Genomic DNA, 57,671 nt, shown 5'->3' with positions numbered 1-57,671 from the left:
ACCTAGTGTTTCTTATAATTTTAAGTTTTAATTCTATGAACTCTATATATTCAAAAAACAAGCTTTTCACTCTTCTTTTTTTGCTTCTAGCTATAAGCCTTTCCTCCTGTGAAGATGTTATAGATGTTGATCTTGAACAAGGTGAACCACGATTGGTTGTAGATGCTGAAATTATCTGGCTTGCAGGTACCGCTGGTGAAGTTCAGAATATTTATCTGTCACGGCTTACCGATTATTACAATACTGAAACGACCAAAGTTTCTGGTGCCACAGTTACGATCACTAATGAAGATGGCGAAGAATTTTATTTTACTGAAACCGAAATCCCCGGCACGTATAATTGCGCTAATTTTGAACCTGAAATTAATAAAGAATTCACCCTAGCAGTTATCGTAGATGGCGAAGAATATGCCGCAACCGAAACTTTGATCGCTTCTCCTGAAGTGACCAGGATCGAACAATACGAAGATGGTGGCTTTTTAGGAGAAGATAAAGAAATACGTTTTTATTTTGAGGATCCTGAAGATGAAACTAATTTTTATCTGGCCGACTTTCAAAGCGATGTGCTAAACTTCCCCGAATACGATCTTTCCAGCGATGATTTCTTTAACGGAAACGAAATGTACCAGAATTTCTCTAACGAAGATCTAGAACCAGGCAGCGAGATAGACATCACATTTCGTGCAATTTCAGAACAGTTTCATGATTATATGGAACTAATTCTGGAAAGTGCTGTTGCCAATCCTTTTGGTACTCCGCCAGCAAATGTTCGTGGCAATCTTGTTAACCAAACAAATGAAGATAATTTTGCGTTCGGATATTTCAGTTTATCGCAAGGAGTTCGATTTAGATATACGATACAATAGTCAGATTGTTTAAAATTTAGGCCTTAGTTATTTTAGATAATCCCAATACCGTAGGTATTTTTAATCTCGGTCATCACAAAAGTGCTGTGCGTACTTCCTATGCTTTTTACGCCACCCAACTTATTAAAAACAAAATCCTGGTAATGCTTCATATTTCGAGCATAAACCTTTAGTAAGAAATCAAAATCCCCCGAAATATTATAACATTCTACGATTTCGTCGATCTCCATAATATCGTTAACAAATTGATTCCCGATATTCCTGTCGTGTTTTTTCAGTTTAATATTGCAAAAAACGATAAATCCCTGATGCAATTTTTCAGCATCTAAAATGGCGATGTATTTTTTAATATATCCGTTTTTTTCTAATCGCTTTAAGCGCTCAAATACAGGAGAAGCAGAAAGATTTACCTGCTTCGCCAGCTCTTTTACGGTAAAATTCGAGTTCTCGTGCAGTATTTTTAAGAGCTTAAGATCTACCTCATCTAAGTTTTCCATAGGATATTATTCTTTTCAGGAATTAAAACATCTACTTCAAAAGTACAATATTCTTTACAGATTGTATTTTACAGTCACTATAACCGAATATTAGTTTCAGTTTAGATAAAACAACCATAATATATAATTTTGACCATAATAAAAACCTAACAATAATTTATTATGTGTAATCATTTAACCAGTAACAAAACTGATGCTGTAGGCAGCTTTTTACGTCCCGAAGTTTTAAAAAATGCAAGAGAGCAATTCGCGAAAAACGAAATAACAGCAATAGAATTAAAAAAGATCGAAGATCAGGAGATCATCAAATTGATCGAAAATCAAAAAGAAGCAGGACTTTCCGCTTTAACTGATGGAGAATTTAGACGTAGCTACTGGCATCTGGATTTTTTCTGGGGATTCCACGGTATCGAACACTTTTTGAAAGATCAGGGATATTTATTTCAGGGAGAAGAAACCAGGAAAGATTCGGCTCGATTATCTGGAAAATTAGAATTTAATCCTGAACACCCGGTTTTTGAAAGTTTTTTATTTCTGAAAAAACACTGTGGAGAATATCATACCGCCAGGCAAAGTATCCCTGCTCCTGCGCAATTATTTGCCGAGCTGGTGCGAGGTGATAATGAGAAATACGTGAAAAAGTTCTATCCCGACAGAGAAGAATTATTTAAAGATATTGCGGAAGCTTACCACAAAACCATTCTTAAATTATACGATCTGGGCTGCCGAGACTTAAAGATCGACGATTGCACCTGGGCAATGCTTTGTGATGCCGATTTTTGGAAGACGATGGCCGGTGAAGGTTTTGATCGAGAAGAACTTAAAGAAACCTATCTAAAATTAAACAATCTTGCCTTAGAAAATCTACCAGAAGATCTTCGATTATCAACCCATGTTTGTAGAGGGAATTATCATTCTACCTGGGCTGCTTCAGGTGGATACGAGCCTGTGGCAGATACGCTTTTTGCCAAAGAAAATGTAGAAAACTTCTATTTAGAATTTGATGATGATCGCTCTGGAGGTTTTGAGCCTTTACGTTTTATTCCGAAGCATAAAAAAGTGGTCTTGGGCTTACTTACCAGTAAAAATGCAACTTTAGAAAATAAAGAAGTGATTATAAATCGAATAAAAGAAGCAGCAAATTATGTCGAATTAGATCGCTTAAGTTTGAGTCCGCAATGTGGTTTTGCTTCAACCGAAGAAGGAAATATTCTTACCGAAGAAGACCAGTGGAAAAAAATTAAATTAATCAACGAGATCAGTCACGAAGTTTGGAATTAAGACTTCAGAAGTATTAAAATAAGATTGCCTCGTTATATTTTCTAGCGAGGCTATTTAATTCAGTAGAAAATAAAGAATATCGCTACTAAACTAAATGTTAGTGTTAGCTTTTGTAATTATTGTAGACCACTATAGTAAAGAAGAAAATTAAATAACTATATGAGTTTAATAGACGATCTAAAATGGCGATACGCCACTAAAAAGATGAATGGGGAGAAAGTTCCTCAGGAAAAAATAGATTACATTTTAGAGGCCACAAGGCTTTCACCATCTTCATCTGGATTACAGCCTTACAAGGTTTTTGTTATTACGGATAAAGCATTATTAGAAAAAATAAAAGATATCGCCTGGAATCAAGCCCAGGTTGTAGATTGTTCACATCTTTTAGTGTTCGCTGCCTGGGACAGCTATAGTGACGAGCGAGTTACAGAAGTCTTTAACTACACGATGGAACAAAGAGCACTTCCTCATAGCACCATGGACGATTACAAAGCGAACATCCTTAGCCTTTATGCACCACTAGGGCAAGAATGGCAGGCACATCATACTTCTAAGCAAAGTTATATTGCTTTGGCGATGGCAATGGCTGCTGCAGCAGAACAAAAAGTAGATGCTACACCAATGGAAGGCTTTTTAAACGATAAACTGGATGAACTTCTACAATTAGAAGGTACAGGATACAAAAGTACTTTATTACTTCCGTTGGGTTATCGTGAAGACCAAAATGACTGGTTGGTTAATATGAAAAAAGTAAGAACGCCTAAAGAAGATTTTATTACTGAAATAAGCTTAGAAGATCTTAATTCTACTGAAGCTTAAAACAGCGCCAAAAAATAACGAATTTTAAGTTGAAGATCCTATCGTTTTATGATGGGATCTTTTTTTGTTTTATAGAAAAAACTGGCCCTAAATTATCTAAATTCAGGACATAAAAAAAGCCTTTCATTTCTGAAAGGCTTTTTGCAATCTTGCGGTCTGGACGAGACTCGAACCAAACATATAAATCATTGATTATAAACATTTTAAATAAATTAATATTTATACATACACCGAATTCAGCACCTTTTAACAAACTTTAACGTTTATTCATGTGAATTTTAGTTCATAATGTACACTTCGTCCACCTCCTTGTGGTTTCAAAATCCCTTTAGAAGCCATATCCTGTAAATCTCGTGTGGCCGTAGCTTTTGAAGTTTTAGTTAGTGATATATATTTTTTCGCTGTCATTCCTCCTTCAAAACCATCAACACCTTTATCAAACATTTTTAAGATCACTTTTAACTGGCGATCATTTAAATTTGCCCGATGCTGATCCAGAAATTTTGCTTTTTTAAAATAAATCGAATAACCGCTTTAGCATTTCTCTGGGCGTTCAAAATAATCTCACATAAATAATGCACTTACCAGAAAAGTTGGACATTTTTTTAATCTTTAAGTTGATAAAATTCTTGCTCCATTTCATAAGGTGTTTTATTTCCTAAAAAAGAGCACAATCGTTTCCTGTTATACCATATTTCTATATATTCGAAAATAGCGATTATAGCCTGTTCTATAGTTTTAAAAGCATATTGTATCCCTCTGTCTGAATGAAAAATCAACTTCTTGTTTATCCTGCGCTTACTTACTGCCATTTTCCAAGCGGGTATGATAGTTTGGTTTGAATGTAAGTGATATCGCTAACCCAACCTTTATTTAGCCTACAAGGAAAATTAGCAATGATTTTATTTTACCGATAATAAAAAGAGAGGAACCTGAACTTCAATATAAAGATACCAAAGACGCTTTGCATCATTATAATGCGGGCTTAAAACGAATGGCCAAATTATGTGACATCGAAGAAAAGTTAATTTCCTATGTTTCAAGACATAGTTTTGCTACTCATGCTTTATTAAAAAATGTTCCACTAACGGCAATTTCATCTATGCTGGGCCATTCAAAATTTAATACAACTCAGAAATATTTAAAGTCTTAATCTACAAATATTTTAGATCAGTATCAGGAGGAAATGAACAAGGCCTTTTCATAATTGGGTTGAAAATATACTATCATTAAATGAAATTTTAATAGAAGTTAATAAATTTAAGTTTTACTAAATTGAATAAAAATTTTCATGCATAAATTTGTACTATTTTCATTGGTTTTAATTTCTCTAGCCTCATGTAATAAAACCAATAAAGACAAATATTATCCTGCAAGTTCTAGCAATTTTCAATATAAAGGACGTATTGAGAAACTAAGCGATTCTACTATTACATTAATTGGTTCAGCCTCTAATGTACACTTTGCTGTTGAAGGCGATAGCTGTCAACTCTTTTTCAGTGGTGTTAACCAAAGTGATTATATTAGTTTAGAATTGAATAGTAAGTATGTTGGTCGATTTAATATTAAAAATTCTCCAATCCAAATTGGTCTGAAAGATTCTTTAAACGACATAAAAGTTTATAAAGCAACCGAAGCATCTACAGGAGATATTTTTTTTAATGGTGTAAAAGCTGAAAAAATCTCAAAAGCAATTCCTAAAACACGAAAGAAAATTGAATTCATAGGGAATTCTATAACGTGTGGCATGGGAGCGGATATGGATTCAATAGACTGCGGATCTGAAAACTGGTTTGATCAACACAATTCTTATTTAGCATATGGGCCAAGAATAGCGAGAATTTTGGATGTAGATTTCGAATTAAGTTGTGTATCTGGGATGGGCATGTATCGAAACTGGAATGATGAAGATCAACCTGTAATGCCAGATGTATATGATTTTAAAAATTTAAGTGATGACGGAGAAAGAAGAGCAAAACCGGAACATTCACCAGATATCATAAGTGTAGCATTAGGTACTAATGATTTATCCAAAGGAGATGGAATCAAAGAAAGATCTGAATTTAATCATAAAAAGTTTGAGCGTAACTACATCAAATTTTTAAACCATCTTCATAAAATATACCCGCAGGCTAAGTTTACACTTTTGACAAGCCCAATGGTAGATCCCGAATCCAAAGAAGGTAAGAAATTACTGGAATCGTTACGTTCTATTAAATCAAAACTTAATGATGAACTATCCATTGAAATTTTTGAATTTAAACTTATGACACCCGAGGGTTGTGACTACCATCCTTCATCACAAGATCATAAGATCCTTGCTCAACAATTAGTTCCATTTTTTAAAAATATTCTAAGTTCTAAATCATGAAAAAAATTTTAATTCTCTTACTAATAGGCTTAGTGAGTATGGATTCCTTTGGCAATATTGAACTGCCCTCCATATTTTCAGATAATATGGTTTTACAAAGAAATAGTAAAATTAAGATTTGGGGCTGGGGAAATCCAGGAGAGAAAATTAATATCGTTGCGTCCTGGAATAAAAATGATACAATTTCTACCAAAGTAGATCGACATTCAAATTGGAGCGTTGAAATTAAAACTAATGATAATAAAAATCCGCAGCGATTAGACTTGTATGGTTATAATCACATAAAGGTCGAAAATATATTATTTGGAGAGGTCTGGTTGGCTTCTGGACAGTCAAATATGGAATGGAATGCTGCTGGTATTACTAAGGGTGAGGAAGCAATTGAAAATGCTACGAATAAAAAAATAAGATTTTTTCAAATTCCAAAACGTTCTTCCAAATTTCCACAGCAGGAATTAACTGCTAATTGGAGGATTAATAGTCCCGAAACGATGCAAGAGTTTAGTGCAATTGCTTATTTTTTTGCTAACAAACTTTCAAAAGATTTGGGAGACATACCTATAGGAATAATCGGTTCGTACTGGGGTGGAACACCTGCAGAAATATGGATTCCGAAAAATAAATTTGAGAAAGACTCCATTCTTCAAAAGGCTGTTGCTAAATTACCCAAGGAACCATGGGGGCCTAATGAGCCTGCTTATGCATTTAATGCTATGATTCATCCTATTACAAATTATAAGATAGCAGGTGTAGTTTGGTACCAGGGAGAAAGTAATACCTCAAATGCAGAATATTATCAAAATACATTTAAGGAATTAATTAATTCCTGGAGAGAAGTTTTTAATACTAATTTTCCATTTTATTATGCTCAAATAGCGCCCTATGATTATGGGCAAGATAATTTTAACGGGGTAATAGTTAGAGAGGCTCAGCGAAAATCACTAAATATTTCGAATACTGGAATGGTTTTTACCGGTGATGTAGGAAACCCAAAAGATATCCATCCAAGAAATAAGAAACCCGTAGGAGAAAGGTTTGCTAATCTAGCATTGAACCTACACTATAATAAAATAGATAAAGAATATTATGGGCCACTTTTTACACAATCATATTCAAAAAGTGATAGTTTAATTGTCGAGTTCTCCCATGCTAAAGAACTACATTTTATAAATAATCAATCATTATTCGAAGTTGCCGGACAAGATAGTATTTTTTATCCTGCTGAAGCAGTTATAAAGAACACGAAGGTTATACTTAGTTCTAATAAAGTTAATAATCCCTTATGGGTTAGATATGCATGGAAAAATGACGCCGAACCAAACTTAATGAATGAAGAAAATCTGCCAGCTTCTGGATTTTTGGAAAAAATAGAAGAATCTAAATAAGTTAATTTAAATTACTATTATATTTTTCAATTAGTTGAATAGTAGTTTTATCTCCAGCATAAACTGAATTTAAGCCTTGGGGTTCTTGTGGAGGGTCTGCAGTGAAATCATCTCCTTCTCTCCACTTTTCAGGATTATTTGATTGCTTTGCATATCCTGCAAATCCCCAAAAATTTACTTCGCCCATTAAACCATCCGACTGAGCACTTTCTAAAAGCTGTTGAAAAATTGATTCGTAAAATTCATCACGGTAACCTGTATTTGATTTAAGTTTAAGACTTTCAGAGTTTCTAGGGAAACCAAATTCAGAAATCACGATGGGTTTATTTAATTCTTTTGCTACATCAATATGCTCTTTTATATATGATCTTGCATTCGAAATTGATTCATTTAATGATTTTGTTTCATCAGATACCTTATACCATCCCCAATTTTTAGGCCACATATGAGCCGTTAAATAATCTATGTTAGGGTTTACATGTAATACTTTATACGTATCAATATTCTGCAAATAACTCGCTTTGCCTTCGGCTCCTGTAGAAATTAAAATTTTTGGTGCTAATGAATCTAACACTCTAACTGTTTTATCTAAAAATGATTTGAATGGAACTTTGTCGGATTCTGAAAAAATTCTGGGTTCATTCGCTACCTGCCAGGACATTATCGTTTTATCACTAGAATATTTTTCGCCATTATAATTATTTTTTCTTCCCAATATAAATGCTATATGCTTATAAAATGAATCCAAGCATGGCTGACATGTGTGGAATTGCTCTGTATAATTCATATATTCTTCCCAGGTATATTTCTCTAAAAAAGGATTCGGAACCTTCCCATATCCATTCCAATTCAAATAGGTGGACATACCGCCGGACCAGATTCAATTATTGTTTAAATATAATACAGCATACATTTTTCTTTTGCGCATTTCATTTAGCAAAAAATCTAAACCATCCAGAAGATCCTCATTATATTTCCCTTGTTCATATTGAAGCGCAGGCTTCACCTGAAAATCTTCTTTACCTCCCTCTGCACCAACTAATATTCTCAAATTATCGATCCCAAGGCTATCCATTAGATCGAGTTCTTTTATCAATCGGGTTCTATTTCCTAACTTTTCTGATGCTATTATAGGTCCGTACCAGTAATTTGCACCTATATAGTAATATGGTTCATTTCCTTTTTTAAAATGACCGTCTACAATACTGATACGCTTAACTCCATTACAAGAAAATAAAGTACCTATCAAAATTAATATAAATGCTTTCTTCATACTAAATATTATAACATCTGAATTAGTTTAACCAGAGCCCGCGAGTTATGATATGGACACTTCCACATACCAATTTTATTTTCAGATTCATAAGGTTTACCTTCTTTATTAATTCTAAAAAACCATTCTCCATATCTCTTATCAATAATATAAGTTTTTACAAAATCCCAAATATCTATTAAAGCATCATGGTATGATTGTTTAGCTTCTATTTTGGAAACAAAGGCAAGTCCAAGCATTGCTTCTACCTGAGGCCACCAATGACGATCTTCATCAACAACCCCCTCCTTTTTTTCATTTATAATACCAAATGACTTTACGTAGGCTTCTTTTAAAAAGATATCACTTATTTGTATTGCCAAAGATTCCACTTTCTGAAGCAAACTTTTATCTTCCACAATGTGAGCTGCTTCTATTAATAACCATGCGGCCTCAATATCATGTCCATATGAAATAATATCCGTTTGGTTATTCCAGTGATCATCAAAAAATAGATAAAAATGTTTAGTACTTGAATTTAGGAATTTTTCTAAATGTAAATGAATCAAGTTATCTAATGCATTCTTAACTTTAAAGTTTCCTGATACAGCATATAATGATGTATAAGCTTCTAACAAATGCAAATGAGTATTCATTGTTTTTGAAGCATTGAGATCCTTTTCACTCAATCGCATATCCTCAATAGTATCCCAGTCATTTCTAAATGCTTCAAAGTATCCTCCGTTATTTAGGTCCTTAGCCCTATCTTCTATCAAATCAAAAACCTCAAGTGCCCAATTAAGTACATTTTGATCACCTGTGAGTTTATAGTATTCTGATAAAGCATAGATCAAAAAAGCTTGTGCATAGATTTGTTTTCTGGAATTGGTTACCTCTCCTTTAAAATTTAAGCTCCAAAAAACTCCACCATAACGATCATCCTTAAAATTTGCTTTCAAATACTGGTAAGCTCTATCCGCCTCTGCTTTGCAAGAAAATGAACTATCAAAATTTTCTACAAATGAAAATGTCCATAACAGTCTTGTATTGAGAATAATCCCTTTATCCTGATTTATTCTAATATTGTTATCATGATCTCTGGCTCCTATAAAACCTCCATTGACCTCATCCAGACTATTAGATTTCCAATAAGAAACAATATTTAGAAGTTCTATTCGAAATTCTTTTTTTAGAGTTTCTTTATTAGAGATCATAAACGGAATTTCTATTTATCAAATCTATAATAGACTTTACAGATGCTGCTGAAGTATATTGGTCCTGGGGTGTGTTTTTTACATAGTCTACAAGCTTATCTACAGTGCTTGTAGCTACATGAGATCTAGTATCTGAAGAGGCATAATATATATAAACGGTATTATCTTCATCTTTTATCCATCCATTAGCAAATAATACATTTGGAACATCTCCGACAGTTTCCTTATAGTTGGGTGCCATGAAATAACCCGCGGGCTGATAGATAACTTTTGAAATATCTTCCAAAGATGTCATAAACATATAAAGTGTATACCTTAAGCCTCCTGCAGTATTTCTTACCCCGTGAGCGAGATGTAGCCAACCCTCTTTGGTTTTAATGGGAGCAGGTCCAAGACCATTTTTCATTTCATAAATGGTATGATATACTTTTTGATTAATTATACCTTCATCTTCTAAAACTGGATTAGTAATATCTGAAATATACCCCAGACCAATACCTCCGCCTTTTCCAACTTCAATAAAACCATCTTGAGGTCGAGTATATAAGGCATATTTCCCATTAACAAATTCTGGGTGCATTACTACATTTCTTTGCTGTCCAGAATCCGATATTAAGTCCGGCAGACGCTCCCAGTTCATCAGATCTTTTGTTCTAACGATACCCGCATTAGCTATAGCTGCCGTTGTATCATCAATACGAGATTTATCTTTTCTCTCCGTACAAAAAATACCGTAAATCCAACCATCCTGATGCTTGGTTAAGCGCATATCATAAACATTTGTATCAGGCTCACCGTATGCAGGGAGTTCAATTGGTTTTTTCCAAAACTCGAATTGATCAATTCCGTTAGGGCTCTCGGCGATAGCAAAAAAAGATTTTCTATCGTTCCCCTCTACTCTTACTGCTAAAACATAGCTTTCATTCCATTTAATTGCCCCAGGATTGAAGGCAGCATTAATACCTATTCTCTCCAAGCCTTTTGGATTTGTTTCAGGGTTTAAGTCAAACCTCCATTCTATAGGCGCATGCTCACCAGTGACTACAGGATTTTTATATCTCTGATAAATACCATTAGAATATTCTAATGCTTTATTCTGCTTTTTTATGAGGCTAACATGACTTTCGATCAACTTTTCAAAATTGGGGATCGTTTTCATAAAGATTAATTTTTAATGTATTGGTTTTATTCATTATCAGAGCGATATTTAATATCTTCTTTTTTTATTCTGTCCCACCAAGAAAATTTGAGAATAACTACTGATATGATTAGGACACCTGTTGTAATCATAAGTAATGAAGTTTCCCTCAGAATTATATATAAAGGGATAACCACTAAAAGTGTTTGTGCCAGTGTACCAAGAACAACATTAAACATATCCCATTTAAAATTTTTATTTTCCTCGAAAGCATGTTGTTCAATACTTAGCTTTTTTGCAATTGGCGACCAAAATCCCCAAGGTTTAGTCTTTTTATAAAATTTTTGTAAAACTTGCTCGTTTGTAGGGGGTGCACTATACGTTCCAATAATACTTCCTGCGAGCGAAATCAATAAAATTACGGGGAAATAATATAGATCTAATGTATCAAGAAAAACAGGAAAAATTAAAGCTGGAATAATCCCTGAAAGCATTCCCCAAAAATAGCCTTCGCCATTAAACCTCCACCAATGCCATTTAAGAACATTGGAAATCACATAACTACCAAATAATGCAGATACAATCCATTGAAGGATGGAGTTGACATCCTGGACAAAAAAACCAAGTATTATACTTATTACAACCACTACAATCCCACTTCCATAATTCATTTTTTTTATTGTCTTCGAAGAGGCATCAGGCTCATAATGTTTTAGATAAATATCGTTTACCAAATATGCCTGAGCTGCATTTAGTGTTCCGGCAAAAGTGGACATGAAAGCAGCTAGTAAGCCTGCTAATAAAAGACCCAATAAACCTACAGGCACAAATTGCTCTATTGCAGCAGGAAGTATTTTTTCAAAATCCAAAACTCCCGCAGTTTTTAAATCTAGTTTATCGTAGAATAACAGAGCTAATACTGAAAATCCCCCAACCATCAAATACCTGGTTGGAATTAGGGCTCCTAAAGAAAAAGCACTCATTTTTGCTGCTTCAAGAGGAGATTTAGTAGACAGAATTTTTTGCATATCGTAATTTGGAGCTGGCCCGGCAATACTTGAGAGTATCCCTTTAAAGACCATAAGCATAAAAAATATCCCAAACATGGTATAGCCATCTTCTTCTATTTTTGTATTTACTTCAGCTATAATATTAGACCAATCCATATGTAACTCCCAGTTAAAAAAGGGATTCATCCAACCTTCAGGAACATCCATTGTATTTGTTCCATATGCTTGCCAGGCAATAACTGCAATAGCAATGGAAGAAATAGTCATTATACCATATTGTAATACATCGGTCCAAACTATACCCGACATACCTCCTAAAACAGAATAAAAAACTGCAAAAAGTGTAAATATTATACCATAGAAGTGAGGAATATATGCAACTGGAATATCGAATGGAATATATACCGAAACTACTTCCCAGGGAATAAAAATCTCTACAAACTTTCCTAAACCAATAAATCCATAGGCAAGAAAACCAAGGCAACTTAAAATAGCGAAGATTACGATTATAGTATGCGACCTTCTTCCTCCTTTTCCATTGTCAAACCGAAATAATATCCATTCGGCTCCAGTTGTTACATTAGACCTTCTTAACCACATTGAAAGATAAACCATTAAAAAAACCTGATTGAATACTGGCCACAACCACGGGATCCATATACTTTTGAAACCATATACAAAAGTCAAAGTAACAAGCCACATAGTTCCAGAGATATCGAACATCCCAGAAGCATTTGATAGCCCCAACATATACCATGGAAGACTTTTACCTCCCATTAAATAATCATCCTTACTTTTTTGAGCCCTTTTTCTTAGAGCTAAACCTATTAGAATAGTTCCTACTAAATAGGCCAAAATTATAAGGATATCAATAGTTTGTAACATTTTATAATTTTTTGGATCGGAGATCAGGAAGCATTAATACTTGCGATTTATTCACAAAAGTTTTAAAATCTTCGGAAGAATTTTCATTAGGGAAAGTAGCAAAATAGTGATCTTTTCTTGCGTTTCTCCATACCAGAACCCATGAAATCCCACTATCTTCCAATACTGGATATAAAATTTCGGTCCACCAGCGTGAATCCTTTCCCATATTTACATTCCCAGTTTCTGTTAATGCAAAAGGTTTATTGGATTTTTCCCCCTTGGCTCTTAATATTGATAAATTATCCTCTACAGATTTTATAAAATTTTGATTCCCATTATGGTTATAGATATCGACTCCTAAAACATCAACATAATCATCTCCCGGATAGAAGTCTTCAAAATCCTTTATATCATTCATTGTATTTGGAGAAAAAGAAGTAAGAATATTATTAACTCCATGCTGTCTTAATCGCTCTATGGTATATTGCCACAACTTCACATAATCTTCGTTAGTACAATTTCCTCTACCCCACCAGAACCAGGAACCATTCATCTCATGGAAAGGTCTGAAAATAACCGAAATACTTTGGTTATTTTCATCTTTAAGAGATTTAAAAAACCTGCTAAGACGCTCTATCCATAGGTTGAATTTTGCATTTATTTTCTTATCATATAAAATTTTATGAACTGCAGGTGTGGTATCCCACGAGCTACCCTGACTTACAGGATTATCTGCATGCCAGCTAAAACTAATAATACCTCCGAGTTGATCTACTTCGATGGTTTGCTGTTTTATTAAAGCAAATGAAACCGTGTCTAAATTATATATCCCCCCATGCTCAAGATGACCTAGATCAAATCCTATCATAGCAGGTAATTCTCCTGAGACCTTCTTTATATCGCTATTTAAAGTATTCGATCCATCATTTAAGTACCAATTGACACCATAAGCAGTACCATCCTGCTGGCCAAAAGCGAATCCGGTATCCGCTATATTTACTAAACGCTTCTGTAATGTACTATTCGATTTATATTTCTTTCCCTCCATTACTTTTATAGGACGTGAAAGACTACAAGACAAAGAAAGCATACTAAATATTATCACTACTTTGACAAAATCCTTCATATATATATTTAATATTATATAAGAACATATGTAATATTTGTTATATTTTACATATATTACATTTACACTCCTATTTCTAAGAATTTTTATTCTTTTAAAGCATATTATTAATAATTCTCAAATTTAAACGGGAATACAATCTTATAATAATAGGATTTTATCAAATAATAATTGAATTTTTTCTTTTTATAAAACTCTTTAAAATGGCGCATCCTACCATACATCGTGAAATCACTCCTTTGGCACCGGAAGATAGTTTTTTGGTATTTGACAGAATTAAGGATGATTTTGATTTTCCAATTCATTTTCATCCTGAATATGAATTGAATTTCCTAGCTAACGGAAAAGGAGTTCGTCGTATTGTCGGTGATTCAATGGAACAAATTGAAAATATAGAATTAGTTCTTGTGGGCCCTAATCTTCAACATGGATGGGAGTTATTTGAATGTACAAACACTGATATTCACGAGATAACATTACAATTTCATAACGATCTTTTTGATTCCAAACTACTCGACAGAAGAATTATGAAACCTATAAAAGATATGTTTGATCGTTCTACAAATGGAATTCTTTTCTCAGAAAAAATTTCACGGGAAATTGCTCCCAGGATTATGCAGTTGTCAAAAATAGATAGTATTGACTATTTTTTAGAACTCATTTCAATTTTACATGACCTTGCTAATTCAAGAAACCAACGTTTATTATCCACATACACCTCTGACTTCAAAAACTTTGAGAATAGTGACAAGCTCAAAACGATTTATGAATATATTCAACTAAACTATCAAAATAAAATCAGTCTTAGTGAAGTTGCTCAATTAGTTAATATGAGTCAAGTATCATTTAATCGGTTTATAAAAAAAAGAACAGGTAAAACACTTGTTGAATATGTAAATGACACGCGCATAGGATATGCGGCAAGATGGCTAATCGAAAAAGATCTTAGTATAGCTGAAATTGCTTTCAAATGTGGTTTTAATAACATCGCTAATTTCAATAGGGTTTTCAAAAAAAGTAAGAACTGTACTCCAAGTAAATATCGAGAAGAATTTAGCGGAATAAAAAGGGTACTTTAAAAAATTGACTAGTTCATTAAAGTTGATAAAAGACTAAGCGTTTTGATAGTTATTAAACTAATCTTATTCTTAATAACTCTGCATTTTTTTCTTAAAGTATCTCCCTTGCCGGCTTGGGGTAAAATTCCTGTCTTTATACATTCTGGGAGCCCAATCCATATCAAATACCCAAATTACATAAGAGATATTACGCTTATCTGCATAATTAGAAATTGCATCGCCATAGCTTTCATCGCTAATAACAGGAACATGAGCCCCGGGCGAAGATTCGTCACAAAAACCAATTTCAGTTAAAATTACCGGATACTTTTCTTTTACAAATCCCCAATCTTCGGTCCATTTTGGGTCCCATGGTTTTTCACGTTTTTGCGGGTAAGGATGGGCTACATAGCCTATATTTTCTGCCTCTATTGGCTGTTCTTTTACCGGGCCAAGGTCGTATGCCCAGTTAAATCCTGCGACAAGTGGAATCCCTTCTCCTCCGTTAGCTCTAATAATGGTGATAATTTCTTCCATTATAGACTTCCATTCTTTCCATTTTAAGGTTCCAAACCGTTGGTTATAAACTGTAGGCTCGTTAAACAACTCGTAAAATGCAACACTGGGGCGGTCACCGTAACGTACGGCCATCAATTTCCAAAAAGCAAAAGTTTCTGGCAAAGTGGTGTAATACATATCGTCCAGATAAAGTTGATTTTTAAGATTTCCTATACTATGCCAATCTAAAATAACATACATACTATATTTTTCAGCCCATTCAATTCCTTTATCCAAAAGCTTCAGGTATTCTTTTTCACCACGTTCCCTCCAGGCTTCAGGATGAATAGGAAACCTTACAATTGTAGCTCCCCAATCTTTTATTTCCTTAAAATAATTTTCATTCCACAGATCGTCTTTCTCTAATTTATCGGGATCACTGGTATTGACTCCGCGAAAAACCATAATCTCTCCCTCTTCATTTACAAACTCATTTTGATTAACCGAAAGCCTGTCCATAGGCTTTTGAGCATAGATAGCTGCACTTATTAGAACCAGCAATAGACTTAAATCTAACTTGAATTTCATTTTATTAAGATTTAGGGGTTAACTTAAGCATCAATACATCATGTACCCCAATAGAGGTTTGCAAATTTTTACTGGTATCTCCTACCTCTTCGTGCTTAAAAAGATCTCTAAGCTGATAAGTGGTATTCTCGACTTGCAGACTTCTCTGGCTTAGGTCGTCAGAAAGCTGATGTCTTCTCCAATCAAAATCGATGTCTACAGGAGTATCATTTCTGTTTACGAAGGTTATCGCCCATTTTTCATTTTTTAAAGGTTTTGCCCAAATTTCAACATTATTTTCGTTGTTAAAACGAAAAGCAGGTATCGCAAGGGGATCTTTATTAACCGCAATCACTTCTTTATTGGTTAAAGTTTTAAGGGTTTCTTTGGAAACCTCCCTAAGATCATTTCCCATCATTAAAGGAGAATTCAAAATATTCCACATAGCAAAATGGCTGCGATCTTCAGCATCGGTCATTCCATTTCCTACCTCCATCATATCATAATCATTCCAATGACCCGGCCCGGCCGCTTGTCTAATCTTTTCCTTATTTCTTAGCTCGATAACTTTCCATATTCCAAAAGAGGCCCAGGACCCATGTCCCACTTCGCAATCCCAACAGTTGATAATATCCCCCGTAATACGCCACATGTGCCCAACATCACCTGCCCATTCCCAGGGTTGATAGGTACCCCATTCACAAATACTAAATAACACTGGTTTGCCGGCTTCATAAAGGGCATCTCTCATGGTAACGTAGGATTCACGCGCATTTAAATTCCCGGTATCACACCAATCGTATTTCAAAAAATCCACCCCCCAGGAAGCATATAATCTGGCATCCTGATACTGGTGTCCCCTACTACCGGGGTAACCCGCACAGGTATTTCCACCTGCACAATTATACAAACCGAATTTTAATCCTTGAGAATGCACATAATCTACCAAGGCCTTCATGCCATTAGGAAATTTTTTGGGATCGGCAACAAGGTTGCCATTACTATCACGTTCTCTAGACATCCATCCATCGTCTAAAACTATATATTCGTAGCCTGCATCTTTAAGCCCTAATTCTACAAATTTATCGGCAATATTTCTAACCAGTTGCTCATCGATATCAGTTTCGAAAGTGTTCCAGCTGTTCCAACCCATGGGCGGTGTTTGGGCTAGATCTTCAAATTTTTGTGCCCCTGCTGTAACACTGATACTTATCATTAAGAGTATCGCTAATAATCTTTTTAATTTCATTGTTTATTATTTGTAAAGCTATAATGATGAGTTATTTCTATCCGGTAAAAGAACTCAACAATAAATTTTTCATTTACGGCAAAGACATAACGAAATTTCAACAAATTCCATTTTGTTTTTTAAAACTTAAAATAGTGTTTATTAACTTAAAACCTATTCTTTTCTTTGATCTGGCAACGAAACTTTAATCGGAAATTGGGAAACGCGTGTATTTAAATAATACTACTCAAAATTCTTTAACTGATCCCTGCAATTAATTAAAGCCCGGAAGTTGTGATAAGTCGTTTTCCAGATATGACCTTTTAAATCGTCTTTCGTTTCTGGTCTTGTATCCAGTCCCCATTCATACCAACCGCCATAACGATCGTCCATTATATATTTATTAGTATAATCCCATAACTTCTCAAAATAGCCATAATAGTTCATAGGGTCATCGGGATATTTTTGAGCCATCAATAACAGTGTATTTAAACCTTCAGCCTGCGCCCACCAGTTTTTATCCAAGTTAACCACTTCGAGCGAATCACTGCTTTCAAAATAATACCCCCCATCATAGAATCCACCTTTTTCTATATCCCATCCATTTCTTAACGAATGATCGACCATCTTTTTCCCGGTAGTCCAGGTTTTTTCTAAATCATCCCTTTTTAAAACTTTAGAGGCTTCCAATAGTAGATAGGCGGTTTCCACATCATGCCCAAAAGACACATGGTCCAGGTAGTAATGCTGGGCAATATACTCCCTGCTGTTCTTTTTAAAACTTACAGGCGTCCAGTCTGGTTCAAAAAACAGGTTCATATAATGATCCTTGTTGATTATAGTATCCCTAATCAATAAAAAAAGTTCTGTTAACCGCTCTTTTAATAAAGGATTAGGGGAAACCTTATAAAGTTCCGTAAAAGCTTCTAATAAATGAATAGAGCTATTTTGGTCCTTATACCCTACATCTGAAGTCGACGGATTTTTTTCGCTACGTTCAATAGGCATGCCCTCCCGTTCCATATGCTGAAAATATCCCTTATACTTTGGGTCATGACTATGTTTTTCTAACCATTGAAATGTTTTTTGAGCCAGTTGTAGCGCTTCAATATTCCCTGAGGCTTCGTAATAAGCGGCTAGGGCATAAATTGCAAAAGCATTACCGTAAGCCGTTTTGGCCTCATTAGGTTGAGGTATAGGATTTCCTTCTCTAGAAACAAGATTATAAAATCCTCCAAATTCTTTATCCCACATCTTGGTTTTTAAAAATTGAAAACCATGTTCAGCATAATTCAGATACTTTTCTTTACCATGATCCGCATACGCCTTCGAATTAACCCATACCTGCCTTGATTGGGTCACAATCATTTTATCGTGGTGTTTCCCAATATTAAAATTATAGGTGATATCACTATAATAACCTCCATAATCCCTATCGAGTGCCAATGGATACCATTTATCTATAAGCTCTTGCCTCGCAGAACGATCGAACTTGTGTACCATTTTCTTAGAAATTTGTTGGGCATTAACACTAATTACACAAACTAACCACAACATGATCAATAATATTTTTCTACTCATCAGGATACTTTTGTTGTGATAAAGATAAAATAACTAACAAATATTAAATAGTATTGAAAAAATACTATGATATATTGATGAAATAGTATTAAGATGAGCTCTATTCAGACTTTAGTTTTATAAAAAATATCAAAAATGAAGTATTTTATTTACTCTTTCCTTTTTTTGGCTTCCTTTACGGCTATATCACAGACAGATAGTTTGGGTTTCCATCTTAATAATCTGGAATATTTGGAAAAAAATGGGGCTAACGTAATGTTGGCTCACGATTTTTACCCGGAAAGCCATCAGGGTGGTGTTGGTATTATTCAAAATGGTCTCCGCGTGGCTACCAACGGCGATTTAAGATTACAGCCAACTCCTGGCCAATGGCAACCGGTACCAAAAGTAGGAACCAGAGAGATAGACCAAAAAACTGAAACGATCAGTGTACGTATGCAGTACCCGGATTCTTCAAAAAATAGGAAAGGTTTTAATCCTATTATCTATCCTGATTTAGAATTTTCCTATACTTTAAAAGTGAAACCCGCCGGTAAAGAATCTTTTAAAATCGTCGTTGATCTGGATCGTCCATTGCCGAAAGAATGGGTTGGAAAAGTGGGAATGAATATCGAATTATTTCCAGGGAATCTTTTTGGTAAAAGTTATTATGCCGATAATGAATTTGGAATATTTAACAGGCAGGCAAACGGGCCTGGCCATACCACTAAAAAAGGAGAATACCGGTTAAAGCCCATCGCTGAAGCGAAAACGATAAGTATTGCCCCCGAAACCCCGAACCTAAACCTGATAATAGAAAATCTTGGTGGCTCCAAACTGCAATTATTGGATGGTCGGGCAGAGCATAACAATGGGTGGTTTATCATCCGATCTTTGGTTCCCGCAAATAAAACAAAGAATGCCATAGAGTGGCTTGTTACTCCTAAAACAGAAAAAAGTTATACTTACGATCCTGTGGTTCAGGTATCCCAGGTAGGCTATCATTCAAACCAGCAAAAAATAGCGGTAATCGAAACCGATAAAAAAGCGAAGGCAGAAAGTATTGATTTATACCGGGTCATGCAAAACGGCAAATCAAAATTAATCAAACAAGAAACTCCACAAATATGGGGTGATTTTCTAAGATATCGATATTATCAATTTGATTTTTCAGAGATACAGGAAGCGGGGATCTACCTAATAAAATATAAGGATTTTAAAACCTCTCCCTTCCAGATATCCAAAACTATTTATGAGAGGGATGTTTGGCAGCCTACCTTAGAATATTTTCTTCCAGAACAAATGTGCCATATGAGGGTAAACGACCGTTATAAAGTGTGGCACGGTCGCTGCCATCTGGACGATGCCAGGATGGCGCCCATCGATACCAACCATTTTGATGGTTATCTACAGGGGCCTGAAACCTTAACCAGTTATAATCCTGGTGAACACGTACCAAATCTTAATCACGGAGGCTGGCATGATGCGGGAGATTACGATTTACGTATCGAATCCCAGTCACAAACCGTTCAGGGACTTGCCAGAATTTATGAATTATTCGATATTCAATACGATAATACCACCATCGATCAAAAAACTCAAACCGTTGAAATTCTAAGGCCAGATGGCAAAGCAGACCTACTGCAACAAATAGAACACGGTTTATTATCGATAATGGGAGGATACCAGTCGTTGGGCAGATTTTACCGAGGGATCATCGTTCCTACCAAAAGGCAATATGTATTGCTGGGAGATCCCGTAAACCATAGTGATAATGAGGTGTATGACTACCGTACATTACCAGATATTCCCATGGGACAAAAAGGAGCTCCAGACGATCGTTGGGTTTTCACCGAAAAAAATAAGGAACGTTCGCTACAGGCTGCTGCCGCACTGGCCACTTCAGGCCGGGTAATGAAGAACTATAACGATACTTTAGCCAGGCAGGCTTTAACGATCGCAAAAGAAGAATGGGAACGCAATGCTAGCAACCCTGGTATTGGCACTATCGAATTGGCTACAGAGTTATACCATTCTACCAAGTACAAAAAATTTCTGGATTATATCATACAACATAAAAGTTTTATCCAGCAAAACTTTCAGGAAACCGGATGGATTGTTTTATCGATTTACTCCATGATTCCGGACAGGAACTTTAAGGAGTTTTTGAAGACAAACTCCCTTTCGTTTTTAGAGACTGTAAAAGAACAGGGAAGCAAAACACCATATGGAGTTCCGTACGAACCAGATATATGGGGCGCCGGTTGGGGAATCCAAAATTTTGGCATGAAACAGTATTTTTTTCATGCCGCTTTCCCTCAAGAATTTCCCAGTTCGTACCTACTTAATGCATTAAATTTTATTCTGGGAGCTCATCCGGGCGTTAATACATCTTCATTTACATCTGGAGTAGGATCCAGATCCATTACCCAGGCTTACGGTCCTAATCGTGGTGAACATTCTTATGTGCCGGGAGGAATCGGATCGGGAACTGCTCTTATACGGCCAGACTTCCCAGAACTACTGGAATGGCCGTATTTATGGCAGCAAACCGAATATGTACTAGGTGGAGGTACTACAGATTACTTGTTCCTGGTTATTGCCGCAAATCACTTATTAAAAGAGTAATTCAAAAAAATTAATGATGATAAACCCATATTATTTTCTAATGACTGCAATATTATTTACCACTTATAGCTACGCGCAGCAACCGGTAAATAAAGATGCAAGTATAGAAGCGCAAAAATTACTATCCTTTATCTATAACCTTGATCAAAACATACTTTCAGGACAACATAGTTATAACGAAGAACCCGATCATTTTTACAATATCGCCGAAAATATCTCTGGCAAATATCCCGCGGTTTGGGGAACCGATCTTTACTGGAACCGGGAAAATAATCCTGGGGAACGAATAGTTAGAGAAGCTAAGAAAAAACACAAAGAAGGTGCAATTATAACCTTGATGTGGCATGTTGGTCGACCTATAGACGAGGCTCCATATGGATGGAGCAGTAGTGTGCAAAATGACTTTTCACAGGAACAATGGAAGGCGCTTATTACCGATGGAACCGCCATAAATAAGCGATGGAAAGCGCAGGTAGATACGATCGCCAAAACATTGAATAAATTGCAAAAAGCGAATATTCCGGTACTATGGCGACCTTATCACGAAATGAATGGTGTGTGGTTTTGGTGGGGAAACCAACCGGGAAAAAATGGATATCAAAAACTATGGAAAATGCTCTACCATCGTCTAACCACAGTGCACAAAATTAATAACTTAATCTGGGTGTGGAATGCAAATGGTCCCAGGGATATTCCTTACGACGAAGCTTATGCTTACAAAGACTTTTACCCTGGAAAAGAATTTGTTGACATACTGGCTACCGATGTTTATCACTATGATTATGAGCAAAAAGATTACGAAAGCCTCTTAAAACTCGCTGATGGAAAGCCTATCGCATTGGGAGAAGTAGGGCAATTGCCGAAAACAAATATTCTAGAAAGACAACCAAAATGGTCTTGGTTTATGGTCTGGTCTGACTGGATAGAAACGGCGAATACCAACGAAAGGGTACAAAATGTCTTTGATTTTCATAAAACGATTAATAGAAATGAAATATCCTTAAAATTTTAAATTCCTATCAATTAAAATGCTGCTTTAAATTGAAAAAATATAACAATATCAAGGCCTCTTACCACATGATTTTAGAAATTATAGGGTTGATCTTTTGGGTTATTGATATCAACATTCCGATAAACTTTATTAAAACTTTACTATTTAAGCTTCAGAAAAGATAAAAAACACACAATCAGAAGTCAATACTATATAATTGTGAAACTAAAGGCAAATTCCAGATACATTAAATTGGTTTTCTCTAGGATTATTTTTCATAAAAATTATGATTAGTAAAAAAAGACCTCTAATAATTACTATCAATTTTAGTTCAATGGATTAAAATATATTGAATTAAGGGCGAAATCGGAAGTTTTCAAATACTATTTATAACCAAGTGGCGAAACTAAAAAGTCATTTGCGGAAGATTAGCATAGGAGATTAAAGCTTTTCGGTATTGGATTCATAAATAATATTCTTCTTCATTTTCCCCTGATACTTATAAATTTTGAGATATTCCAGTTTAACGAATAAAGAAGGCCAGTAATAAACTTACCGGCCTTTTAAAACAGTGATATTTCAACAACTTATATTATTATATTAAACCTATGTCATCTATGTAAATCACTACAGGGGCGTTACCGCTAATCTCTTGCACAACTATTTCATTGATAGTACCCGATGGTGATCCCAGCTCTTCAAAAGGAACGGTAATATTCGTCCATTCTCCCTGGGTAAGCGATATCACATAAGGTGCATCATAATTACTATTGATAACCAACTGAACATTTTGTCCGCCGGAAGTTGTATAAATAGACATCTTTATAGCCTGGTAATCGCTAACCGATAGTTCCCCGGTACCATTACCTATTTGGAAACCAGAATAAGCACCGGTGTAGGTTCTTTTAATAGCAAAGTCACCCCTACGTACCTGTTCGGTATTTTCAAAGTCTTGGGTACCGTCCCAGCCGCCTATCCACCAGCTATTGTCCAGAGAATCATCATAAATAAGATATTTGAATCCAAATGTTTGAGTGGCCCGGGTAATCCCTCCTTCGGTCTCCACGAATATAGGGGCTTGCACCACGCCTTCAGGCACTCTTACTTTAATTTCTGTAGTTGTAGAAGAAACCACTTCCGCAGGAATATCTCCAAACCGCACTTCAATTAAATCGTCAAACACCTCTCCCTCTATGGTAACAATATCTCCTGCTCCGCCGGCTAAAGGATTAAAGCCTGTAATGCTTGGGGGCGGTGCACCTATAGGAAATTCATAAGTAACAGAATTATCACTGGTTTGTAAAACAAGGTTATTATTCTCTCCTCTAAAAGGTGTGCCGTCTGCTATGGTTACAAAAATTACCTGATCAGTAACTAAAGTGGGGTTAAAATAGGTATCGGTCTCATTAAAATAAATTTTTCTTAAATCACTAAAACCTTCCCCTCTAATGATATACATATTATTAGCATACCCAGTATTTACCAGAGAGTCGTTTTCAGCAAAACTGATACTTTCCACTATTAATTCTGAAGATCCGTTACTATCATCCTCATTATCGCAAGAAGTAAACATTAATCCGGCAACAAAGACCAGTATGGTTACTTTATATAATATTTTTATATGTTTCATAATAAAATTATTTTAATCAAAATTATAAGGTACGGGATCCTGTCCCAACTTGGGATTTAAAATAAGTTCTGAAGAAGGATAAGGAAGTATAAAATCTGTCGGTCTAGGATCTGCATATTCTGGATTATCCTCATCTCCGCGGTTTTGTGCCGCAACAATCTCAACTGCTTTCTGAGGAGAAATCCTGCCAAGATCAAACCAGTAGTCTCCTTCAAAAGCAAGTTCGATCCTTCGCTCGTGCAATAAATCGTCAAAAGTGAAAGAATTTACCGGCTGCAAGCCCGCCCTTTCTCTTATTGTATTATAAGATTCCAAGGCTGCCGGGTCAGCCGTACTTTGAGCTCCCGCCAATATGGCTTCGGCATGTATTAAAAACAGCTCGCCGTAACGCATGATATAAGTGTTGTTAGGACTTCCTCCGTTACCATCGGTTATCCCATTTTTACCTACTACATATTTTTTGATACCCGCCCCGGCATTTTGTGGATCAATATCATCGGGAACTGTAAAATCCGGACCGTTAGCAGATGGCAAATCAGGATAATAATCACCGGGAAGCATCACCGTTTGTTTACGCCTTAAATCCCCCGGCTCGAAAGCATCGAGCAAATCCTGAGAAGGTGCAAAAGTACCACCATAAGTCGAATTATTAATTATGGAGGAATAAGCAAACATCGTATTTAGGTAATTCCCAGTAAAGTAGTTACCCAAAGTCCATTGCCAAGCGACAATAGATTCTTCGTTATTATTATTTGCTATTTTATAGAGATCACCGAAGGACTGATTAGGCAGTTGTTCACCACCAAATAATTTGAACTCTCCACTATTGATTACCTGTTCTGCCATCGCCCTGGCCTCATCATACTTTTCCTGGTACAATAGTACCTTTGCTAGCAAGGCCCTGGCAGAACCTTTCGAAACATGACCATTGGCCTCGTAATTACTACCTCTGGTTTTGGCATACAAATTCTCGATAGCATAATTAAGATCGGATTCTATAAAACGATAGATATCTTCTTCAGGATTTGTATTTAGTTGAGGTTCATTTACATGTGCGGCATTATTTTCTATAATAGGAACTGCCCTCCATAGGCGTACCAAATAAAAATAAGAAAGGGCCCTCATAAAATGTGCTTCGCCAAGGGTATTGTTTAACACCTCCTCGTTTACTTCGTTCCCCACCCGCGAAGGTAACAAGTTAATAAGGGAATTGGATTGCGCCACGGTGGCGAAACAAGATTTCCAGGCATCTGTTAAAACAGGATCTGTAGAAGTAATATTCAACAACCTTAATCCATTCACATCACTAGAGTAGGTAAAAGCATTACCGCCACCCACTTCAGCAATCGCATACAGGGTTTTGTTATGAAGAAAAAACCATGTTTTCCCATATAAGGCATTGGTACTGGCTTCGACCTGCTCGTTAGTGCTATAAAATTCGTCTAAACTATAGGTGTCTTCAGGCGGTCTTTCTAGGAATTCATCAGAACAGGAAGAAAATCCCATTAAAATTATTGCTAATAGTATGCTATAATTACTATAAAACTTTTTCATATTCTCATTATTAAAATTCAACATTTACCCCAAGGGTTATGGTTCGCGGTGTTGGATACCTTCCATTGTCTACTCCGTTAAGCAACGCATCCTGGTTAAAGGCACCAACTTCTGGATCGTACCCGCTATAATCTGTAAACGTCAGCAGGTTTTGTGCACTAGTGTAGATCCTTAATTTAGACAGGTAAAATTTGTTTACGACTTCAGTGGGTAGTGTATACCCGAAAGTAAGATTCTGAATACGTAAGTAGGTACCGTCCTCGACATACCGGTCGGACACCCTGATGTTAGGATGGCCTAGCGAACCTACAGGTCTTGGAAGTTCGCCATCTATATTATCCGGACTCCAGAAATCTATAGCTTCAGCAAGTTGATTTTGATACAGGTTGGTATTTAAGGTTGTTGCTCTACGCGTAAGATTTAAGATTTCGTTACCTACCGTTCCCTGTAAGAAAACGGAAAGTTCGAATCCCATATAATTAAATTTATTGGTGAAACCGTATGTGAAATCCGGGTTAGGGTTTCCTATAAAAGTTAAATCAGAATCATCTATAAAACCGTCCCCGTTTTGATCTACGTATTCAATATCCCCTAGCTGTGAAGTTTGGGCAGAGGTACCAAAAAACGTCTGCGGCGCCTGGGCTAGCTCCTCCTCTGTCCTAATAATCCGCCTGGTTTCCAACCCATAAAACTGGCCGATAGGTCTTCCCGAAGTCGTATTAGTTACTATCCCAGTAGTATAATCGTTAAAAGCTACGGATTTTTGAATACTTGCACCGCTATACACTGAAACAACTTCGTTATTATATTTAGATAATACTAGAGAAGAATTCCAGCTGAAATCTCCGAAATTTTTATTATATTTTACGGTAACATCAATCCCTTTGTTCTCCATCTCTCCAATATTGATATAAGGAGCAGCCACACCGCCTTCGTAACCCTGACCGCCAGTTAAATATAGTGGCAGTGGCGCCTGGTAAAGAAAGTTTTCTGAAGTTTTATTATATACCTCGACAGTAGTTGACAAACTATTCTCAAAAAGAGAGAAATCCAGCCCGATGTTTGTTTGTTTGGATGTTTCCCATTGCAGATCGGGATTATCTATATTACTAACGAGGAAGCCTTGTCCTAATCCGGTAGGTACGGCGTTAATTGTGGAACCGTAAAGATAGTTTCCTATCTGCTGATTACCGGTTTCCCCATAGCCTACTTTAATCCTAAGATTATTTAAGTGTTCATTGATATTCTCCATAAAATCTTCATTTGAAATATTCCAGGACCCCGATACAGCTGGGAAATATCCCCATTTATTTTCTTTCGCAAATTTGGAAGAACCATCTGCCCTAAACGAAGCAGTAAGACTATACTTATTATTAAAGTCATAAATAAGTCTGGTAAAATAGGAATATAGTGCCTGGCTTCCTTTATATTGATCCTGATAAATAAATTCATCGGGGTCGGACACGCTTAGCTCCGGTAGATTATTGCTTACAAAACCAGCACCCTGAACGCTTAAACCTTTCCAGTGTGCATCGTTCGCTTCCTGTCCTAAAAGCAAGGTAACATTATGCTTATCGAAACTTCTAGAATAGGTAAGCAAGTTTTTCACATTCAAGGAATAGGAATCCTGGTTACGCACATCTAGAGTTGCCCGATCGTTGATAGCACTTCCCCACTGGTAGGTTGGATTAAATTGTTTGTTATTATTAAAACTAGCATTACCACCTAATTCGAATCTGTACTTAAGGCCTTTGAACAAGTTTATTTCAGCAAATACATTTCCATAAAAATTTTTCGTATCCAATTGATTGGTCCTTAAAAGTGCTGAGGCTACTGGGTTAATAAAAGACCCCAGATTACCATCTTCCGGTGGACCTGCATAAGAGCCGTCCAGGTTTCTCACCGCAACGTCTGGTGTGCTTAATAAAGAAGTGCTAATAATACCGTTTTGCTGACCGTTTAAGGTAATATCCTGGTCAGTAAAACCGCTATTGATATTTACCCCCACTTTTAACCAGTCTTTTAATTTTGCGTCCAAATTGGTTAAAAAGGTATATCGTTTAAAAGCCGAACCAATTACAGTTCCTTCCTGATTGGTGTATCCTCCTGAAATATAGTAATTCACATTTTCCTTTCCCCCACCAAAAGATACCTGATAATTTTCAAACATCGCAGTCTGATAAATTTCATCCTGCCAGTTAGTACCATCACCTAACAATTGTGGCCTGGCAAATTCTATACGTGGGCTTATGCCATAAGTTTCGGCAAGATCATTCTGTAAAACAGCATATTCTCGCAGATTCATGACATCTAAAAACTTGCTTTGCTCTTGAAAAGAAACATATGAATCTAAGGTTAGACGACCTTTCCCACTTTTCCCAGATTTTGTAGTGATAATAACCACCCCGTTAGCGCCTCTGGAACCATAGATTGCAGTAGCAGAAGCATCCTTTAGTATATCTATAGATTCAATATCATTAGGATTAATTGATGAAAGAGGACTAACAGCAACATTACCCGCATTACTAAAATTACCTCCAGCTACAGGACGTCCACTGGTACTTTGATTAGTAGCATCCCCAGAAATAGGCACACCGTCGATTACGTACAGTGGCTCATTAGTTCCCGAAAGAGAAGAAGTTCCTCTAATCTTTACAGATACCGCACTACCGGGTTGCCCTGAATTATTAGTAACGGTTACACCTGCTGCTTTCCCTTGTAACATTTGATCTACAGAAACCTGGGAAAGATTTTGAATATCCTCTGCTTTTACCGAAGATACCGAAGAGTTCACATTACTTAATTTCTGAACCCCATAACCAATAACAACCACCTCTTCCAGGCTCTCCTGATTTTCCGATAATCTAACATTCACTTCCTTCTTATCGAGTACTAACACCTCTTTAGTTTCAAAACCTAAAAAACTGAAAACCAGAACGGTTTGATCCTGTACATCAATAGTATAATTTCCATTAAAATCTGTGGTCACTCCATTTGATGTATTTTTTTCAATCACATTTACGCCCATTAGTACGGTTCCATCAGCATCGGTAACCGTTCCGGACACTGTCTTCTGAGCCGTACCTACCAGACTTAAGAGCATGCAACCAATAATGCAAAAATGTTTAGAATTATAATGCTCAAATCTTTTAATTATTAGTAAAAGTCTACTCATATTACGATAACGTTTTAGTTGATGAATTCTTTAAATAAAGAGAAATTATTAAATAATTAACAATGACAAGGTAACTTGAATGCGTATTTAAAAATAATACTATTTACTCAATTAATAGTAAGATTTTATCAGTACTAAATTTCCTCAAAATGAAATAAACAAGTAACTAAATGATTCTATAAGGGGGAAAATTGAATATTTTGCGATGGCAATATGGAATACATTTTATAACAAGCTGCCACTTTGTTAGAAGTTCATACAATTTCGTAATTACAAAGGTTTCGATAAATCGAAACCTTTGTAGAATACTAAAAATGATATGACTAGAACGAACTCCATTCAAATAGTCTTAATATCCGGGATTTTGTTCTAAATTAGGGTTAGCATCAACTTGTTCCTGAGGAATTGGTAAAATATCTTTTCCGTTAGGAATGCTCACTCCGAAATGTTCTGAAATGTATCTAATATGTTCACCAGATCGTCTTAAAAGCCACCATAAAGAAAATTCTCCACCTAATTCATGCCTATATTCTTCAAGAATTATATCTAACATATTCCCAGAAGGTAAATTATTTAAGCCCGCACGATTTCTAACTTGCATTAAGTATTGTTCAGCTGCAGCATCATTTCCTACCCGATGATTAGCCTCAGCAAGACTTAAGAGCACTTGTCCATATCTTAGAAGGATCAGGTTTTGATCGCTAAAAATGTTACCAACATAAGCATCAATTAACGGGTTCCTCCAGAACTTTACTTCATAATAGCCGCTTCGACCTTCTTGTATCCATGGATTTTCCACGGTACCACAAGTATTGATACCTCCGTAATTTGCCTGAATATTTGGATATTCTGATATATTAATATCAGGGTCTGGATGTTCCTCTCCAGGGCCAATAAGTGTAGCAAGCTTTCTGGAATCTCCTTCTTCAAACGAATTATAATATTGTTCCGTAGGAACAGTATATCCTCCATAAGTTTGGATTTCTATAGGCATTGTAAACCATTGAAAATTATTCATATTATCATCATTACCACCCCAATTAGCCGCGCCGCTAGGAGAGTACATCTGAATTTCAAAGATAGACTCAACTCCATTTCTATTTTCATAATCATGAATATCTAGATAATTACTTTCTAAAGTATAACGTCCTTCTAAATTTTCGTAGGCACTAATTGCACTATTATAATCGTTTAGCCACATATAAGCATTACCCAGATAAGCATAGGCGGCTCCTCTGGTAACCCTCCCTGTATTTTCTGCATTATACGACCATGGCAAATATTGAATAGCCATCTGTAAATCTTGAACGACATGCTCAAATATCTCATTCTGGCTACTACGAGGGGTATATAAGCTTTCTTCAGAAGTGGTCGTAATATCAGTTACGAGAGGAACTCCTCCAAAATTCGATGCTAACATTGAGTAATAAATTCCTCGAAGCGCATAACTTTCCCCTATAAGTCGATTTCCATATTCTTCTTCAATATTTCCGGATTCAATCATATTTTCAATATTATAGATAGCATTATTAGCATCAACGATGCCGCCATACATTTTTATCCATAACTGGTTTATACCATCAAAATCCGTAGGCACCTCGTAGGTATTGAAAAAGGTATCACTCCCGATATTATAAAAATCAAGTGTTGAATATGTATTTGGATAATTCAGACCCTTAATAGTTGCTTCTACCATATCCATTTGCATGGCATCATATATAGATGTAACGGTTGCGGCTGCAGTCGTAGGATCGGAATACACTATTTCGGAAGTCAGACCATCGTATTGTTCATCAATCAGATAATCATCCGAGCAAGATATAAAGGCTGCTGACAAGCTTAAAGTGATTATTTTAATCTTATTTATTTTACCTAGCTTTTTCATTTTTCTAATTTTAGAATTGTAAGTTTAACCCAAGAGTTATTGTTGGAGAATTAGGATATGACCCAAAATCGATCCCTCTTGTTTGCACACCTCCGTTTCCATCTATATCTGTTGCTGTTCCTATCTCAGGATCCAGGCCACTATAACTGGTCAGCGTTATAAGGTTTTGTCCACTGATATATAAATTAGCACGAGAAGCACTGAAGCGTTCTAAAATAGATAGCGGTAAGTTATATCCCAGTTTAATGTTTCTTAGCTTTAAGAACGAACCGTCTTCAACAAAATAATCTGATATTCTTCCGTTTCGGTTAGTATCCTCAATAACTGCCCTGGCATAAGTATTAGATGGATTCGTTGGTGTCCAACGATTATTATAGTATTCCTGGCTAACATTCGTATATACAGAATTATATCCGTAGGCTCCCAGACTTTCATTCTGACTTTTGATAAAATTTAAAATATCATTTCCATAGCTTCCATATATTGCCAATTGAAAATCAAAATTTTTATAGGCTGCATTAAAATTTAAGCCTCCATATAAATCCGGAATAGGACTTCCGATAATCTCTCTGTCCTCAGCAGTGATTTCTCCATCCCCATTGATATCTTCAAATCTTCGGTCTCCGGGTGCGATGGGATTTAAACCATATGCAGGTTGATATTCTCCATCAGGTGCTCCAGCATTAAGCTGATCTATCTCTTCTTGAGATTGAAATATCCCATTTGCCCGATATCCATAAAATGCTCCTACATTTCCTCCCACATAGGATCGGGTAAACCCTGACCAACTGGTATTAAAGCTTGGTGTAAAATTTGAAGGGTACGTTACAAACTCCTGATTACCTAAATCTGTTATCTCATTTTCTATAACACTTATGTTTCCTGACAGATCCCAGGTAAAATCTCCCTCGGACTTACGATAGCCCAAAAGAACTTCAATACCTTTATTTTCAACATTTCCGGCATTAACGGCCATTGTCGTAAATCCGTTTTGAGCTGGAATTGTCTGATCCAGTAAGAAATCTTTAGCTGACTTATTAAAATAATCAATTGTTCCGTAAAATTTTGAGTCAAAAAGCTCAAAATCCAAACCTATATTTGTTTGTATCTGAGATTCCCAGGTTAAATCCGGGTTCGCAAGACTCGCTAATGACAATCCAGTTACGGGGGATCCGCCAAAAACATAACCTGAATTTTCCTGCGTAGCCCCTGAAGTATAGGTAGCCATATACCGGAAAGCTTCAATACCTTGACTATTACCAGTTTCCCCCCAGCTACCACGTAATTTTAATAAGTCAAATACGGAATTATCCATAAAGCTCTCCTGATCTAAATTCCATGCACCTGCCACAGAAGGGAATACTCCATATAAATTATCTGATGCAAATTTATTACCAACACCATCTCTTCGTACAGTAGCCGTAAAGGAATACTTTTGATCAAATACATAATTTAAGCGTGCAAAAGTACTTGCGAAGGTTGCGGTACCATTAGTTCCGGAATAATTAATTATTTCATTGGCTGATGAAAGGTCACGTATGCTATTATTTAGAAATCCTTGCCCGGTGGTTGCAATATTTTCATAAAGCTCTTTTTGAGCTGAAGAACCTAAAAGAATATCTAAACTATGCTTATCAAATACTCTTTTGTAATTTAGTAAAAGCTCACCTATATATTGATTGGTTTTAGACTGATTTACGGAATAGGAAGCATTTGCATTTTGATCATTCGCACTACGGAAATAGGTAGGCACGAAGCTACTCCCGCTATAACCATTATTACGATAGCCAAATTTCCCTGTAATTTTGAATCCGTCCAGAAATTCATAATCCAGAGCCATATTAGTTAATAAAGTAGTGCTATTATTATCATTATCATATAATAAAGCATTTGCAATGACATTAGTACTACTTGAAATCAACTGACTATCCGTAAAAACGCCATAGTTTCCATTATCGTCATATGGTGCAGCTATACCACTATTATTCAAATAAGGAACATTATCAAATATTCTGGCGAAACCATAGAAACCTGCCGCTAAATTATTATATGTTTCAGCGTAAGCATATTTAATACTTCCTCTGAACTTAAGTCCTTCTGCTATTTTATAGTCGGTATTTAATCCAATATTATAACGCTTGTACTTTGCTGAAACTACAATACCGTCATCATTTACCATTCCAAGGCTAAATGCAGTTTTGGATCTATCGCTACCTCCTCTAATACTTATATTATGAACATTTTTCACACCAGTGTCAAATGCATAATCCTGCCAGTTTACAGTTCTTAAATTAGACGGATTATTCCATTCCTCAAGAGTGTTCACACCCTGATCTTGACCAGTTTCCATAGCAAACCTGGCAAAGGTTGGGGCATCTAACATGTCAATTTGCTGTGGTACCGTTTGAATACTTACAAAATTATCTAATGAGACTACTACTTTTTCCGAAACCCCACTTTTAGTTTTTATAATAACAACTCCAGCATTAGCGCGCACCCCATAAATAGCAGCAGCAGATGCATCTTTTAAAACAGAGATACTTTCAATATCATTAGGGTTTAAAAAGGAAATATCCTGAGTTGGAAATCCATCAACAACATATAATGGATCATTACTTCCAAATGATGCAACTCCTCTTATATTGATACTCATTGCTGAGCCGGGGCTACCCGAATTTTGGGTTACCTGAACCCCAGACAATTTACCCTGAATAGCCTGATTTACATCGGTAGCAGGAAAGGTTTCCATATCTTCACTAGACATTGTGCTTACAGCTCCGGTCAAATCTCTTTTGGTGGCTGTTCCATAGGCTACAAGTACAACCTCATCTAAATTGTTGGCTCCATCTTGAAGAACTACATCAATAGTAGTTTGTTCCCCTACTAAAAATGATTGTTGCTCCATTCCGATAAAACTGAAAACCAGATAATCCTCAGGATATACCCCTTCAATTTGATAGTTACCGTCAAAATCGGTTACAACACCGTTATCTGTTCCTTGCAGAATTACATTAACACTTGGCAAAGGCATGCCATTGGCATCTGTGACGGTTCCCGTAATAGTCTTTTGACCAAATACTCCGAAACTGAGCAACAAGAAAAAAAGATACAAACTTTCTCTTATTTGATTCATAAAATATAGTTTTTACTGATACATTGTTTTATTTAAAAGCCACTACAACCTTTTCGATGCAGAATATAAATTATTGGGAATAGAGGCACTTAAATATTATCAAGATCAAATTTATACCGAGTTTCTTCAAAGAATTAATATTATTTTGTCAAATCATTATCAAAAAATAAAATTGAATGATAAATCATCGAATTATTTTACGTCAGCTTTATTTTTTATTCGATTTTAGTATTATCACTAATCCTTTTTATTATGAAATCCATCTTCTGTAACTGTTTTGTGTTACTATTCTTATCTATTTTTCTTAGCGGATGCACACGAGAGAACAATCCAGATACTTCTAATATTCTACCACTTAATGGAAATTGGCAATTTTCTTTAGACACTGCGCAAGTGGGAGTTCAAAAAGAATGGTTTTTGAAAACGCTGAATGATAAGATTGAATTACCTGGCACAACGGATCTAAGGAAAAAAGGAATAATCAATAAGGATACAACAACTTTACACTTAAACAGACCTAACAAATATGAAGGAGCTGCGTGGTATCGCAGAAAAATAAATATTCCTGCAAATTTTAAAGGCAAGCATGTAGAATTATTCCTGGAAAGAACTAAGGTCTCAAAAATTTGGATTGACAGCTTATACATTGGAAAATCCCATCTTTTGCAATCACCTCAAAAATTTGATATTACCAACTATGCTGCCCCAGGGGAGCATTATATAACTATTATGGTGAATAACGATTTAGATTTGACACCATATGGGAATGTTCACATCTACTCTGATGATACACAAACCAATTGGAATGGAATACTAGGAGATATGCACCTGGAAGCCTTTAATAATTTGAGAATTAATTCTATAAAAATACATCCGGATATACAGGCAAAAAGGATTACTGTTGATTTAGAAATAAACAATGATACTGATTATAAAGATTTTGACATCATTCTGAAGTTGAATAAAAAAGGGAAAACTCAGAGAGATGAAATTTCTTCAAAGCGATATAAGATTAAAGATCAATCCAAAATTCAATTAACATTTGAATTTAAAAATGATATAAAACTTTGGGATGAATTCGATCAACCATTATATGAACTTGAGGCCACCGTATATAAGGATAGCATCAAAAGTACTATTATTGAAGAATTTGGAATGCGTGAGTTTCAAGCAAAGGGAAGAAAATTTACTATCAATGGTCTTACCACATTTCTAAGAGGGAAGCACGAAGCGGCAGTATTTCCTATTACGGGTTATCCTCCGATGACTACTGAAGAATGGAAACGAATTTATGGAATTGCAAAATCATATGGCATTAACCATTACCGTTTTCATACTTATTGTCCTCCAGAAGCAGCCTTCAAAGCAGCTGACAAATTAGGTATTTATCTTCAGGTAGAGCTTCCTTTTTGGGGGGGTATGGATTCCGATTCCATCGCAAAAATGCAATTCGAAGAAGGTATAGCAATGTTAGATGAATACGGCAATCATCCTTCTTTTGTTTTATTTTCTCCTGGAAATGAAATTTGGAGTGGTCATGACCGGGTTGCTGAGTATATAAAAAAACTTAAAGCTTATGACAATCGTCCTCTTTATACCATGGGTTCCAATAATAATATTGGGTATTTAAAGCCTGGAGATTATGTAGATTTTTTCGTTGGATCCAGAACACCTTCAGCAAGTGATAGTATAGAAACACATACGCGTTTAACCCATGCTTATGCCGATAGTCATGAGGGAGGTATTCTGAACACAAAATATCCTTCAACCACCAGAACCTTCGATGATGCTGTATTGAGACTTTCAATTCCTGTAATAAGCCATGAAATTGGACAATACCAAATTTATCCGGACTACGAAGAAATTCATAAATATACCGGAGTATTGAAACCATGGAACTTGATATCATTTCAAAAAAATCTAGAGAAATCCGGCATGGCAGAAATGGACAGTATTTTCCAAAAAGCCTCAGGGGCATGGGCTGCACTTTGTTATAAAGCAGAAATGGAAGCTGCTCTTAGAACAGATAGCCTTGCAGGATTTCAGTTGTTGGATCTACAGGATTTCCCTGGGCAAGGTACCGCATTGGTAGGTGTTTTAGATGCATTTATGGATAGTAAAAATGTAATTTCAAAAGAAAAATGGAAACAATCTTGTAGTGACATCACACTTCTTGCTGAATTTTCTAAGTATTGCTGGACCACCGATGAAAAATTTCAAGCAGACATTATTGTATCAAATTATGGCAAAAGCTCAATAAATGAACCTTTACAATGGAGTATCACTTCAAAAGGTAATGACACTATTGCAGAAGGCCAATTCCAACCAAAAGAATCATCACAGGGGGGCAATACTTATATCGGTACTATTCGAGCAGATTTAAACCTATCCGAAAATGCAGGTAAGCTTAATTTACATTTAGAACTCAATAATTCTCTTAGCGCTAATGATTATCCAATATGGGTTTATAAGCCTAAGTCGCCAGTCGTTGCTAAAGAAGTTTTAGTCAAGCATAATTTAGATAATGAGTTATTCGATCGACTTAATGCCGGTGGAAAAGTGCTATTATTTCCAGATTCAGAAAACATAAAAAACAATAGTTTTCCAGGTCATTTCCCACCTGAATTCTGGAACTATGGAATGTTTAAATCCATAAGTGAAAATGTAAATAAGCCAGTATCACCAGGAACCCTGGGACTATTAATAGATTCACAACATCCAATCTTTGAAAGATTCCCTACCGATAATCATACAAACTGGCAATGGTTTTCAATTATAAAAGCGAGCAGTGCAATGATTATTGATCAACTACCCCATGAGCTCAAACCGATAGTTCAGGTAATTGATAATCTTGAACGCAATCATAAACTAGGGATGATATACGAATTGAAAATAGGCAAAGGAAAGTTATTAATATGCACCTCTCAACTTTCCAAAATTTTTGATCAACCAGAGGCAGTTGAACTTTATAACTCAATCATTAAATATATGGAGTCCGACAATTTCAATCCAAAGGTTGGTATTTCAAACACGGAACTTGAAAATTTTTTCTAAAAAAGTAATACTAGGAAATCATCCTTTGCTTTCGGAATATCATTATAATATTTCTGAATTTAAAATCACTTTTACTAATGGGAAAAACAATTATTCATTATCGCAACAAAAAATATTCGGCAGAATTAGAAAAAGGGGAGACATTTAAAAATTAATTTCAACAATAAATATTAAGTATATGAGATTTCAAAACATACGATGCACATTGGCTTTAATCGCTTTATTACTATCGCTAAAATCTGTTTCTCAAGAATTTTCAATTAGTTCTCCTAACAAGGAAACAGAGGTTAAAATAAATATAGCTGAAAACATATCCTTTTCTGTATATAAAAATACAAAACTCATACTTCCCCAGGCAACGATCTCGATTGATGTGAATAGTAATACATTAGGGAGCAATCCTATAATTAAAAAAACAAAAAACAATAGTGTACACAACAATATTCAGGTACCTATTCCATTAAAGTCAAAAAATATCATAGAGAATTTCAACGAACTTAATCTTTATTTCAAACAAGATTTTTATTTGAGTTTTAGAGTCTATAATGAGGGTTTTGCGTATCGCTTCAACACTACATTTAAAAATGACATTACCATTGATAATGAACAGTTAGATTTAAAATTCCCAAAATCCACAACGTCCCTTTTCCCATATGAAAAATCAACCTATTCTCACTATGAACAAACATTTACCCAGGTCGCGATCGACACTTTGGAGAAAGGAAAATTTGGAGCAATGCCTATACTATTTAAGGCAGATGAAATGAATATTTTAATTTCAGAAGCCGATTTGTATGATTACCCCAATCTTTTCTTAGAAAGTGATGGAAATGGAAATTTAAAAGCAAAGTTTCCTAAAGCTGTAGCCAAAACTGAACCTGTCGAGGGTAGTTCAGGTGATCGAAACCTTGTAATAACAGAGGAGTTTCCATATATTGCTAAAACAAAAGGAACCCGCAGCTTGCCCTGGAGAGTATTTATAGCCTCTGCTAGAGATAAAGATCTAATCGAACAAGATCTTGTTTATTTGTTATCCAGACCGTCCGAGTTAAAGAATATTGATTGGGTTAAACCAGGTAAGATCGCATGGGATTGGTATAATGCAAATAATTTATACGATGTAAACTTTAAAGCTGGATTAAATACAGAAACCTATAAATATTACATTGATTTTGCCGCTGATTATGGTTTAGAATATGTGATTCTTGATGAGGGTTGGACAAAATCTACCACTGAAATTTTAGAATTTAATCCGGAAATAAATGTTAAGGAACTTATAGCTTACGGTAAAAAGAAAAATGTAGGAATAATTTTATGGTGCCTGTGGAAACCACTCGATGCTAATATGGAGCAAATTCTTGATACCTATGCCGATTGGGGGGCTGTAGGAATTAAAACAGATTTTATGCAAAGAGCAGATCAGGAAATGGTTAATTCCTATGAGAAAATTGCAAAAGAATGCGCCAAGCGTAAACTTTTGGTTGATTTTCATGGGGCTTACAAGCCTTCTGGACTTAGAAGAGCTTATCCTAATGTTATTAGTTATGAAGGTGTTCACGGAAATGAAAATAACAAATGGATTGATGATGTTACCCCTACACATAATTTAATTTTACCTTTTACCAGAAATGCCATAGGTCCTATGGATTATACGCCAGGAGCTATGAGAAATGCTCAACTTAAAAATCACGCTGTTATTTTTGATCGTCCAATGAGTATGGGGACAAGAGCACATCAGGCAGCAATGTATGTAATTTATGAAAGTGGCCTACAAATGCTTTGTGATAGTCCCTCATCCTATTTAAAAGATAAAAAAACGGTAGAGGTTATCTCTAAAATTCCTACAGTTTGGGATAAGACTAAAGTGATTGAAGCAAAGATTGGAGAATACTTAACCATAGTAAGAAACAATGGTAAAAATTGGTATTTAGGATCTATGACAGATTGGTCTGAACATGAATTAGATCTTAAATTAGATTTTCTAACTGATGGAGCTAACTATGAAGCAACAATCTTGAAGGATGGTTTAAATGCAAATCATTATGCAGAAGATTATGAGGTTGAAAAAATTCGTGTAGATAGGACTTCGAATCTCCACCTAAATCTGGCTAAAGGTGGTGGAGTTTTAATAATCTTCAAGCAGGTATAATAAACTCAATGATAATATATAATAGTTTATAGTATTAAATTTTAAAGGGAGAACAAATTAAATTGCTCTCCCTTTTTATTTATAAATTCAATCTAAAATGCTTATGCCAATAAATTTTATTCATGGAATAGTTATCCAAAACAAAATTTACCTCAGAGTTTGTTAAGGTTTAAATTTAGCTCATAGTGAACACTCCGTCCTCCTCCTTGTGGTTTCAAAATTCCTTTAGAAGCCATATCCTGTAAATCTCGGGTGGCGGTGGCTTTTGAAGTTTTGGTTAATGATATATATTTCTTTGCGGTCATTCCTCCTTCAAAACCTTCAACACCTTTATCAAACATTTTTAAGATCACTTTTAACTGACGATCATTTAAATTCTCCCGATGTTGATCCAGAAATTTTGCTTTCTTTAAAATAAATCGAATAACTGCTTTAGCGTTTTTCTGGGCGGTCAAAATAGTATTACAGAAGTAAACAATCCAATCCGTAATATTCAGGGAACGTTGAGCCATTTTTAAGGCTTGGTAATACGCTGCTTTATTTTGTTCGATTGCAGTGGATATACTTAATACTAATACTCTACCTAAAGATTCAGAAAGACATTTATCAGCTATGGCTCTACCTATACGTCCATTTCCATCTTCAAAAGGATGTATCGTTTCAAAATACAAATGAGCAATAGCTGTTTTGATCAATGAACTTCGAATATCATTATTTTCAATATCAAATTTCTTGTACCACTGTATGAACTGTTTCATCTCCATAGGAACACGATGAGATGGAGGAGCTTCGTAATGAATTTCTTCTCTACCGTATCTCCCTGATACTATAAGCATGGGTTCCTCTCCAGACCGATAAGTCCCAGCCTGAATATACCTGGATCTGGTAAATAACATCGCTTGCCATCCCTTAATTAATCGCTCGCTTAGAGGTTCGGAAAAGTTTTCTCTTACCTCCACCATCAATTCTGCAATCCCCCTGGCATTGATATCTCTAATAGTAGCACCATTTCCAATACCTAATCGATTTTTGATCGATGACATTACATCCTGACGACTGTAATATTCCCCTTCAATCGCTGAAGTTTTAATGGCCTCATCGATCATAAATTGTATAATCGCATCTTGTCTAAAGTCAGAAGGCAGGCTATCTATAATCCCTTTAACTTCACCCGTCTCTGAGGCAAATTCAATAACAATATCATTGATTGCTTTTGATTTATAGTCAAAATAAGGCCAATTTTCAAGTTGCCAGTTATACATATGAGCCAGATAAATACATTATTCAAATCAAATATATGACTTTTTTGAGCCGAATAAAATTATTATTCGGCTCATTCGTGATTACAGTAACGGATTCTAACTAAGTTAACACGGAATACATTTTTTATTCTATTCTATATTCAGCATTGTTTATCGATATAGTTATTAACAATTGACCGATTTAAATATTTCAAAACATTAAATCTGATCAATTTGATTCAAATAAAATTTAAGTTGAAATATAATTTGATATGACTTAAATCTAATTGAAAGCATTTTAGTGTAATTGCCTAAATCATAGCCCACTGTGAATAACTACAGACGTATCAGTCGCTATTTATTTGCGTTTAATACTACTTTTATCGATAGAATTCTACTATAGATTACAAGACGTCTTGTTCATTATTAATTTCTAAATCAAATACCAATGGACAAGTTTAAATTAGAAGAAAAACTCGACAGGATTGAAAATCTTCTTTTGGGTGTAAAGAAAGTACTGACCTTTGATGAGACCTGTGATTATACAGGAATCTCTAAAAACTACCTGTATAAACTTACCGCCTCTGGTGCTATTCCACATAGTAAGCCTAATGGAAAGCGCATCTTTTTTGATATCCATAAGCTTAATTCCTGGCTTCTTCAAAATGAACGGGTGACCAAAGAAGATCTTAATACTCCCATAGTTGACCAGCTGCTGGATCAGTAAGCACATTCTTTTCATTTTTTAACCTGCTGTATTCTCAGCACAAATTCATCTATTATGAAAAGTATACCATATTTAAGGGTAGGGACTTCGTATTATAAAAAAGTCAAAGCACCTACCATTGCCGGACACTTCAATGAGCTTTTGCTGCCCTGGAGTGTGGAGACCATTCGACAGGATCATGGGAAATCATACCTGAGTAAAATTGCAAAATATGATGGTTTTACCTGTATTCCCGATCACCTGAATTTTAAACCGGTCTATCATAATTTCTACAATATTTATTCCCCGTTAAGTAATATTCCAATACAAGGGGAATTAGGTTTTAGCCTGAATTTTGTCCAACATATTTTTGGGGAGCATTTTGAATTGGGATTGGACTATCTGCAACTATTATATACCAAACCGGTGCAAACCTTACCGATCCTTTGTTTGGTTTCTAAAGAACGTTCCACCGGGAAAAGTACCTTTTTGAAATGGCTGAAAAGCATTTTTGAAAATAATATGACCTATCTGACCAATGATAGTTTTAGTAGTCAGTTTAATGCGGATTGGGCGAATAAGCTACTAGTCTGTATTGATGAAGTGCTTTTCAACAAAGAAGAATTGACCGAGCGCATCAAATACCTGAGTACCACCAACATTAATAAGTTGGAGGCTAAAGGGAAGGATAAACGGGAAGTGGAATTCTTTGGAAAGTTTATCCTATGCAGTAATAATGAGGATAACTTTATCAAGATTGATGGAAATGAAACCCGGTTCTGGGTGCTTAAAGTGCCTAAAATTACAGCTGAAGAAACGGATTATCTCTATCATCTTAACCGGGAAGTTCCGGCCTTTCTTCATTTTTTAAAACACCGTCAATTGCATTCCAAACATCTCACTAGGATGTGGTTTCATCATTCTCAGTTAAAAACGCCAGCCTTAAAAAAATTGCTTGCCAATAATCGTAACCGGGTAGAAAAAGAACTGGCCACCATTTTACTAATGGGTATGGATCACTTTAATATCGATGACATTCAACTCTGCCCGATTGATGCATTACAACTACTGAATCGGACACGGATTAAAACGGATCTTACCCAGCTTAGACGACTGCTAAAGAATTCCTGGAAATTAGAGAATCAAAAGAATACATTTTGCTATCAAAGATTGGTATGGTGGGGGGATGGATCGATAGAACAGCAGGAAGCGAAAGGACGTTATTTTAACATTTCAAGGTCGTTTCTGACCGAGAATTTTGATGAATTGATGAACGGGGAAGGTTAAGCCCTGTATTTATAGGGGTTTAGTAGCTCATCATTTATTCATCAAATGTTCATCAAAAATAAAAGTGATGAATAAAAGCCTGCTATTGAAAATAAAAATGATGAATTGATGAATTTTTGATGACAGCTTCAGCTCAATGTCTATAAGGGCTTAGGAGGGGTTCTCATCAATTCATCAAAAAAATCCAGAAAATAGAACGCTTATGAAAATAAAGAAAATATGCTGTGAAGATGCTCGTAATTTAGACATCGTACACGTACTCGCTAAATTAGGTCATTATCCCAGCAAAACAACGGTGAAAGAAGCCTGGTTTCTGAGTCCCCTGCGGTCAGAAACACAGGCCTCTTTCCATGTCTCTTATCGTAATAATAGATGGTACGACTTCGGATTGGGAAAAGGTGGAAATTGCCTGGATCTGATTATTGCATTGAAACAATGTTCCATTACTGAAGCTTTACAATTTCTGGCCAATGATCAGCAGCTATCATTTACAGATATTAAAAAACCTTCTTTGTCTTTTCATAAGCAGATTTCTAAAAAGGAAAAGGAGGGTATTAATATACTTTGTGTTCAGGAACTATCAAATTTTCAATTACTCCGTTATGCTAAAAAACGTGGTATCCCGAGAGAACTGATTCGTGAATTGACCAGTGAAGTACATTTTGAATTACATGGAAAACCGTATTATGCCATTGGTCTACAAAATAGACGGGGAGGCTATGAGCTTCGGAATGCTTTTTATAAAGCTTCAAGTTCTCCGAAATCCTATAGCTATTTTCAACAAGATGGAAATGGGCTGATCATTACCGAAGGTTTATTTGATTACCTGTCTTTAGCGCTATTGGATCCTGAACTATTCTTTACCCATGATCATATCATACTCAACTCCCTATCCTTTATTCAGGAAATTATCAAAGGCTTTGATGGTTATAATGATCCGATCTTATTATGCCTGGATCATGACCCTGCCGGAGATCGTATGACTTCGTATTTACTAGAACATTTTGCTCAGGCCATAGACCTGAGATATCGATTTTACCCACATAAAGATCTTAACGAAAAACTCTGCCATGTTCGACGAGAAAATACCCTTTGAAAATGAAAAGAAATCTTCCTATTCCTTAAGCTTTGAAAAGCTAAAAAAAAGGGAAGGCAAAACGAGGATTTCCAATGATGGGGACACGGGTTCCCATCCAACGGAAAATTCTAATATAGATCCTAATTCAAGATGTGTGTCTGTGGACACAATCTTGATTGCTCCCCATGGTCGCAATGAAAAAAAAGAGATGTTTAAGGGGAAGACCTCCTTAATCAAATTCAGGTGTACTTTGTACCAGAAAAAACTACTGAACATCAAGGCTAAAAGATCGGGATTAAGTCTGAGTGAATTTTGTCGAAAATCTGCGATGGATCTGCCCATCAATGAGCGGATGAGCGATGATCATATTGCTATCTACAAGGACCTGGTGAAATTTCATAACAACTTTAAGTCGATTGGGAATATGTTCCGAAAACGGGATCCCAGGTTATCTACTGAAGTTTATAAACTGGCCGAGGCGATGAAGCAACATATTAAAAAACTGGATCTATGATTGGTAAAGGAAAATCCATTAGTCATACCCAAGCTTCCATGAAGTATGGATGGAACCAGGAAAAGGAGCCAGAGATTGTCTACGCTCAAAATATCGTGGGAGATTCTCCGCAGGAAATTAGCCGCGAGTTTGAACAGATCCAAAAGCTGAATGAGCATTGTGAACGTAATACGCTTTCCTTTGTCCTGAGTCCTACCATAGAAGATGGACGCACACTGGATCAGCAGAAACTCGGAGAACTGACCAAAGACTTTATGCGGGAGATGAAACTGGGCGAGCGACAGGCAATTGCTTTTGTGCATCAGGATAAAGAGCATAAACATGTGCATCTGTATGTGAACCGGATTGATTTTGATGGTCGAGCCTATAAGGATAATTTTATTGGTAAACGTAGTCAGCATGCTGCCGAGCGGGTAGCTCATGAACATCAACTGACCACCGTTCGTGAGGTACAGCTCATACGAGAGATTAATCTTACCGATATCCGTTTGGAAATCAAACGTCGGCATGAGCTGACCATGAAACAGTTCAAACCGGAAACGTATAAAGCATACATGCGAGGGATGGAAACCAATGGCGTAAAAGCCATTCCATTTATCAATAAGCAACAAAAACTACAGGGCTTTCGGTTTGAATTTGATGGACACAGCCTCAAAGGGAGCGCCGTTCACCGCTCCATGAGTATGTCCAATATTGGGAAGCAAATGGCACGGGAACATGGCCTCGAAAAATTTAAAGAACTCAATAAAGCAATTAGCCTGACGAAAAGCCCTGAACCGGTGCAAATCAGCTTAAAACTATTGAAAGAAATCACGAAAAAAGTAATTAAAAAGTCTATATCCAAAGGCATGGATATCGGATATTAAACCTCTTGAATTATGGCAAGAATTGATGAACTATCGGAATTGTTATGCTCCGAGCTGGCAAGCTTTGAGCAGCATATGAAACGACTGGAAGAAATTCACTCACAAGGGATCCACCTGGATACTGAAGACCTAATACGACGACTTTCAAGTCTGGAAGATACCCTGGATTTTGAAAAGAACGAATATGAGCGGATTTCTACGGAATTAGCCAATACCATTAAAGAAGCAAAGATCTACCCGAAATGGGCGCTGGTTGTCTTCTTTGTGTCTTTGAGTTTGAATATTATTGGTATAGCCTTTTTGGTATTTAGCTAAGTATCTTATTTAATAATGGATACTAAAAATCCATACAGCTTTAGGACTAAATATAGGCAAGTTAGCTATAAATCACTGACAATGAATAATTAGTTATCTTTATAGTAGCACCCCTCCGTTAATAATACTTTATTAGGTATGGAACTCGCATTCCTTCTTATTATTTTCATGGTCTTTTTCGTAGGCTCTGACTTTGTCATGAATGTGGTAATTCCTAGAATGAAAGGGAATTTTGGGGAACGCAGAGTTGCCGCTAAACTTCGAAGGCTTCGTAAAAGAGATTATATTGTCTTAAACAATATCCTTATACCATCTGGCCAGGGCAGTTCCCAAATTGACCATATCGTAATTTGTTCTTCGGGTGTTTTTGTAATCGAAACGAAACATTATAAAGGTTGGATTCATGGACATCAAAAATCTGAAAATTGGAGCCAGACCATTTTCAAGCATCATACAAGGTTTAAAAATCCAATTCGACAAAATTGGACTCATATATTTGCTTTAAGAAAAATTCATCCGAACTTCCAGAAACTAAAGTACTATCCTATTGTTGTTTTTTCAGGACGTGCCCGGTTAAAGAATGTGACTTCGGAACTGCCTGTATTGTACCTGTGGCAACTCGTACGATACATTAGAACAGAAAATCACCAGAACCGATTATCACCAAGCCAAATGCTATGGATTGCAGAAACCATTAAGTCCACAAAATTTAAAAAGAAGAAAGGATCGAAAAAACCATAACCGCTACGTTAAATGGCGCATTAACCTGTGAATCCTGCACTAAAAACGCAATATTAAAACTATTGAATTTTAAGAATGGTATTTAAAATATTTAGGTTCTTATATTTGCAATGAAGCGCGGGAAAATCTCAAGCTTCGTTCAATAAAGCCGATGTTCCTATGTCGGCTTTATTCGTTATTAGCATCACTCTCCATTCCTTTAGCAACAACCTGCATATCTTTTGCAATCTTTTCATCAAGAACTTTTGCATAAATCTGAGTAGTTTTTAAAGATTTATGTCCTAACATTTTCCCAACAGACTCGATTGGCACCCCTTTAGAAAGCGTTACCGTGGTTGCAAAGGTATGTCTAGCCAAATGAGTGGTTAAATTCTTTTTTATTCTACATAGGTCTGCTATTTCCTTAAGATAGGCATTCGACTTTTGATTAGACATTACCGGCAGTACATTGTCACTAAATTTAACTCTTGGATGATCTTTATACTTAACCAAAATGTTCTCCGGGATTTGTAATAGAGGAATACTACTTAAAGAATTTGTTTTCTTCCTTTTAGTCTTTATCCATCGTTGATCACCGTTAGAAACGATATCATCCTCAGATAGTTTCTCTATATCTGCAAAAGCAAGACCTGTATAACAGGAAAAAACGAACATATCCCTTACCAAATCTAATCGAGTGATATCAAAATCTTTTTCGGACAACCTTTTTAATTCCTCATCATTTAAATAATCCCTATCTGAAGTTTTCCAGGTCCCTTTCCAATGGAAAAAAGGATCACTACTAATCCATTCATTTGCTAACGCGATCCTAATAATCTTTTTAAAATTTACAATGTATTTAATAGAAGTATTATGCCCACATTCCTTTTGAGATTTTAAGAAGTGTTCGAAACCACTAATAAATGAATAGTCAACCTCTTTAATTGGCATATCCTTTACTTTAAATTTAAACTCGAGGTAATCTTCAATATGCTTTATGCAGGCTTTATAACGCTGTAAAGTTCCTTTTGTGTAGCCTTTACCAATGAGCCCTTCCATTTGGTCATTATGCTCATTAAAAACTTCCACAAGCTTGTACTCCCTCTCCTCTTTCCCCAGATAAATATTCCTTATAATTTTAGAGGAAATATTCTTATGCTCCCTAACTAAACGATCATGGATATCGTATAACCTAGTACGTATGTCATCGAGGTATCTTTTAATGATCCTTGCTTCTCCAGAATTACCTCGAGTACTATTTGTACGGGAATTCCATTTACTCACTTCTATTTTTCTGGAAGTAGTAAAATCTGATCGATTACCATTATACGTGATTCGAACATAAATAATAGCTTCATTCGTATGTTTTGAAGTGGTCTTTTTTGGATAAAAAATAATAGATAGTGAATTATTCATCGGTGCTGGTATTAAAATATGCACCTCAAGGTAGTAAAAGAAAGTGTTAAAGAAAAGCTGCAAGCCTTTTATTAACAGTGCATTAGGAGTTTCGAGGTGCATATAAATCGACGAAAAAATATGCACCGAATTAAGCACCAAACACTTAGGTTAATATGCGTTAAAATGATAGTTAGGACAATAAAAAAAGCCTCTAAATCATTGATTTAAAGGCCTTTTGCTTTTATTTAGTATCCTAAAAGCGGTCTGGACGAGACTCGAACTCGCGACCCCCTGCGTGACAGGCAGGTATTCTAACCAACTGAACTACCAGACCGTTGCGTTATTGCGAGGGCAAATATACTGCAGTTTTTCAATCGCACAAACTTTTTTTCGCATTTTTTTAATCTTTTTTTTCTTTCGCTAAGCAAGCTTTTGTCTTTCAACAAAATAGGACTGTAAAATTTTATTGAAATTTTTATTGATATCTACGGGAACGTAACTAATGCGGTACTTCGCACATTCTAATTTTAAATTTTCGAAGTAATCTTCGATCGCTTTTTTATAATTTTCCTGAATATTTTCTGAATACAAATCGATTTCATCACCGGTTTCTACATCAAAAAATCGCTTTGGTGTATTCTCAAAACTAAAACCCAACTCCTTTTCGCTATCTAAAACATGAAATAAAACCACTTCATGCTTATTATATTTTAAATGCCGAAGCGCTTCAAAAAGTTCAGCTTCTTCTTTGTCACTTTGAAACATATCTGTAAAAAGAAACACTAAAGAACGTCTTTTTAATTTCTCGGCGATTTGATGAAGATAGGTGTAGGTTTGTGTTCCGTGTTTGGCTCCTTCAGAATTTACTGCTTTTTCCAGATTATTCAGCAATAAATGATGGTGGCGCTCTCCTGCTCTTTCTGGTGCGTAAAATTCAAATTCGTCACTATACACACTTAAACCAACCGCATCGCGCTGGCGCTTCAATATGTTCATGATACAGGCAGAAGCTAAAGCCGAAAAACCGATTTTATTCAGTTTAGAGAGACTTTGTTTCTTTAGTGAAGGATAATGCATCGAAGCCGAATTATCGATGATTAAATGGCATCTTAAATTAGTTTCTTCTTCGTAGCGTTTGGTATACAACTTATCGGTCTTTGCGTAAAGCTTCCAGTCGATATGCTTGGTACTTTCGCCCTGATTGTAAATTTTATGCTCGGCAAACTCCGCAGAGAAACCGTGAAACGGACTCTTATGCATTCCTGAAATATAACCTTCCACGATTTGCCTGGCTAAGATTTCCAAATTTAAAAAACCTTCAGTTTGATGTACCTGTTGTTGTAATTTCAAAATCGAAATATTTGTTGCTGGAATATACGAAAACAAGTTGATAGAAAAAGCTGTTAGCTTGTAGCTTTCAGCGTTCAGCTAAATTTAGTTGACAGTTGACAGTTTGCAACTGAAAATAGTCAAAAATCTTTTTGTCATTTCGAGCGTAACGCAGTGAAGTCGAGAAATCTATTGAAGCTAGAGATCTCTCCGCTTCGCCTGCCTACCGGCGAGGCAGGGTCGAGAGGACAATTACCAAAAGTGATATTCCACATTCAAAATTCAAAAGAAAAAAATGCTAATTCTTGGTTCTTGATTATCTTTTCTCCTGTCTAATCTCCAAATTCTAAAAACGTTCAGCGTTAAGCGTTAATGATTTACGGAAAAACTGTCAGCTTTCAGCTAAAAACAGTCAAATATCTTTTTGTCATTTCGAGCGTAACGAATTGAAGTCGAGAAATCTATTGAAGCTGGAGATCTCTCCGCTTTGCCTGCCTTCCGGCGAGGCAAGGTCGAGATGACAATTTACAAAAAGTGATATTTCGCATTCAAAATAATTTCGGATTCCTAATTCTTGATGCTATTTTCACTAATCTAAATTCTAACAGCGAAGCGGTCTAACTTCTAATATCTCACAGCGCAGCGATCTCAATTCTCAATACTAACTTTTAAAACACAAAAAAGCCCGGTAAAAACCGGGCTCAATATTATTTAAAATCGATGTGACTTACATCTAATTATAAAAGCTCATTTAAAGCATCAGCATAAGTGTTTTTAGGAGCAACACCAACCTGGCGACCTACAACTTCTCCGTTTTGGAAAATAAGTACCGTAGGAATATTTCTAACTCCGTATTTTGCAGCAAATTCCTGGTTTGCATCAACATCAAGCTTTCCAACAACTGCTTTTCCTTCGTACTCACCGCTAAGTTCTTCGATTACCGGTCCTACCATTCTACAAGGTCCACACCATGCTGCCCAAAAGTCTACCATTACTGGTTTATCACTTTTTAATACTGTTTCTTCAAAGTTTGCGTCTGTTATTTCAATAGCCATAATCGTTATTTTTCTAGTAATTTAAAATCAATACGTAAAAGTAGTCATTTATTTTTGGAAACCTTACATCCCAAATATTAGATTTCGTTATACGCTGATTGTCAATAATTATCTGGCGGGCTCTTTCCTTTCGATTACATCTTCAGGAAAGACCGGGCTTTACGCGCTACACGGTAGCTTGCTGCAATCCCTGCCCGATTTTGTACAACTTAGGAACTAATTTTATTAATCCCGATTGTACTCTTCAGACAAAACCATGAAATTTTAATCTAAAACAGGCTATCAATTCAATTTATAGACGACCTGCTGTTGTTCCAGATTTTCTAACAATTCAGGACAAATTTTTACTTTTTGGCGTTTACTAGGCATATGCAATTTCAATTGTTCTTTCATCTCGTAAACCACAAAATTGAGTTTATGATCGCCGCGATAAGTCCTAAAAATGTCTCTTAAAACATCGATTTTCTCTTCTTTAAGATCATTAATATCTAACTGAATCGTAAGTTTCTTCGCATACGTATCCATAATATCATGGAGTAGCTGGAAACTATTAAACTGAATTCTTGGCTCTCCTTTTTTACCGGTGTCCTTATTGGTCCAGCCTTCTTTAATAAAAGCTTTAATATGCACAAATGAATTTGGTACCAGGAAATGCCTGTTCTTAAGATATTCTTCACCAAACATTCTAAATTCGTAAGATTCGTTATAATCTTCAACGGTAAACATCGCCCAGCCTTTACCCATTTTAGAGGTTCTATGCTGCACATCGCTAATTACACCACCAAACGAGATTTCGCGATTCACTACTTTTTCAAGTTCTCTAAAATCTGATAAACTTCCGTTACAGAAATACTGAATCTCTTTCTTAAAATCATCTAGCGGATGCCCCGAAATATAAATTCCCACCACTTCTTTTTCACGCCGTAATTTCTCCATCGTCCCCCATTCTTCACAAGGCGGCACACTCGGCTCCGGAATTTGAACTTCGCTGGCTTCACCAAATAAACTTACCTGAGAAGAGTTTTCATTCTCCTGAAATTTAGCCGCAAACTTCACCACTTTCTCCAGGAAACTCATTCCGTCTCCTTCATCATGAAAATATTGCGCTCGGTGGGTTTCTTTAAAACAATCAAATCCGCCGGCCAAAGCCAGGTTCTCGAAAGCTTTTTTATTCGCAGCTCTAAGATCGATTCTTTTAGCCATATCAAATATTGAACGATAATGACCATTTTCACCTTTTCGGTTTTCTACGATCGTAGCTACCGCACCGGCTCCAACTCCTTTAATCGCTCCCATCCCAAATCTTACCGCATTATCTTTATTTACAGAGAATTTATAATAAGATTCGTTAACGTCTGGCCCAAGTACATTAAGCTTCATTCGCTTACATTCTTCCATAAAGAAGGTCACCTGCTTAATATCGTTCATATTGTTCGATAAAACCGCCGCCATATATTCCGCAGGATAATGGGCTTTTAAATAGGCAGTTTGGTAGGCGATCCAGGCGTAACAGGTAGAGTGCGATTTGTTAAATGCATACGAAGCAAATGCTTCCCAGTCTTTCCAAATCTTCTCTAAAACATCTGTAGGATGACCTTTAGCTTCTCCGCCACCAATAAATTTTGGTTTCAACTGCGCCAAAAGTGCCACTAACTTTTTACCCATCGCTTTACGAAGCATATCGGCTTCACCTTTAGAAAAACCTGCCAATTTTTGTGAAAGTAACATCACCTGCTCCTGGTAAACTGTAATCCCGTAGGTTTCTTTAAGATACTCTTCCATGTCTGGAAGGTCATAGCTTATCTCTTCGTCACCGTGTTTTCTGGCAATGAAACTCGGGATATATTCCATAGGCCCTGGACGATACAATGCGTTCATCGCAATTAAATCGTCAAAAACCGTTGGTTTTAGCGCCTGCATGTGTTTCTGCATCCCGGGAGATTCATACTGGAATATCCCTACCGTTTCTCCTCGTTGGAAAAGTTTATAAGTTTCTTCGTCATCTAACGGAAATTCATCGGGAACCAGATCTATACCATGTTTCCCTTTAACGATCTTTATCGTATCCTTGATTAGGGTTAAAGTTTTTAACCCCAGGAAGTCCATTTTTAGCAGTCCTGCACTTTCTACAACCGAGTTATCGAACTGCGTAACATATAAATCTGAATCCTTTGCTACGGAAACCGGAACATAATTGGTAATATCACTTGGCGTAATAATTACTCCACAGGCATGAATCCCTGTGTTTCTTACCGATCCTTCTAAAACTCGTGCCTGATTTACAGTTTGTGCTTCAAGATCATCTCCTTCAGAAATATTTAAAAGCTCATTTATACTGTCGACTTCTTCACTTCGGAATTTAGACTTCAAGGCCTTTTCATCCATTCCGAAGATCTTCCCTAGCTTGGTATTCGGAATCAATTTTGCAATTCTATCAGCATCACTTAGCGGAAGATCCAAAACCCTGGCCGTATCCCGAATTGAAGATTTTGCCGCCATGGTTCCGTAGGTAATAATCTGCGCTACCTGATTGGCTCCATATTTCCCAATTACGTAATCCATAACCCGACTACGACCTTCATCATCAAAGTCGATATCAATATCGGGCATACTTACACGATCTGGATTTAAGAAACGCTCAAAAAGCAGATCGTACTTAATTGGGTCGATATTGGTAATTCCTAAACAATACGCCACCGCACTACCAGCAGCCGATCCACGACCCGGCCCAACCGACACATCAAGATTTCGTGCTTCGCGAATAAAATCCTCTACAATAAGGAAATACCCGGGATATCCGGTATTTTCGATTACCGAAAGCTCAAAGTCCAGTCGCTCTTTAATATCTGGAGTTATTTCACCATAGCGCTCTTCAGCTCCTTTAAAAGTAATGTGCTTTAAATAGGCATTTTCACCTCGCTTACCACCATCTACTTTATCTTCTTCAACCAAAAACTCTTCAGGAATGGTAAACGCCGGAAGTAATACATCTCGAGCTAGCTCGAAAGGCTCTATTTTATCTACAATTTCTTTAATATTGGATATCGCTTCAGGCAGATCTTTAAAGAGATTTTTCATCTCTTCAGCAGTCTTAAAGTAATATTCCTGATTTGGTAAACCGTAACGATATCCACGACCACGACCAATTGGCGTTGCCTGCTTTTCACCATCTTTTACACATAGTAAAATATCGTGCGCATTAGCGTCGTCTTTTTTCCAATAATAGGTGTTATTGGTCGCGATTAATTTTATTTCATGCTTTTTGGAAAACTCAATTAAAACCTGATTTACGCGGTTTTCGTCTTCTTGATCATGGCGCATGATCTCTATATAAAGATCTTCACCAAATTCTTCTTTCCACCAAAGCAAAGCTTCTTCTGCCTGCTTTTCCCCAACGTTCAAAATCTTACTCGGCACCTCACCATATAGGTTACCGGTAAGCACGATCACATCTTCCTTATATTGTTTTACAACCTCTTTATCGATACGAGGCACATAATAAAATCCATCGGTATATGCTTTAGAAGACATTTTGGCCAAATTGTGATAACCTTTTTTATTCTTCGCCAGCATCACTACCTGGTAACCGTTATCTTTTCTGGATTTATCGGTATGATTTTCACATACAAAAAACTCACACCCAATGATCGCTTTTAATTCCTTAGCTTCAGCCGGCTCGCCGTTGGCTTCGGCTTCTTCATTTTTAGCCTTAATACCTTTATTATAAGCGCCAACTTCCTTCACAAAGTGAAACGCTCCCATCATATTGGCATGATCGGTAAGTGCAACCGCCGGCATGTTCTGCTCACCGGCCGCATTAACAAGATCTGGAATACTTATGGTTGACTGTAAAACCGAAAACTGGGAATGGTTATGAAGATGTGCAAAAGGAACCTCGTCTAATTTTTCTAGGTTCTCTTCAATTTCTTCCGTAGTGATCTCATCTGTTGGCTGTAATTTCTCCAGCCTTTTTCTGATTTCTTCGGAAGCTTTTTTAAGATTGATATGCTTTAAACCAATTGGCTGAAACGGCTCTGGATTGGCCTCAACATAATCTTCAAAATAACCTGGAGCAGCATTTAATTCTTCCGCAGAATAGGTTCTTTTTCTAACCAATTCCAGGAAGCAACGGGTTGTCGCCTCAACATCGGCAGTTGCATTATGCGCTTCTCCAAATGGCTCATCAAAAAGATATTCGTGTAATTCGGTTAGCGTTGGTAGTTTGAATTTACCACCACGACCACCGGGGATTCTACACATTTCAGCCGTTGTTTCTGTACAGGTATCCAAGACAGGAAGTTCCAGTAACTGGCTATCCATCCCGGCACGATGCAACTCGGCTCCCATAATGTTAACGTCAAAACCAAGATTTTGCCCAACGATGAATTTGGTTTCCCCCAATGCTTCATTGAACTTCTCTAGCATTTCTTCTAAGGAAATTCCTTCTTCCCTGGCCAGATCTGTTGAAATACCGTGTACACGCTCAGCATCATAAGGAATATCAAAACCTTCCGGCTTTACCAAATAATCCTGATGCTCTATAAGATTTCCCAGCTCATCATGCAACTGCCATGCGATCTGTATACATCGCGGCCAGTTATCAGAATCGGTTAAAGGCGCATCCCAACGCTTTGGCAATCCGGTAGTTTCGGTATCAAAAATTAAATACATCGGCTCTTAGTTTTGTACCCTGTAATGAAGAAAAAGGGCAATTCAGCAACATCTTATCTTGCAAAACTAAGCAATATTTAAGCTGAGAAAAAGTCTAATTTTCATCAGTTATTAACCATAAAAAAAGCCTCACGGCAATCAGGACTACGTCCCTTTCCGTGAGGCTCGATACGAACATTAAAACTACTACTTCAATCAAACATCTATTCGCATCTTAATTTATTTTCTTTTTCAAGGCAATTTTTTAATTAGTCGTACTGATGTTCTAAAGTTTTCACCTTATTTAGTGAAGCCACGATAGAATTCTTTTGTTTTACCAAAATATTTTGTGTCGAAGGTGGAATATTGGTATCCTGAATGATTTTCTCGTATTCTTCTACAGCAATTTTCTCTCCTCTTATTGCTTCTTCTAAAACCGATTCTTCTTTATTTCCAGACAAAGCCGTTTTTAAATTCATCCATGTTCTGTGAGCATCTGCCGCAAGACTACTTCCTTTTTCAGGATTCTCACCAAAGTTGCGAATCTCAGATTTCAATTCGTGACCAAAATCGTAGCGCTCTTTGGCTCTTTCAGAAAAAAATGCTTTTAATTCTGTATTTTTAATATTTTCGGCAGCGAATTTATATCCTTTTTCTGCGTCGTAATTCTTTTCTAAAAGCTCATTTAACTTTTCTGATACTTCTTCTGAATATTTCATTTCTTTTTCTTTTTGATTCATAGCGAGTATAAAATTACAATCCATTTACCGTCGCAACAACCTATTTAACAGGGTTTAGCACTAATTAACTGCTTTTAACTTATATCCTATAATTCAACATTTTTATTACCAATTTATTAATATCGATATCAACTAATTTCTAATTTAAACGCGGTATAATATTTTTTAGCCAACATCTTGTAAATTAGAAAAATGTAGTATCTTTGCAGCCTCATTAATAACAGGGGTCGGGAACCCCATAAATTAATTTTTATGCCTGTAAAAATCAGATTACAAAGACACGGTAAAAAAGGAAAACCTTTTTATTGGATCGTAGCCGCAGATGCTCGTTCTAAAAGAGATGGTAAATTCTTAGACAAATTAGGAATCTACAATCCAAACACTAATCCTGCTACTATCGAGCTAGATGTAGACGGTGCAGTAAAATGGTTACAGAATGGTGCACAGCCAACAGATACTGCTCGTGCTATTCTTTCTTACAAAGGTGCTTTATTAAAGAAACACCTTGCCGTTGGAGTTAAAAAAGGCGCTTTAACCGAAGAAGAAGCTGAGAAGAAATTCCAAGCTTGGCTAGAGGAAAAAGAAGGCAAGATTAACGACAAAAAAGAAAATCTTTCTAAAGCAGAACAAGAAGCAAAAGATAAAGCTTTAGCTGCTGAAAAAGAAGTAAACGCTAAACGTGAAGCTGCCGCTGCAGAAGCTGCTGCTGTTACTGAAGAAGGCGAGCCAGAAGCTGATGTTGAAAAAGAAGTAGACGATGCAACTGCAGAAGAAGCTAAAACTGAAGAAAAACAAGACTAATTTCTTATCTAACGATGAATAAAGAGGAGTGTTTCTACTTAGGAAAGATCGTTAGCAAATTTAGCTTTAAAGGGGAAGTCCTTATCAAACTAGATACAGACGAACCTGAATTGTACACAGAAATGGAATCAGTTTTTGTTGAATATAACAACAATCTGGTTCCATTTTTCTTTGAAAAGACCTCTTTACACAAAAGCACTTTATTACGTGCAAAGATAGAAGATATCGATACTGAAGATGATGCTGAAGACATGATTGGATGCGAACTTTATCTTCCGCTTACTTTCTTACCTGAACTGGATGAGGACCAGTTTTACTACCACGAAATCATTGGCTTTAAAGTTATCGACGCTACTCATGGCGATATAGGCGAAATTACCTCTATAAACGATAGCACTGCCCAGGCCCTGTTCGAGATCAAAAAAGATAAAAAAGAAATTCTTGTTCCTATGAATGATGAATTTATCCAGAAGATCGACAAGCCAAACAAAACCATTCACCTTATTACTCCTGAAGGACTTATTGACCTGTATTTGGGTTAGAATTTATACCGCTTTGCTCTTAGATGTAGATGTTAGATTTTAGAAAATAGACTGTTTGATAATGGGTAAATGTGCTGATTTAAAAGCAACAAGTATTCAAGAATTATGATCTGAAATGTCGGATTTTGAATACTCAAAGTTGTATTCTGAATTCCCATTTAAAAAATCATTGTCACTTCGAGTGGTTTCGAGGCACGAGAAATTGTATCGAGAAGTACTTTGTAGTTAGAATTAGAGCGCTTCGCTGCTAAATTATAGAATATAGACTATCTAAAAATGCGATAATTTGAAAATGCATAAATACGCAGATTTAAAAAACAAAAAGGAGTCAAGAATCATGACTTAAAATATTGAATTTTGAAATCTTACTTCTAAGGAAAAACAATAATAATTTAGATTTCTCGACTTCACTTCGTTGCGCTCGAAATGACAAAAAGATATTTGACTGTTTTCTCGTTAACTATTTTCAGCTGAAGGCTATAAGCTAACAGCTTTTTCTGTAAATATAAACCGTCAACTCTATTTAATTGATAGCTCAAACCCAAAATGGGCTTTTTTCATTTAAATTTTCTAAAGATTTTTAATTCAACTTAGCCTCAACCTCTGTTCATTTTTTCTTGATAAAAAACGAACCAAAAAATCAAGAATCCTTTAGAGGAAATTTTCCCGAGAACAAACTCGGGAAACCAGTTAAAAACGGCGCTTCATGCTTTTTGCTTTGCAAAGCACTTCCACTTGTTTTCAACTTATTTTTTAAAGGATTCGATTTTTATAAAGCCTTCGGCTTTTAAATTCTATCGATACTCCAACAGAAAAAAGAAAACCTCACAGTCCCAATAGCTATACAGGACCGTGAGGTTTATATATATTTTGGCTAACAGCTGAAAGCTATAAGCTGTTAACTGTAAATCATCCTACAATATTTACAATCTTACCTGGTACAACGATCACTTTTTTAGGTGTTCTTCTGTCCAATTGTTTCTGAGTACGCTCGTCTGCCATTACCGTTTTCTCGATCTCATCTTTACTCATATCCATTGGTAATTCCATCGTGAAGCGCATTTTACCGTTAAATGAAATTGGATAATTTTTAGTGCTCTCTACTAAAAATTTCTCTTCAAACTCTGGATAAGAAGCAGTCGAAATTGATTCTGAATGCCCTAACTTACTCCATAATTCTTCAGCAATATGTGGCGCATAAGGTGCGATTAGAACCGCTAAAAGCTCTAAAACTTCACGACTATTACATTTTTGCGCATTCAGTTCGTTTACACAGATCATAAACGTAGAAACCGAAGTATTAAAGCTGAAATTCTCGATATCTTCAGTGACTTTTTTGATGGTTTTGTGCAATGTTTTTAAAGAATCTGCAGAAGCTTTTTCCTCTGAAACCTCAAATTGGTCGTTTTTGATATATAATTTCCAAAGCTTTTTAAGGAAACTATGCACTCCGGTAATTCCTGCCGTATTCCAAGGTTTTGCCTGATCTATTG

General features: G+C 36.1%; 45 protein-coding genes and 1 tRNA gene (2 of these 46 running past the window's edge). 21 read left to right on the top strand and 25 right to left on the bottom strand.

Features of this window, described 5'->3' with window-relative positions:
- Nucleotides 1–31: the final stretch of a TonB-dependent receptor gene (locus BM201_RS04440; protein WP_092540148.1), read on the top strand. The gene continues 2,582 nt to the left of window position 1, outside the view; the window shows 31 of its 2,613 coding nt (coding positions 2,583–2,613); the start codon falls outside the window, past its left edge; the stop codon is at nucleotides 29–31.
- A 49-nt stretch (nucleotides 32–80) separates the two neighbouring features.
- Nucleotides 81–866, top strand: coding sequence for a DUF4249 domain-containing protein (locus tag BM201_RS04435; protein WP_245758569.1), 786 nt, complete (start codon nucleotides 81–83; stop codon nucleotides 864–866).
- A gap of 32 nt (nucleotides 867–898) precedes the next feature.
- Here the strand turns inward: BM201_RS04435 and BM201_RS04430 are convergent, their stop codons facing one another.
- Complete coding sequence (locus tag BM201_RS04430) at nucleotides 899–1,363, bottom strand: Lrp/AsnC family transcriptional regulator (RefSeq protein WP_092540147.1); 465 nt, start codon at nucleotides 1,361–1,363, stop codon at nucleotides 899–901.
- Nucleotides 1,364–1,525: 162 nt separating this feature from the next.
- Here BM201_RS04430 and BM201_RS04425 point away from each other — a divergent pair, with 162 nt between their 5' ends.
- Nucleotides 1,526–2,644 carry a 5-methyltetrahydropteroyltriglutamate--homocysteine S-methyltransferase gene (locus tag BM201_RS04425; RefSeq protein ID WP_092540146.1) on the top strand — a complete coding sequence of 373 codons (1,119 nt, stop codon included), beginning with the start codon at nucleotides 1,526–1,528 and terminating at the stop codon, nucleotides 2,642–2,644.
- A gap of 159 nt (nucleotides 2,645–2,803) precedes the next feature.
- Complete coding sequence (locus BM201_RS04420; protein WP_092540145.1) at nucleotides 2,804–3,463, top strand: nitroreductase family protein; 660 nt, start codon at nucleotides 2,804–2,806, stop codon at nucleotides 3,461–3,463.
- A gap of 267 nt (nucleotides 3,464–3,730) precedes the next feature.
- On the opposite strand, the gene BM201_RS18085 is transcribed toward BM201_RS04420, so the two are convergent.
- A complete protein-coding gene (locus BM201_RS18085) occupies nucleotides 3,731–3,919 on the bottom strand; it encodes a hypothetical protein (protein WP_175486977.1) in 189 nt (62 codons plus the stop codon).
- A 149-nt stretch (nucleotides 3,920–4,068) separates the two neighbouring features.
- Nucleotides 4,069–4,275, bottom strand: a complete 207-nt coding sequence (locus BM201_RS18295) for an IS3 family transposase (protein ID WP_092540144.1) — start codon at nucleotides 4,273–4,275, stop codon at nucleotides 4,069–4,071.
- 152 nt (nucleotides 4,276–4,427) lie between these two features.
- Between BM201_RS18295 and BM201_RS18215 the strand changes: the two genes are divergently transcribed.
- The 3 genes from BM201_RS18215 (at nucleotide 4,428) to BM201_RS04395 (ending at nucleotide 7,219) form a co-directional block, all read left to right on the top strand.
- Nucleotides 4,428–4,616, top strand: a complete 189-nt coding sequence (locus tag BM201_RS18215) for a tyrosine-type recombinase/integrase (protein ID WP_262508066.1) — start codon at nucleotides 4,428–4,430, stop codon at nucleotides 4,614–4,616.
- Between the two features lie 138 nt (nucleotides 4,617–4,754).
- A complete protein-coding gene (locus BM201_RS04400) occupies nucleotides 4,755–5,834 on the top strand; it encodes an SGNH/GDSL hydrolase family protein (RefSeq protein ID WP_092540142.1) in 1,080 nt (359 codons plus the stop codon).
- The gene (locus BM201_RS04395) at nucleotides 5,831–7,219 is read left to right on the top strand and encodes a sialate O-acetylesterase (RefSeq protein WP_092540141.1); all 1,389 of its coding nucleotides are present in this window, start codon (nucleotides 5,831–5,833) and stop codon (nucleotides 7,217–7,219) included. Before BM201_RS04400 ends, BM201_RS04395 begins: the two co-directional genes overlap by 4 nt.
- A gap of 1 nt (nucleotide 7,220) precedes the next feature.
- On the opposite strand, the gene BM201_RS04390 is transcribed toward BM201_RS04395, so the two are convergent.
- Genes BM201_RS04390 through BM201_RS04370 form a run of 6 tightly spaced genes read right to left on the bottom strand, consistent with a single transcriptional unit; the run spans nucleotide 7,221 to nucleotide 13,826 of the window.
- Complete coding sequence (locus tag BM201_RS04390) at nucleotides 7,221–8,084, bottom strand: glycoside hydrolase 5 family protein (RefSeq protein ID WP_245758568.1); 864 nt, start codon at nucleotides 8,082–8,084, stop codon at nucleotides 7,221–7,223.
- 15 nt (nucleotides 8,085–8,099) lie between these two features.
- Nucleotides 8,100–8,492, bottom strand: a complete 393-nt coding sequence (locus BM201_RS18210; RefSeq protein WP_245758567.1) for a glycoside hydrolase 5 family protein — start codon at nucleotides 8,490–8,492, stop codon at nucleotides 8,100–8,102.
- Between the two features lie 8 nt (nucleotides 8,493–8,500).
- Nucleotides 8,501–9,685 (bottom strand): AGE family epimerase/isomerase, encoded by a 1,185-nt coding sequence (locus BM201_RS04385; protein WP_092540140.1) that lies wholly within the window; start codon nucleotides 9,683–9,685, stop codon nucleotides 8,501–8,503.
- Nucleotides 9,675–10,844 carry a glycoside hydrolase family 130 protein gene (locus tag BM201_RS04380; RefSeq protein ID WP_092540139.1) on the bottom strand — a complete coding sequence of 390 codons (1,170 nt, stop codon included), beginning with the start codon at nucleotides 10,842–10,844 and terminating at the stop codon, nucleotides 9,675–9,677. Before BM201_RS04380 ends, BM201_RS04385 begins: the two co-directional genes overlap by 11 nt.
- A gap of 26 nt (nucleotides 10,845–10,870) precedes the next feature.
- A complete protein-coding gene (locus tag BM201_RS04375; protein ID WP_092540138.1) occupies nucleotides 10,871–12,718 on the bottom strand; it encodes a sodium:solute symporter family protein in 1,848 nt (615 codons plus the stop codon).
- Nucleotide 12,719: 1 nt separating this feature from the next.
- Nucleotides 12,720–13,826 (bottom strand): glycoside hydrolase family 26 protein, encoded by a 1,107-nt coding sequence (locus BM201_RS04370; protein WP_092540137.1) that lies wholly within the window; start codon nucleotides 13,824–13,826, stop codon nucleotides 12,720–12,722.
- Nucleotides 13,827–14,029: 203 nt separating this feature from the next.
- Between BM201_RS04370 and BM201_RS04365 the strand changes: the two genes are divergently transcribed.
- Nucleotides 14,030–14,905 carry an AraC family transcriptional regulator gene (locus BM201_RS04365; RefSeq protein WP_092540136.1) on the top strand — a complete coding sequence of 292 codons (876 nt, stop codon included), beginning with the start codon at nucleotides 14,030–14,032 and terminating at the stop codon, nucleotides 14,903–14,905.
- Nucleotides 14,906–14,974: 69 nt separating this feature from the next.
- Here BM201_RS04365 and BM201_RS04360 read toward each other — a convergent pair whose 3' ends face one another.
- From BM201_RS04360 to BM201_RS04350, 3 genes are all read right to left on the bottom strand, one after another.
- Nucleotides 14,975–15,970, bottom strand: coding sequence for a glycoside hydrolase family 5 protein (locus tag BM201_RS04360; protein WP_092540135.1), 996 nt, complete (start codon nucleotides 15,968–15,970; stop codon nucleotides 14,975–14,977).
- A 4-nt stretch (nucleotides 15,971–15,974) separates the two neighbouring features.
- Entirely contained in the window at nucleotides 15,975–17,198 is a 1,224-nt protein-coding gene (locus BM201_RS04355) for a glycoside hydrolase family 27 protein (RefSeq protein ID WP_092540134.1), read from the bottom strand.
- Nucleotides 17,199–17,420: 222 nt separating this feature from the next.
- Complete coding sequence (locus BM201_RS04350) at nucleotides 17,421–18,758, bottom strand: AGE family epimerase/isomerase (RefSeq protein WP_092540133.1); 1,338 nt, start codon at nucleotides 18,756–18,758, stop codon at nucleotides 17,421–17,423.
- A 135-nt stretch (nucleotides 18,759–18,893) separates the two neighbouring features.
- Between BM201_RS04350 and BM201_RS04345 the strand changes: the two genes are divergently transcribed.
- Both BM201_RS04345 and BM201_RS04340 read left to right on the top strand, forming a co-directional pair.
- Nucleotides 18,894–21,365, top strand: a complete 2,472-nt coding sequence (locus BM201_RS04345) for a glycoside hydrolase family 9 protein (RefSeq protein ID WP_092540132.1) — start codon at nucleotides 18,894–18,896, stop codon at nucleotides 21,363–21,365.
- Nucleotides 21,366–21,405: 40 nt separating this feature from the next.
- On the top strand, nucleotides 21,406–22,377 hold the full coding sequence (locus BM201_RS04340; RefSeq protein WP_175486976.1) for a glycosyl hydrolase: 972 nt from the start codon (nucleotides 21,406–21,408) through the stop codon (nucleotides 22,375–22,377).
- 574 nt (nucleotides 22,378–22,951) lie between these two features.
- Here BM201_RS04340 and BM201_RS04335 read toward each other — a convergent pair.
- The 5 genes from BM201_RS04335 to BM201_RS04315 all read right to left on the bottom strand — a co-directional run bounded on the left by BM201_RS04335 (nucleotide 22,952) and on the right by BM201_RS04315 (nucleotide 33,733).
- Entirely contained in the window at nucleotides 22,952–23,986 is a 1,035-nt protein-coding gene (locus BM201_RS04335) for an IPT/TIG domain-containing protein (RefSeq protein WP_092540130.1), read from the bottom strand.
- Between the two features lie 12 nt (nucleotides 23,987–23,998).
- The gene (locus tag BM201_RS04330; protein ID WP_092540641.1) at nucleotides 23,999–25,540 is read right to left on the bottom strand and encodes a RagB/SusD family nutrient uptake outer membrane protein; all 1,542 of its coding nucleotides are present in this window, start codon (nucleotides 25,538–25,540) and stop codon (nucleotides 23,999–24,001) included.
- 10 nt (nucleotides 25,541–25,550) lie between these two features.
- On the bottom strand, nucleotides 25,551–28,715 hold the full coding sequence (locus tag BM201_RS04325; RefSeq protein ID WP_092540129.1) for a SusC/RagA family TonB-linked outer membrane protein: 3,165 nt from the start codon (nucleotides 28,713–28,715) through the stop codon (nucleotides 25,551–25,553).
- A gap of 349 nt (nucleotides 28,716–29,064) precedes the next feature.
- A complete protein-coding gene (locus tag BM201_RS04320; protein ID WP_175486975.1) occupies nucleotides 29,065–30,477 on the bottom strand; it encodes a RagB/SusD family nutrient uptake outer membrane protein in 1,413 nt (470 codons plus the stop codon).
- A gap of 133 nt (nucleotides 30,478–30,610) precedes the next feature.
- Nucleotides 30,611–33,733: a SusC/RagA family TonB-linked outer membrane protein gene (locus BM201_RS04315; protein ID WP_092540127.1), complete on the bottom strand. Its 3,123-nt coding sequence runs from the start codon at nucleotides 33,731–33,733 to the stop codon at nucleotides 30,611–30,613.
- A gap of 252 nt (nucleotides 33,734–33,985) precedes the next feature.
- On the opposite strand from BM201_RS04315, the gene BM201_RS04310 reads away from it, so the two are divergent.
- On the top strand, nucleotides 33,986–36,787 hold the full coding sequence (locus BM201_RS04310) for a sugar-binding domain-containing protein (protein WP_092540126.1): 2,802 nt from the start codon (nucleotides 33,986–33,988) through the stop codon (nucleotides 36,785–36,787).
- 178 nt (nucleotides 36,788–36,965) lie between these two features.
- Nucleotides 36,966–38,936, top strand: coding sequence for a glycoside hydrolase family 97 protein (locus BM201_RS04305; RefSeq protein WP_092540125.1), 1,971 nt, complete (start codon nucleotides 36,966–36,968; stop codon nucleotides 38,934–38,936).
- A 152-nt stretch (nucleotides 38,937–39,088) separates the two neighbouring features.
- On the opposite strand, the gene BM201_RS04300 is transcribed toward BM201_RS04305, so the two are convergent.
- Nucleotides 39,089–40,198 (bottom strand): Fic family protein, encoded by a 1,110-nt coding sequence (locus BM201_RS04300; protein WP_092540124.1) that lies wholly within the window; start codon nucleotides 40,196–40,198, stop codon nucleotides 39,089–39,091.
- A 427-nt stretch (nucleotides 40,199–40,625) separates the two neighbouring features.
- Between BM201_RS04300 and BM201_RS04295 the strand changes: the two genes are divergently transcribed.
- From BM201_RS04295 to BM201_RS04265, 7 genes are all read left to right on the top strand, one after another.
- A complete protein-coding gene (locus BM201_RS04295; protein ID WP_092540123.1) occupies nucleotides 40,626–40,904 on the top strand; it encodes a helix-turn-helix domain-containing protein in 279 nt (92 codons plus the stop codon).
- 54 nt (nucleotides 40,905–40,958) lie between these two features.
- Nucleotides 40,959–42,170: a primase-helicase family protein gene (locus BM201_RS04290; RefSeq protein WP_092540122.1), complete on the top strand. Its 1,212-nt coding sequence runs from the start codon at nucleotides 40,959–40,961 to the stop codon at nucleotides 42,168–42,170.
- Nucleotides 42,171–42,372: 202 nt separating this feature from the next.
- Entirely contained in the window at nucleotides 42,373–43,266 is an 894-nt protein-coding gene (locus BM201_RS04285) for a toprim domain-containing protein (RefSeq protein WP_092540121.1), read from the top strand.
- Nucleotides 43,241–43,762, top strand: coding sequence for a mobilization protein MbpA (gene mbpA / locus BM201_RS18205; RefSeq protein WP_245758589.1), 522 nt, complete (start codon nucleotides 43,241–43,243; stop codon nucleotides 43,760–43,762). Before BM201_RS04285 ends, mbpA begins: the two co-directional genes overlap by 26 nt.
- Nucleotides 43,759–44,628, top strand: a complete 870-nt coding sequence (locus tag BM201_RS04275) for a relaxase/mobilization nuclease domain-containing protein (RefSeq protein ID WP_092540120.1) — start codon at nucleotides 43,759–43,761, stop codon at nucleotides 44,626–44,628. Before mbpA ends, BM201_RS04275 begins: the two co-directional genes overlap by 4 nt.
- 12 nt (nucleotides 44,629–44,640) lie before the next feature.
- Nucleotides 44,641–44,943 (top strand): DUF6730 family protein, encoded by a 303-nt coding sequence (locus tag BM201_RS04270; RefSeq protein WP_092540119.1) that lies wholly within the window; start codon nucleotides 44,641–44,643, stop codon nucleotides 44,941–44,943.
- A 219-nt stretch (nucleotides 44,944–45,162) separates the two neighbouring features.
- Complete coding sequence (locus tag BM201_RS04265) at nucleotides 45,163–45,684, top strand: nuclease-related domain-containing protein (protein ID WP_175486974.1); 522 nt, start codon at nucleotides 45,163–45,165, stop codon at nucleotides 45,682–45,684.
- A 168-nt stretch (nucleotides 45,685–45,852) separates the two neighbouring features.
- Here the strand turns inward: BM201_RS04265 and BM201_RS04260 are convergent, their stop codons facing one another.
- From BM201_RS04260 to BM201_RS04235, 6 genes are all read right to left on the bottom strand, one after another.
- Complete coding sequence (locus BM201_RS04260) at nucleotides 45,853–47,079, bottom strand: site-specific integrase (protein WP_092540637.1); 1,227 nt, start codon at nucleotides 47,077–47,079, stop codon at nucleotides 45,853–45,855.
- 242 nt (nucleotides 47,080–47,321) lie between these two features.
- A tRNA-Asp gene (locus BM201_RS04255) sits at nucleotides 47,322–47,395 on the bottom strand.
- Between the two features lie 86 nt (nucleotides 47,396–47,481).
- Nucleotides 47,482–48,411, bottom strand: coding sequence for a DUF58 domain-containing protein (locus tag BM201_RS04250; protein WP_092540117.1), 930 nt, complete (start codon nucleotides 48,409–48,411; stop codon nucleotides 47,482–47,484).
- A gap of 716 nt (nucleotides 48,412–49,127) precedes the next feature.
- Nucleotides 49,128–49,445 (bottom strand): thioredoxin, encoded by a 318-nt coding sequence (gene trxA / locus BM201_RS04245; RefSeq protein WP_013073791.1) that lies wholly within the window; start codon nucleotides 49,443–49,445, stop codon nucleotides 49,128–49,130.
- A gap of 282 nt (nucleotides 49,446–49,727) precedes the next feature.
- On the bottom strand, nucleotides 49,728–54,116 hold the full coding sequence (gene dnaE / locus BM201_RS04240; protein ID WP_092540116.1) for a DNA polymerase III subunit alpha: 4,389 nt from the start codon (nucleotides 54,114–54,116) through the stop codon (nucleotides 49,728–49,730).
- Between the two features lie 248 nt (nucleotides 54,117–54,364).
- Complete coding sequence (locus BM201_RS04235; protein ID WP_092540635.1) at nucleotides 54,365–54,814, bottom strand: ferritin-like domain-containing protein; 450 nt, start codon at nucleotides 54,812–54,814, stop codon at nucleotides 54,365–54,367.
- Between the two features lie 273 nt (nucleotides 54,815–55,087).
- On the opposite strand from BM201_RS04235, the gene BM201_RS04230 reads away from it, so the two are divergent.
- Both BM201_RS04230 and rimM read left to right on the top strand, forming a co-directional pair.
- On the top strand, nucleotides 55,088–55,636 hold the full coding sequence (locus BM201_RS04230) for a 30S ribosomal protein S16 (protein ID WP_092540115.1): 549 nt from the start codon (nucleotides 55,088–55,090) through the stop codon (nucleotides 55,634–55,636).
- A gap of 14 nt (nucleotides 55,637–55,650) precedes the next feature.
- Entirely contained in the window at nucleotides 55,651–56,178 is a 528-nt protein-coding gene (gene rimM / locus BM201_RS04225) for a ribosome maturation factor RimM (RefSeq protein ID WP_092540114.1), read from the top strand.
- 909 nt (nucleotides 56,179–57,087) lie between these two features.
- Here the strand turns inward: rimM and leuS are convergent.
- Nucleotides 57,088–57,671: the end of a leucine--tRNA ligase gene (gene leuS, locus BM201_RS04220; protein ID WP_092540113.1), read on the bottom strand. Its footprint extends 2,233 nt past the window's final position; only the last 584 of its 2,817 coding nucleotides appear in the window; its start codon lies off the right edge, out of view — the gene reads right to left on this strand; its stop codon occupies nucleotides 57,088–57,090.

It is taken from the genome of Zunongwangia mangrovi (assembly GCF_900112105.1).
Lineage (GTDB): Bacteria > Bacteroidota > Bacteroidia > Flavobacteriales > Flavobacteriaceae > Zunongwangia > Zunongwangia mangrovi.
Note: the sequence above shows the minus strand (reverse complement) of the source record. Positions and strands in the feature narration are given on the sequence as shown.

Excerpts from the sequence above, each read along its gene's own strand:
- BM201_RS04430 (WP_092540147.1), bottom strand. The coding sequence starts at position 1,363 with ATGGAAAACTTAGATGAGGTAGATCTTAAGCTCTTAAAAATACTGCAC.
- BM201_RS04425 (WP_092540146.1), top strand. The coding sequence starts at position 1,526 with ATGTGTAATCATTTAACCAGTAACAAAACTGATGCTGTAGGCAGCTTT.
- BM201_RS04420 (WP_092540145.1), top strand. The coding sequence starts at position 2,804 with ATGAGTTTAATAGACGATCTAAAATGGCGATACGCCACTAAAAAGATG.
- BM201_RS18295 (WP_092540144.1), bottom strand. The coding sequence starts at position 4,275 with ATGGCAGTAAGTAAGCGCAGGATAAACAAGAAGTTGATTTTTCATTCA.
- BM201_RS04400 (WP_092540142.1), top strand. The coding sequence starts at position 4,755 with ATGCATAAATTTGTACTATTTTCATTGGTTTTAATTTCTCTAGCCTCA.
- BM201_RS04395 (WP_092540141.1), top strand. The coding sequence starts at position 5,831 with ATGAAAAAAATTTTAATTCTCTTACTAATAGGCTTAGTGAGTATGGAT.
- BM201_RS04390 (WP_245758568.1), bottom strand. The coding sequence starts at position 8,084 with ATGTCCACCTATTTGAATTGGAATGGATATGGGAAGGTTCCGAATCCT.
- BM201_RS18210 (WP_245758567.1), bottom strand. The coding sequence starts at position 8,492 with ATGAAGAAAGCATTTATATTAATTTTGATAGGTACTTTATTTTCTTGT.
- BM201_RS04385 (WP_092540140.1), bottom strand. The coding sequence starts at position 9,685 with ATGATCTCTAATAAAGAAACTCTAAAAAAAGAATTTCGAATAGAACTT.
- BM201_RS04380 (WP_092540139.1), bottom strand. The coding sequence starts at position 10,844 with ATGAAAACGATCCCCAATTTTGAAAAGTTGATCGAAAGTCATGTTAGC.
- BM201_RS04375 (WP_092540138.1), bottom strand. The coding sequence starts at position 12,718 with ATGTTACAAACTATTGATATCCTTATAATTTTGGCCTATTTAGTAGGA.
- BM201_RS04370 (WP_092540137.1), bottom strand. The coding sequence starts at position 13,826 with ATGAAGGATTTTGTCAAAGTAGTGATAATATTTAGTATGCTTTCTTTG.
- BM201_RS04365 (WP_092540136.1), top strand. The coding sequence starts at position 14,030 with ATGGCGCATCCTACCATACATCGTGAAATCACTCCTTTGGCACCGGAA.
- BM201_RS04360 (WP_092540135.1), bottom strand. The coding sequence starts at position 15,970 with ATGAAATTCAAGTTAGATTTAAGTCTATTGCTGGTTCTAATAAGTGCA.
- BM201_RS04355 (WP_092540134.1), bottom strand. The coding sequence starts at position 17,198 with ATGAAATTAAAAAGATTATTAGCGATACTCTTAATGATAAGTATCAGT.
- BM201_RS04350 (WP_092540133.1), bottom strand. The coding sequence starts at position 18,758 with ATGAGTAGAAAAATATTATTGATCATGTTGTGGTTAGTTTGTGTAATT.
- BM201_RS04345 (WP_092540132.1), top strand. The coding sequence starts at position 18,894 with ATGAAGTATTTTATTTACTCTTTCCTTTTTTTGGCTTCCTTTACGGCT.
- BM201_RS04340 (WP_175486976.1), top strand. The coding sequence starts at position 21,406 with ATGACTGCAATATTATTTACCACTTATAGCTACGCGCAGCAACCGGTA.
- BM201_RS04335 (WP_092540130.1), bottom strand. The coding sequence starts at position 23,986 with ATGAAACATATAAAAATATTATATAAAGTAACCATACTGGTCTTTGTT.
- BM201_RS04330 (WP_092540641.1), bottom strand. The coding sequence starts at position 25,540 with ATGAAAAAGTTTTATAGTAATTATAGCATACTATTAGCAATAATTTTA.
- BM201_RS04325 (WP_092540129.1), bottom strand. The coding sequence starts at position 28,715 with ATGAGTAGACTTTTACTAATAATTAAAAGATTTGAGCATTATAATTCT.
- BM201_RS04315 (WP_092540127.1), bottom strand. The coding sequence starts at position 33,733 with ATGAATCAAATAAGAGAAAGTTTGTATCTTTTTTTCTTGTTGCTCAGT.
- BM201_RS04310 (WP_092540126.1), top strand. The coding sequence starts at position 33,986 with ATGAAATCCATCTTCTGTAACTGTTTTGTGTTACTATTCTTATCTATT.
- BM201_RS04305 (WP_092540125.1), top strand. The coding sequence starts at position 36,966 with ATGAGATTTCAAAACATACGATGCACATTGGCTTTAATCGCTTTATTA.
- BM201_RS04300 (WP_092540124.1), bottom strand. The coding sequence starts at position 40,198 with ATGTATAACTGGCAACTTGAAAATTGGCCTTATTTTGACTATAAATCA.
- BM201_RS04295 (WP_092540123.1), top strand. The coding sequence starts at position 40,626 with ATGGACAAGTTTAAATTAGAAGAAAAACTCGACAGGATTGAAAATCTT.
- BM201_RS04290 (WP_092540122.1), top strand. The coding sequence starts at position 40,959 with ATGAAAAGTATACCATATTTAAGGGTAGGGACTTCGTATTATAAAAAA.
- BM201_RS04285 (WP_092540121.1), top strand. The coding sequence starts at position 42,373 with ATGAAAATAAAGAAAATATGCTGTGAAGATGCTCGTAATTTAGACATC.
- mbpA (WP_245758589.1), top strand. The coding sequence starts at position 43,241 with ATGTTCGACGAGAAAATACCCTTTGAAAATGAAAAGAAATCTTCCTAT.
- BM201_RS04275 (WP_092540120.1), top strand. The coding sequence starts at position 43,759 with ATGATTGGTAAAGGAAAATCCATTAGTCATACCCAAGCTTCCATGAAG.
- BM201_RS04270 (WP_092540119.1), top strand. The coding sequence starts at position 44,641 with ATGGCAAGAATTGATGAACTATCGGAATTGTTATGCTCCGAGCTGGCA.
- BM201_RS04265 (WP_175486974.1), top strand. The coding sequence starts at position 45,163 with ATGAAAGGGAATTTTGGGGAACGCAGAGTTGCCGCTAAACTTCGAAGG.
- BM201_RS04260 (WP_092540637.1), bottom strand. The coding sequence starts at position 47,079 with ATGAATAATTCACTATCTATTATTTTTTATCCAAAAAAGACCACTTCA.
- trxA (WP_013073791.1), bottom strand. The coding sequence starts at position 49,445 with ATGGCTATTGAAATAACAGACGCAAACTTTGAAGAAACAGTATTAAAA.
- dnaE (WP_092540116.1), bottom strand. The coding sequence starts at position 54,116 with ATGTATTTAATTTTTGATACCGAAACTACCGGATTGCCAAAGCGTTGG.
- BM201_RS04235 (WP_092540635.1), bottom strand. The coding sequence starts at position 54,814 with ATGAAATATTCAGAAGAAGTATCAGAAAAGTTAAATGAGCTTTTAGAA.
- BM201_RS04230 (WP_092540115.1), top strand. The coding sequence starts at position 55,088 with ATGCCTGTAAAAATCAGATTACAAAGACACGGTAAAAAAGGAAAACCT.
- rimM (WP_092540114.1), top strand. The coding sequence starts at position 55,651 with ATGAATAAAGAGGAGTGTTTCTACTTAGGAAAGATCGTTAGCAAATTT.